The organism is Fervidobacterium changbaicum, assembly GCF_004117075.1.
Taxonomy (GTDB): Bacteria; Thermotogota; Thermotogae; order Thermotogales; family Fervidobacteriaceae; genus Fervidobacterium; species Fervidobacterium islandicum.
Genome location: NZ_CP026721.1, coordinates 1,038,088 through 1,095,758 on the forward strand (window position 1 = coordinate 1,038,088; position 57,671 = coordinate 1,095,758).

Annotated in this window: 45 protein-coding genes, 1 tRNA gene and 2 CRISPR repeat arrays (2 of these 48 only partly in view); of the genes, 20 read left to right on the forward strand and 26 right to left on the reverse strand. The window is 39.8% G+C overall.

Features of this window, described 5'->3' with window-relative positions:
• The 12 genes from CBS1_RS10335 to coaE form a co-directional block, all read left to right on the forward strand.
• On the forward strand, positions 1-1,002 hold the 3' portion of the coding sequence (locus CBS1_RS10335) for a PQQ-binding-like beta-propeller repeat protein (RefSeq protein ID WP_241685574.1). It extends 39 nt beyond the left edge of the window; 1,002 of the gene's 1,041 nt are visible here — the last part of the coding sequence; its start codon lies beyond the left edge, outside the window; its stop codon occupies positions 1,000-1,002.
• A gap of 47 nt (positions 1,003-1,049) precedes the next feature.
• Positions 1,050-1,655, forward strand: a complete 606-nt coding sequence (locus tag CBS1_RS04965; protein ID WP_033192093.1) for a CBS domain-containing protein — start codon at positions 1,050-1,052, stop codon at positions 1,653-1,655.
• A gap of 9 nt (positions 1,656-1,664) precedes the next feature.
• Positions 1,665-2,351 (forward strand): segregation and condensation protein A, encoded by a 687-nt coding sequence (locus CBS1_RS04970; RefSeq protein WP_090222132.1) that lies wholly within the window; start codon positions 1,665-1,667, stop codon positions 2,349-2,351.
• Positions 2,329-3,042: an SMC-Scp complex subunit ScpB gene (locus tag CBS1_RS04975; protein ID WP_052107207.1), complete on the forward strand. Its 714-nt coding sequence runs from the start codon at positions 2,329-2,331 to the stop codon at positions 3,040-3,042. Before CBS1_RS04970 ends, CBS1_RS04975 begins: the two co-directional genes overlap by 23 nt.
• Positions 3,043-3,069: 27 nt before the next feature.
• Positions 3,070-4,110, forward strand: a complete 1,041-nt coding sequence (locus CBS1_RS04980) for an AAA family ATPase (protein ID WP_164969243.1) — start codon at positions 3,070-3,072, stop codon at positions 4,108-4,110.
• Positions 4,111-4,246: 136 nt separating this feature from the next.
• A complete protein-coding gene (locus tag CBS1_RS04985) occupies positions 4,247-4,633 on the forward strand; it encodes a DUF1292 domain-containing protein (RefSeq protein ID WP_033192096.1) in 387 nt (128 codons plus the stop codon).
• An 88-nt stretch (positions 4,634-4,721) separates the two neighbouring features.
• A tRNA-Thr gene (locus CBS1_RS04990) sits at positions 4,722-4,798 on the forward strand.
• Positions 4,799-4,999: 201 nt separating this feature from the next.
• A complete protein-coding gene (locus CBS1_RS04995) occupies positions 5,000-5,941 on the forward strand; it encodes an inorganic phosphate transporter (protein WP_090222134.1) in 942 nt (313 codons plus the stop codon).
• A 45-nt stretch (positions 5,942-5,986) separates the two neighbouring features.
• Positions 5,987-6,499, forward strand: a complete 513-nt coding sequence (locus CBS1_RS05000) for an adenine phosphoribosyltransferase (RefSeq protein WP_090222164.1) — start codon at positions 5,987-5,989, stop codon at positions 6,497-6,499.
• Positions 6,500-6,616: 117 nt separating this feature from the next.
• Positions 6,617-7,978, forward strand: a complete 1,362-nt coding sequence (locus tag CBS1_RS05005) for a glucose-6-phosphate isomerase (protein WP_033192098.1) — start codon at positions 6,617-6,619, stop codon at positions 7,976-7,978.
• On the forward strand, positions 7,978-8,196 hold the full coding sequence (locus CBS1_RS05010) for a hypothetical protein (RefSeq protein WP_033192701.1): 219 nt from the start codon (positions 7,978-7,980) through the stop codon (positions 8,194-8,196). Before CBS1_RS05005 ends, CBS1_RS05010 begins: the two co-directional genes overlap by 1 nt.
• Before the next feature lie 15 nt (positions 8,197-8,211).
• Entirely contained in the window at positions 8,212-8,745 is a 534-nt protein-coding gene (gene coaE, locus CBS1_RS05015; RefSeq protein WP_090222135.1) for a dephospho-CoA kinase, read from the forward strand.
• Between the two features lie 20 nt (positions 8,746-8,765).
• On the opposite strand, the gene CBS1_RS05020 is transcribed toward coaE, so the two are convergent.
• Positions 8,766-9,146, reverse strand: a complete 381-nt coding sequence (locus tag CBS1_RS05020; RefSeq protein ID WP_090222137.1) for a hypothetical protein — start codon at positions 9,144-9,146, stop codon at positions 8,766-8,768.
• A gap of 127 nt (positions 9,147-9,273) precedes the next feature.
• On the opposite strand from CBS1_RS05020, the gene nadE reads away from it, so the two are divergent.
• The 6 genes from nadE to CBS1_RS05050 are packed head-to-tail and all read left to right on the forward strand — an operon-like array spanning position 9,274 to position 16,056.
• Entirely contained in the window at positions 9,274-10,134 is an 861-nt protein-coding gene (nadE, locus tag CBS1_RS05025; RefSeq protein WP_090222139.1) for an NAD(+) synthase, read from the forward strand.
• The gene (locus CBS1_RS05030; RefSeq protein WP_090222141.1) at positions 10,121-10,636 is read left to right on the forward strand and encodes a Mut7-C RNAse domain-containing protein; all 516 of its coding nucleotides are present in this window, start codon (positions 10,121-10,123) and stop codon (positions 10,634-10,636) included. The genes nadE and CBS1_RS05030 overlap by 14 nt, the downstream gene beginning before the upstream one ends.
• Positions 10,626-13,358 carry a sensor histidine kinase gene (locus tag CBS1_RS05035; protein WP_090222142.1) on the forward strand — a complete coding sequence of 911 codons (2,733 nt, stop codon included), beginning with the start codon at positions 10,626-10,628 and terminating at the stop codon, positions 13,356-13,358. Before CBS1_RS05030 ends, CBS1_RS05035 begins: the two co-directional genes overlap by 11 nt.
• A 29-nt stretch (positions 13,359-13,387) precedes the next feature.
• Positions 13,388-13,741: an aspartate 1-decarboxylase gene (gene panD, locus CBS1_RS05040; protein WP_033192104.1), complete on the forward strand. Its 354-nt coding sequence runs from the start codon at positions 13,388-13,390 to the stop codon at positions 13,739-13,741.
• Between the two features lie 47 nt (positions 13,742-13,788).
• On the forward strand, positions 13,789-15,174 hold the full coding sequence (locus CBS1_RS05045; RefSeq protein WP_033192105.1) for a DUF342 domain-containing protein: 1,386 nt from the start codon (positions 13,789-13,791) through the stop codon (positions 15,172-15,174).
• Between the two features lie 27 nt (positions 15,175-15,201).
• Positions 15,202-16,056, forward strand: coding sequence for a type I phosphomannose isomerase catalytic subunit (locus CBS1_RS05050; RefSeq protein WP_033192106.1), 855 nt, complete (start codon positions 15,202-15,204; stop codon positions 16,054-16,056).
• Between the two features lie 46 nt (positions 16,057-16,102).
• Here CBS1_RS05050 and acpP read toward each other — a convergent pair whose 3' ends face one another.
• The 15 genes from acpP to CBS1_RS05125 form a co-directional block, all read right to left on the reverse strand.
• On the reverse strand, positions 16,103-16,354 hold the full coding sequence (gene acpP / locus CBS1_RS05055) for an acyl carrier protein (RefSeq protein ID WP_033192107.1): 252 nt from the start codon (positions 16,352-16,354) through the stop codon (positions 16,103-16,105).
• Positions 16,355-16,497: 143 nt separating this feature from the next.
• Complete coding sequence (locus CBS1_RS05060; RefSeq protein WP_090222144.1) at positions 16,498-18,237, reverse strand: M3 family oligoendopeptidase; 1,740 nt, start codon at positions 18,235-18,237, stop codon at positions 16,498-16,500.
• A 31-nt stretch (positions 18,238-18,268) separates the two neighbouring features.
• Positions 18,269-20,083, reverse strand: a complete 1,815-nt coding sequence (lepA, locus tag CBS1_RS05065) for a translation elongation factor 4 (RefSeq protein WP_090222146.1) — start codon at positions 20,081-20,083, stop codon at positions 18,269-18,271.
• Positions 20,084-20,120: 37 nt separating this feature from the next.
• The gene (locus tag CBS1_RS05070; protein WP_090222148.1) at positions 20,121-20,900 is read right to left on the reverse strand and encodes a mechanosensitive ion channel family protein; all 780 of its coding nucleotides are present in this window, start codon (positions 20,898-20,900) and stop codon (positions 20,121-20,123) included.
• A gap of 21 nt (positions 20,901-20,921) precedes the next feature.
• Positions 20,922-21,905 (reverse strand): tryptophan--tRNA ligase, encoded by a 984-nt coding sequence (gene trpS / locus CBS1_RS05075; protein ID WP_033192110.1) that lies wholly within the window; start codon positions 21,903-21,905, stop codon positions 20,922-20,924.
• Between the two features lie 477 nt (positions 21,906-22,382).
• Entirely contained in the window at positions 22,383-24,932 is a 2,550-nt protein-coding gene (locus CBS1_RS05080) for an ATP-binding protein (protein WP_090222150.1), read from the reverse strand.
• Positions 24,933-24,984: 52 nt separating this feature from the next.
• Entirely contained in the window at positions 24,985-27,738 is a 2,754-nt protein-coding gene (locus CBS1_RS05085; protein WP_090222151.1) for a DUF1156 domain-containing protein, read from the reverse strand.
• A gap of 94 nt (positions 27,739-27,832) precedes the next feature.
• Positions 27,833-31,183, reverse strand: coding sequence for a helicase-related protein (locus CBS1_RS05090; RefSeq protein ID WP_090222153.1), 3,351 nt, complete (start codon positions 31,181-31,183; stop codon positions 27,833-27,835).
• Positions 31,184-31,505: 322 nt separating this feature from the next.
• On the reverse strand, positions 31,506-33,035 hold the full coding sequence (locus tag CBS1_RS05095) for a S9 family peptidase (RefSeq protein ID WP_241685575.1): 1,530 nt from the start codon (positions 33,033-33,035) through the stop codon (positions 31,506-31,508).
• 674 nt (positions 33,036-33,709) lie between these two features.
• On the reverse strand, positions 33,710-34,270 hold the full coding sequence (locus tag CBS1_RS05100) for a M15 family metallopeptidase (RefSeq protein ID WP_033192704.1): 561 nt from the start codon (positions 34,268-34,270) through the stop codon (positions 33,710-33,712).
• A gap of 491 nt (positions 34,271-34,761) precedes the next feature.
• Positions 34,762-35,046 carry a hypothetical protein gene (locus tag CBS1_RS05105; RefSeq protein ID WP_090223091.1) on the reverse strand — a complete coding sequence of 95 codons (285 nt, stop codon included), beginning with the start codon at positions 35,044-35,046 and terminating at the stop codon, positions 34,762-34,764.
• 199 nt (positions 35,047-35,245) lie between these two features.
• Positions 35,246-39,679: direct repeats of the CRISPR family, unit length 30 nt; unit sequence CTTTCCATCCCTCATAGTCACTTCTAAAAC.
• Positions 39,680-40,194: 515 nt separating this feature from the next.
• Entirely contained in the window at positions 40,195-41,778 is a 1,584-nt protein-coding gene (locus CBS1_RS05110) for a CRISPR-associated DxTHG motif protein (protein WP_090223089.1), read from the reverse strand.
• A 247-nt stretch (positions 41,779-42,025) separates the two neighbouring features.
• Positions 42,026-42,805, reverse strand: coding sequence for a hypothetical protein (locus CBS1_RS05115; protein ID WP_090223088.1), 780 nt, complete (start codon positions 42,803-42,805; stop codon positions 42,026-42,028).
• Between the two features lie 60 nt (positions 42,806-42,865).
• Positions 42,866-43,567 carry a hypothetical protein gene (locus CBS1_RS05120; RefSeq protein WP_090223086.1) on the reverse strand — a complete coding sequence of 234 codons (702 nt, stop codon included), beginning with the start codon at positions 43,565-43,567 and terminating at the stop codon, positions 42,866-42,868.
• The gene (locus CBS1_RS05125; RefSeq protein ID WP_090223085.1) at positions 43,545-43,958 is read right to left on the reverse strand and encodes a hypothetical protein; all 414 of its coding nucleotides are present in this window, start codon (positions 43,956-43,958) and stop codon (positions 43,545-43,547) included. The genes CBS1_RS05120 and CBS1_RS05125 overlap by 23 nt, the downstream gene beginning before the upstream one ends.
• Before the next feature lie 264 nt (positions 43,959-44,222).
• On the opposite strand from CBS1_RS05125, the gene cas2 (CBS1_RS05130) reads away from it, so the two are divergent.
• A complete protein-coding gene (cas2, locus tag CBS1_RS05130; protein WP_090223083.1) occupies positions 44,223-44,486 on the forward strand; it encodes a CRISPR-associated endonuclease Cas2 in 264 nt (87 codons plus the stop codon).
• A 14-nt stretch (positions 44,487-44,500) separates the two neighbouring features.
• Here the strand turns inward: cas2 (CBS1_RS05130) and cas2 (CBS1_RS05135) are convergent, their stop codons facing one another.
• Positions 44,501-44,779, reverse strand: coding sequence for a CRISPR-associated endonuclease Cas2 (gene cas2 / locus CBS1_RS05135; RefSeq protein WP_090223081.1), 279 nt, complete (start codon positions 44,777-44,779; stop codon positions 44,501-44,503).
• A 163-nt stretch (positions 44,780-44,942) separates the two neighbouring features.
• On the opposite strand from cas2 (CBS1_RS05135), the gene CBS1_RS05140 reads away from it, so the two are divergent.
• Positions 44,943-45,182, forward strand: coding sequence for a hypothetical protein (locus CBS1_RS05140; protein ID WP_090223079.1), 240 nt, complete (start codon positions 44,943-44,945; stop codon positions 45,180-45,182).
• A gap of 411 nt (positions 45,183-45,593) precedes the next feature.
• On the opposite strand, the gene cas6 is transcribed toward CBS1_RS05140, so the two are convergent.
• From cas6 to CBS1_RS05185, 9 genes are all read right to left on the reverse strand, one after another.
• Positions 45,594-46,334 (reverse strand): CRISPR-associated endoribonuclease Cas6, encoded by a 741-nt coding sequence (gene cas6, locus CBS1_RS05145; protein ID WP_090223078.1) that lies wholly within the window; start codon positions 46,332-46,334, stop codon positions 45,594-45,596.
• The gene (locus CBS1_RS05150) at positions 46,331-46,945 is read right to left on the reverse strand and encodes a hypothetical protein (RefSeq protein WP_090223077.1); all 615 of its coding nucleotides are present in this window, start codon (positions 46,943-46,945) and stop codon (positions 46,331-46,333) included. The genes cas6 and CBS1_RS05150 overlap by 4 nt, the downstream gene beginning before the upstream one ends.
• Before the next feature lie 23 nt (positions 46,946-46,968).
• Positions 46,969-48,123, reverse strand: a complete 1,155-nt coding sequence (csm5, locus tag CBS1_RS05155; protein ID WP_164969244.1) for a type III-A CRISPR-associated RAMP protein Csm5 — start codon at positions 48,121-48,123, stop codon at positions 46,969-46,971.
• Entirely contained in the window at positions 48,120-49,103 is a 984-nt protein-coding gene (gene csm4, locus CBS1_RS05160; protein WP_090223075.1) for a type III-A CRISPR-associated RAMP protein Csm4, read from the reverse strand. The genes csm5 and csm4 overlap by 4 nt, the downstream gene beginning before the upstream one ends.
• Positions 49,104-49,153: 50 nt before the next feature.
• Positions 49,154-49,882: a type III-A CRISPR-associated RAMP protein Csm3 gene (gene csm3, locus CBS1_RS05165; protein ID WP_090223073.1), complete on the reverse strand. Its 729-nt coding sequence runs from the start codon at positions 49,880-49,882 to the stop codon at positions 49,154-49,156.
• A 44-nt stretch (positions 49,883-49,926) separates the two neighbouring features.
• Positions 49,927-50,412 carry a type III-A CRISPR-associated protein Csm2 gene (gene csm2, locus CBS1_RS05170; protein WP_090223071.1) on the reverse strand — a complete coding sequence of 162 codons (486 nt, stop codon included), beginning with the start codon at positions 50,410-50,412 and terminating at the stop codon, positions 49,927-49,929.
• A gap of 1 nt (position 50,413) precedes the next feature.
• Positions 50,414-52,903, reverse strand: coding sequence for a type III-A CRISPR-associated protein Cas10/Csm1 (gene cas10, locus CBS1_RS05175; protein WP_090223070.1), 2,490 nt, complete (start codon positions 52,901-52,903; stop codon positions 50,414-50,416).
• Positions 52,904-52,917: 14 nt separating this feature from the next.
• Positions 52,918-53,907 (reverse strand): type I-B CRISPR-associated endonuclease Cas1b, encoded by a 990-nt coding sequence (gene cas1b / locus CBS1_RS05180; protein ID WP_090223068.1) that lies wholly within the window; start codon positions 53,905-53,907, stop codon positions 52,918-52,920.
• 97 nt (positions 53,908-54,004) lie between these two features.
• Positions 54,005-55,492: an SAVED domain-containing protein gene (locus tag CBS1_RS05185; RefSeq protein WP_090223067.1), complete on the reverse strand. Its 1,488-nt coding sequence runs from the start codon at positions 55,490-55,492 to the stop codon at positions 54,005-54,007.
• A 391-nt stretch (positions 55,493-55,883) separates the two neighbouring features.
• Positions 55,884-57,671: a CRISPR direct-repeat array (repeat unit 30 nt; unit sequence GTTTCCATCCCTCATAGTCACTTCTAAAAC); it runs 1,554 nt beyond the window's last position.

The following is a 57,671-nucleotide window of genomic DNA, read 5'->3' on the forward strand; positions in this document are numbered from 1 at the left end:
CGCCAAACATCTAAAAGTATTAAAGTTCTTGTGCTCGCTTTTATTGTCCTACTATCATTGATCTTCTCAGGTACAGCATTCAGTTTAGTAGTCGAAAAAGTTTACGTTGGTATCAAGTACTCATTTAGAAATTATCGAACCAACGGTGACGTTATTTTCATTGATCCATTCAGTAGAAAAATGGCACTTTACGAGCTTTCAAGCAAGCAAATTCTTGGTTTTTATAACTACATCGGAAATTTTGTAATTGCTGTATACGATTTAAAAGATAGCTACATTGTTGTGGATCGCACAGGTCCGAATCTTTCCAGAATGGCACTCAGCGGAGAATTGATTTCTAATGCAAAGTTTGATAGAAGGATACAAAGCAGCCTTTTCGATGGTGATAAAATATACGTGCTTCTTGAAGGAGGAACGGTCTACGCTTTTGATAAGAACCTGAACCAGATATTCAAAAAGTCATTTACTGGTTCTCCTGCTTATCTGTTTCTGTGGAGAGGGCAACTTTTAGCAACCTACCTCTGGAATGATAACTACGATGTGGAATTTCTCGGAGAACAACCAGTGAAGACTGGATTGACAACCCCGTCTATTCTTGCAAATGATTTGCTTGTTGATACAAGGGGAGGAAAGGTCTACAACCTAGCAACTGGTAAAACAACAAAGCTCGCAGCGTACATATCAAGTGCTTATTACGACAAAGATACTGGGCAATATTACATTTCATCAATGTCAAATTCGACTGTATACGTACTGAAAGACGATGCCGTAATGAACTCGTTCCAAGTACCTTATACACCAACGCAAGTTTCAAAGATAGGTAACTACATCGTGGTATTAAGTGCACCTTACAATAAGGTCATGGTAACAACAAATGGCAAGGATATTATGGTACTCGATACAGGTGACTATCCACTTGAGGTCTTCAAGATTGGGGCTTCAACAACATCGTTTGCTGTTTACTGTTCAGACAGCGGAGAAGTGTATTACTACTATTTCTAAAAATTTACCAACTCACAGTAAAGAAAACCAAAAGGGAGGTATAAAAAATGAAGGCAGTGAGATGGGTTAACACATTCTTTCCAAAGGTAAAAAACACACAAACGATAGCAGAGGCACTTCATGAAATGAGGAAACACTCATGCGACTACTGTATAGTGATCGATGAAGATGGTAAATTTGACGGCTTGCTCCACAAGTCTGTAATTAAAGAAGTTGAAATGGAAGAAAAAGTGGGTCCGTACGTTGTATTCCCAGACTTTTACATAGTTGAAGACTCAACAATTGAAGAAGCCGCCATGATGCTGATCGAGAACAAAGAAACAATACTACCCGTTGTGAATTCAAACAGTGAAGTAATAGGAGTACTAACCATTCAAGAAGTCCTCGAGGCAATGACCGAAATGGCAGCAATGGATGAGCATGGTATAAGAATCAACCTCACACTACCAGACAAACCTGGTGAGCTTAAGAAGGTCATCGACGTGCTTGCAAATAACAAGATTAACATTCTGTCGATTTTGACAATCAAAGATGGTGAATCAAGGCTGGTCTCGATAAAAGTTGATAGCAAGGATGCGGAAAGCGTTGCAGGTATTCTTGAGATTTACGAAATTGCATACGAATCCATAGTGGAGGAAGAAGGTTTCTTCTGATAATCGAACATGGAGCTACTTTTTAAACTTGAGCAACTCGAGTTTGAAGGACCGCTTGATTTACTCCTTTATCTAGTGCAAAAGAAAAAAATAGACATCCGTCAGTTGTCGATATCACAACTGGCGGATGAGTTTTTGTATTATGTCAACCAGATGGAGGAACTCAACCTCAACGTTACATCCGAATTCATCGCGACAGCTGCTTATCTTCTCGAACTGAAATCGAAAAGCTTGTTACCAATGAGTGAGAAAGAAAAGAAAGAGTATGAATACAAAAGAGAGTTGCTCATAAGACGCATCGAAGAATATGCAAGGCTCAAAGAGCTTACCGAAGAGATTATGACCAAAAGCTCTGCAGATCAATACCCTGTTAAGGTACCGTATTCGTTCCCAAAAGTTGATGAGAAGAAATTGGTCAAAATCGTCAAAGCCGCACTCCAAGAAGTCGAAGTTAAGCAGAAAGTGTATATCATAAAGAAGGAAAACTATTCATTGGAACGTATCATGGAAGAAATCGAGGAAAAATACGATGTCGTTAATTTATTGGAAATCCTTAGGGACAGCTCGTCCAAATACGAAATCATCGTGAAGTTCTTAGCTGTTCTGGAATTAATCAGATTCGAAAGATACATAATAGACGATGACCTTGTTTTGAGAAAAGTGGTGAGGCCAGATGTCTCGGGCATTCGAGCGTGAATTAAGTGATTTAGTGGATGAATCCACAAAAACCTTGCAACCTGATAAGATATCGCTTGTTGAAGCTATTATCTTTGCTTCAAGAGGCGTATCTAAAGCGACTCTCGCCGAATTAACTGACATCCCCGACGAGGAACTTGATAAAATCATCACTTATCTTAAGAAAAAGTACGATTCAGACGAACATGGCATCGAACTAAAACAGATAGAAGATTATTATCGATTCTACACGAAATCGAAGTTTGCCGATGTAGTGTCAAAAGTAGCCAAACGAAGAAATCTTGGTAGCCTGTCACCCGCTCAACTTGAGATTGCGGTATTCCTAGCCGTTCGAAGACAAGCAACCAAACTTGAGATCGATAGCATGCGTGGTAAAGATTCCTCCAACTTGATAAAACAGCTACTCGTCTCCGGAGTTATCAAAAGAAGAAAACTCGGTCGAACGTTTGTTTATAGCCTAACAGATACATTCAAAGATGAAAGCATGATCGAAGAGTTGGTAAGACAAGCCGGCGGAGCTTCATTTGAAAGCATAGGCAAAATGCTCTTTGAAACCCCCGAAACCATACAATCACAAGATACGCAACAAATCCAGCAAGATACTTCTAACAGTGATGAATCAAAAGATTTTCACAGCGATGCATTTGAGGTCATCCGAAAAGAAGAAATAGAAATCCCTCCTGAAGAATAAAATACGTGCTAAAAGAAGGTGGAAATTTTGACAGTCCGCGAAGCAAAGTATCTATCAAAGAAAATAATGGAGGCAGGGGAAATCCCCCTGTTGATTGGTCATTTTGGCGTGGGAAAGACCGATATAGCACGGGAAATCGCTCAAGAAACACAAAGAAAACTAATCATACTCGTTCTTTCACAAATGGAGCCGGGCGATTTGATTGGTCTGCCTGCAAGGGATGAGAACAAGACAAGATTTCTGGCTCCAGACTGGTGGCCAGAGGATGGGAACACCATAATCCTTTTGGATGAGATAAACCGTGCACATAGAAGCATCAGAAACGCCATTATGCAACTTCTTGTTGACAAAAGAATTCACAACCACATCCTCCCGGATGGCACATGGATAATGGCTTCCATGAATCCACCAGACGAAAACTACGACCAAGTCGAGCTCATTACAGACCCAGCATTTCTGAGCAGGTTCTTCATTCTTGAAATCCATCCTGATCCAAATGAATGGGTCGAATGGGCGAAGAGAAACCACATAGAAGAGGAAGTAATAGACTTCATATCGAAATATCCGGAATTTCTTTCCGTTCACGAAACTGTATCACTCAAAGCGTCTATTAAGCCCAGTCCAAGAAGCTGGCACAAACTGAGCAGAGTGCTATCGCTTATGTCTGAAGACGACAAAAAAGAATATCTCTACATCCTTGCAAGCGGTATCGTGGGACCAGAAGCAGCAAAGGTGTTCATTGACAAAACCATTACAGGCCAACTCAACACTCCATCGGAGATACTCATAGAAGGTAAGATTCCAGAATCTTTAGACATCCACCAAGCAAACGGCCTACTAATTCGCTTGGTGGATTACCTGACAACAGTCGATGATAAGGAATTGGAGAAACTCTCAAACAATGTGGACACTATCGCTCTGAACCTTATAAGACTCTCCAACGTCGTACCAAAAGATTCGTTCGAGGCATTCATTAGAATGTTGGTTAACCTATCGAATTTGCCAGGACTGAAAGGCGAGTTCTCTGATAAACTGCTTAGAAAGTTAGTCTCACAATCGAACAACTGAAAACTATAGACCACAAAAGCGCAGTGTGTATTAAGACAAACAAAACGTAATGTTAACTCAAACTTAAATAAAAAAATTCATTCTGTGGTATCATATGAACGTGTATTTTCATCTTTTTAAGGAAGGAGAGATTAACATGTTTGATCACGAACACCATCACCACCATCATCACGATCACGATCATGATCACGAACACGATCATGACCACATTGACGCATTCACTCTTATGGACGAGGAAGGTAACGAACATCACTTTGTTCTTTTAGGAGAAGTTGAAAACAAAGGAAAGACATACTGGGTATGTGAAGAAATCTTCGTAGAAAATGATGAGGTTTCCGAATTTGGAGATACATACCTTTTCATCAAAACAGAAGATGATGAAGGTAACGTCTTCCTCGACTCAATACAGAGTGAAGAAGAATTCAACGAAGTTGCAAAGCTTTGGGAAGACATGATGGGTGGAGAGGACTTCTTCATCGATTTAGATGAAGAAGACGAAGAAAACGAAGAAGACGAGCAGTAAGTTTTTTCAATCTCATCTTCACAGTCTTGACCAACCTCTGAAGATTTGGTAAAATAGACTTCGGTCAAAAATCCAAAATTCAGCTGGTGCAGGCGTAGCTTCAAGCGGTGGAGCGCCTCCTTGGTAAGGAGGAGGGTGTGGGTTCGAGTCCCACCGCCTGCTCCAAAAGTGAGAAAAATTGCGAAAGAGGGTACAAAAGTGAAACGTACCCTCTTTTGTTTTTATATCCCTCGAAAAAACACTTGTAACCAAATCATTTAGGCTATCAGTGTTGTTTAAACGCCACAAAACACGTAGTATAATAGTCTTCCATAACCATTTACATAAGCAAGAAACGAGCAATCTAAGAGGGGGCAGTTATAAACAATGAACGTACTCGATGTTCTATTATTTTTACCTTCAATATTTCTTGGAATAATAATGGGTGGAAATGATGCAGGAAATACATTAGGAGTCACTATTGGAAATGGTGTGTTCAAAGCAAAAAAGGCAATAACAATTGCCGCTATTGTGGTGATCATAGGGGCTTTTCTTGGGGGTAAACCCGGTCTTAAGTTAGCCTCCGGAATAGTTAAGGTTGACTTAGCAGGGATGGTTATAATTAATCTGTCTGCAGCAGTTGTGACACTTTTCTTTCTAAGGAAAGGCCTTCCCATCTCTATGACGCAAGCAATCATTGGAGCAAACGTCGGCGTTGGTATCCTGCTCAAGAATATCAATACCCAGATTTTGTTGTACATAGTTTTAGGATGGTTCTCAACTCCCGTTGTGGCATTTATTCTTGGATTCACCCTTCAGAAAGTTTTATCGACTATGTTTAGAGGCATACGTAATTTGCAAGTTAGGTTCTACATTCTGAGGGTTTTCTTGTGGTTTTTTACAATTTACGGAGCATACTCAATGGGTGCAAACGATGTTGGAAAAATTACTGGAATACTCTACCAGAGAGGTTATAATTCTTATCTGCTCTTGTTCATAGGTGGATTGTCGTTAAGTGCTGGGATAGTTTTGTTAAGTAAAAAGACAATCTACACGCTCGGACGAGAATTGATTGCACTTGACGATTTCACAGCCATGATGACTGTAGCAACTCAAGCCTTAACTATTTGGCTTTATTCACTTGTTGGACTCCCAGTTTCACCGGCTCATGCGATAATTGGCAGTTTGGTTGGCGTTGGCTATTCAAAAGGTACAAGACTACAAAATCCGAAGGTATTTCAGAAGATACTCTTCTCATGGATAGAAGCCCCACTATACGGTGGAATATTCTCCGCTTTGATGTATTCAATATACAAACTTTTGTGGTAGAATATATACGTGAAAATAGAAAGCAAGACGGAGGTGTATATGGACATGGACTTGAAGTCATTCATCAGAGACATTCCAGATTTTCCACAAAAGGGGGTTATATTCCGCGACATAACACCGCTTATCAAAAACCCAGAGGCATTTAAGTATGCTGTTGATACTATAGTCGAAGAAGTTAAGAAATTCGATTTCGACCTCGTTGTTTGTCCAGAAGCCCGAGGATTCATCATCGGAGCTCCCATAGCGTATCTTTTGGGTAAGGGATTTGTTCCAGTTAGAAAACCTGGAAAGTTGCCTTATAAAACCGTCAGTGATACATACGAACTGGAGTACGGAAAAGCAGAGTTGCACATCCATGAGGATGCAATTCAGCCAGGTCAGAAAGTCTTGATAGTAGATGATGTACTTGCAACAGGAGGTACAGCTTTGGCACTGAAAAGGCTCGTTGAAAAAGTCGGAGGAGAAGTTGTCGCAAGTGCTTTTTTAATTGAGCTCACTTATCTGAATCCAAGAAATTTGCTCAACAACCTGCCGATAATTGCGCCAATTAAATACTAATCGAGTATAATATAAATAAAGACGAATTTCAAAAACAATCGGAGCAAATCAACGAAACAATCCATTGCTGAAAACAGTAAAGAAAAGCACCGTATGAATGTTGTGGAGGTGTGACTCGTGCTAAAATTTGATTTCACGTACACGCTTGCGGAAAACGTGCAAGGCGGACTTGATACTGAGGAGATCGATTCGTATTCTGAAAAAGTACACGAATTTCTCAAAAAGCTCGATGAAAACAAGCCGGGCTTTGTTAATGCTGTACTTACTCGAAAATGGGTTGATTCAGTCAATGAACTGAGCGATTTCATATTCACATTCGACAACCTCGTCGTACTTGGGATTGGAGGTTCCGCACTCGGCAATATAGCAATTCAAAACGCTCTGAGACCTGCGAACTGGAATTCGATGAGTGTGGATGAGCGAAACGGATACTTAAGAATTTTCGTAGTCGACAACGTTGATCCGGACTTCTTGTCCTCTGTTCTTGACTGCGTTAATCCAAAGACCACGTTGTTCAACATCATCTCGAAATCCGGAACCACGGCAGAGCCCATGGCCAACTACCTAATTGTGCGCAGCATACTTGAATCGTACGGTCTTGACCCAAAAGAACACCTCATTTTCACAACAGACCCAGAAAAAGGTGTCTTGAGAAGACTCGGTAGGGCGGAAGGTATAAGAATGCTCGAAATCCCGCCAGACGTCGGGGGAAGGTTCAGCGTATTAACGCCTGTCGGACTTCTCTCAGCTAAAGCAGCTGGAGTTGATATTGAAGAACTCATAATCGGGGCTAAGGATGCATATGAAAAGACCATAAAATCACCTCTTTGGGAAAACCCGGCAGCAATGATCGCTGTGACACACTACCTGCACTATTTGAAGAAGAGAAACATATCGGTGATGATGGCGTATTCTAACAGACTTTATTATCTTGCCGATTGGTACAGGCAACTGTGGGCAGAAAGCCTTGGGAAGATGTACGATAACGATGGAAACAAAGTAAATGTAGGACAGACACCGGTGAAAGCTCTCGGTGCAGTCGACCAGCACTCCCAAGTCCAGCTCTACAACGAAGGTCCAGACGACAAAGTAATAACGTTCCTCAGAACAGAGCAGTTTGACAGAGAAATATTAATACCAAAATTGCACGAAAACGAACCAGAGCTCGCTTACCTTGGTGGTAAGAAACTTTCCATGTTGCTCAACAGCGAGCAACTCGGCACACAACTTGCGCTTGCCAAACACGGCCGACCTTCGTTAACTGTCACATTCCCGAAAATCGACGAATACCACATCGGTCAATTCATAATGTACTACGAGCTTGCAACCGTAATCGCTGGTCACTTGTTCAACATCAACCCGTACGACCAGCCTGGCGTTGAACTTGGAAAGAAGATAACTTACGCTTTGATGGGACGTCAGGGATTTGAAGAATACAACTATTCAGACAGTGCACAGAAAAGAGTTGAGGTCGAATGATGAAAGAATATGTAGAAATCCTTAAGAGCATATTCGACCCTATAGCGGTATTCTTGAGAGACGAAGAATTCATCGTCGTTGTTAAAGACGAGAAGAACTTGCAGCAAGCCATCTCTGAACTTTCCAAAAGTATAGATGACGATATAAGCTTAGTAGTACTCAGTAAAGAAGAGTACGAAAAAATGGAGAAACAGGACCTTGGTGAACGACTGATCTGAGCTTGGTGAACGAGCGTGGTAATCTGCGTAACCGGAAAGATAGCAACCGGTAAGAGCACAGTTTCACAGTTCTTCGCCCAAAGAGGTTTCGAATACATTAACGTGGACAAGCTCGGACACATCGCATTTGAAATGAACAAAGAGAATATAAAGCAAACTTTTGGAACCTGCGATAGAAAAGAAATAGCAAAAATCGTCTTTGCAGATCCACAAAAGCTCAAATTACTCGAAAGCATTGTACATCCAACGATGATGCGATTACTAAAAGACGAGTTGGAAACAAGAAAAGGAAAAGATATCGTTATCGAAGCCGCAATCAAGCGTAGGTTGGGAATAGACTGCTGTGATATCACAATTACGGTGGTCTGCGATAAGAAAGTTATAAAAGAAAGGCTGAAAGAAAGATACGACGAAGATTTAGTAGAAGAGATTCTTGAAAGACAGAGCGACATAGAGCCAGAAGGTATAGTTATTGAAAACAACTCATCACTTGAAGAACTGCAATCGCAACTTGAAAAAATATACCAACAAATAAAAGCGAAGGGTTAGTCCCTTCGCTTTTTTCAACCTCAGTATTCCTTATTCCCATTCCCCTTTGAGAACAACAAATTCGCTACACTCCCGATCACAACCCCAACCAACATCCAAGCAACTCCAAACCCAACTGCTCCTCTTGCCAGAACCGTCAGCAAGATTTGATACGTCGTGTACTGTTTAAAATTAACAAAAGCGAGTATCTGAAGAACGAAAAACGAAACTATCGGTGAAACAACTGCCACCGTCAACAATTCTTTCATCCTCGTTCCCAAACCCGTTATAAAAAAGGTGGTCACCACAAATATCACCGGCAACGCCCCTACTGAAAAGTTTGGGAACAGAAGATAGAACGTAGCATAAGACTCTACCAATGAAACAACCAATATCTTGACAATCAATTCAGCTAAGAGCATAACTACCCTTCCCTTTACACAGAATCGTTATCCTATATATTTTAACATATCTCACCGAAATGTGCTAAAATATTAATAGAAAAAAGTGTACTTGGTAAACAATCCGGTGGTAATCGAGGCGATGTGCATGTTTACTTTCGACCCATCCGTTGAAACTGAAAAGATAGTCGGCTTTATAAATTCAACAATAAAAAAATACAACTTCAGAGGTGCAGTGATAGGTGTCAGTGGCGGACTCGATTCTGCCGTCGTTTTAGCTCTGCTTGTGAAAGCATTAGGCCGCGATAAGGTAAAGGCATTCATTCTTCCGGAACGTGACAGTTCGAAATCCAGTACAAAAGACGCAGAAATGGTTTGCAAACACTTTGACGTTGAATACAAGATCATATCTATTGCCCACGTACTGCGTGCTATGGGAGTTTACAAACTCTTCCCACCCGCATTATTCACACCGGAGAAGGTGAAAGCAAGTTATGCAAAGAAAAGATGGCAAAGGTACCCAGATCCGTACTCCATGGACCTTAGAAATGAAGGTGACGAATTGTTCTTGAAAGGCATTGCATACTACAGGGCAAAACACAGGGTGAGGATGTGCAAATTGTATTTCGAAGCTGAGAGACTGGGATACTGCGTGGTGGGAACTACTAACAAGACAGAACTTGCACTTGGCCTGTATGTCAAATGGGGTGATGATTCCGTCGATATTGAACCGATCAAACACCTTTACAAAACGCAGGTCTACGCACTGGCGAAATATCTGGGCGTACCAGAAAAGATAATTCAAAAACCCCCAACACCAGACCTAATTCCTGGTCTAACGGACGAAGAAGCCTTTGGTTTAACCTACCCTGAAATAGACGATATTCTCATGAAATTAGATACAGGTATCGATGTGGATACGGAAAAAGCAAAGAGAGTTAAGACCTTGTTGGAATTAGCCAAACATCGAGAACTCAAATCGCTGGGAATCGAAGATGTGCAAGCATAATGATAACAATGAACTGAGATTTCTCTGTGATCTGACCGTTGTAAAGCTGGGAAAGAAATTGAGAATCCTGGGATTTGACACTGAGATAACAAGGTCCATAAGAGTTGATGAGATCGGTGAAATCATAAGACAGACGTCGCGAAGACTTATCACAAAATCAAGAAACCTTGCTAATACCTTTGGCGGGATACTCGTCACGAAAAATAGGGTATCCGAACAGGTTATTGAACTATTTGCAATCTTGAAAAGCTTGGACATGGAAATAACAAGAACAGCTGCTCGTTGCGTAAACTGCAACGAAGTATTGGAAGATTACTCTAAAGAAGAAGTAATCGACAAAGTCCCAATATACATCTTTGAAACTGTTGAAAAGTTCAAAAGATGTCCAAAATGCGGAAAGGTGTATTGGCAAGGAACGCATCTAGCACATCTTCAGAACTTAAAACAGCAAACGCTCCGAAGAAAAGAAACAGACATGCGAGGTGAGAATAATGATAGGTAAGAAGATCTGCTATGCATTAACCGAGATATTTGAGAAAGATAAATACTCAACAGAAGCAGAGAATACGGCAAACTTATTGGCCGAATTCGTTGGCGTTGACAAAATATCGGTCGCCATTTATGAAAAATCCAAAGACATTTACAGAGTTCTCATAAGTAATTTCCTTCCCCTTCAAACTAAAGTACCAGTATCAGAAATAGGTGATAGAAATTCACTCTCAAAGCTCACCTTAAAGCTTAAAGATGGAATAACCGTAGATGCATACGTTGAACAGCTCATCCACAACACCCCGGAAACTGGTGATGAAAAAGTCGGAATCGTGATGACAAACCAAATTCCAAAAAAGATGGCGAACTTTGCCGAAATCGTAGACTTCCTTGCGTACAGTTTGTGGTTTATTCCATCGTACGAAAAATCGAAGAGCTACCTTTCCAAGTACCGTTCCTTGTGGATGCTTACAAATTTGTTCGAATCCGCCAAGTCGCATGAAGAGCTTTTGGATGGATTTGTAAAGGTGATTTCTGAGATCATTGAAGCAGAGATAACCGCCGTTCTGAATTTCCCAGAGAGCTCTGACGAAGGACTTAACATAATAATCTACGATAGCCAAACGTCACGATTTGTGCACAAGGATTTGGATATTTCGAAACTTACTGATGAAGCGATGCGCTATTTCAAAGGTATGGAAAAAATCGTCTACAAACCCGACGGACTGAGCGAACTATTTTCCACAAAAGTCCTTTCTGCTCTCATCGTTCCTGGCGGTGACTACTGGTTCATCTTTGCTAATAAGAAAAGCAAAGAAATTTACTTACAGACTAAATCTTTTGATTCGATGGATTTAGACCTCGCGCGCGATTCGGTTAAACGCTTTATACTTGCTAAAGGGCGTATAGAATTTGAACAAAAGCTGGAGGAAGAGGTCGCAAAATTAAGAGAGCTTCAAAAAATGCACGAAGCACTCATAGAAGAACAAAAAGAACAAATCAAACGAATGAACGCCGTGCATTACATCAGCCAAGCTATGCGGACAATGTACAGTGTGAAGAACGTCTACAAGACTCTTTTGCTTGGTCTAACATCCGGAAGATTACTTGGTTACAACCGTGCGTTATTGCTAACATACGACGAGCAACGAGACGTTTTGATTGGTAAGATGTGGATGGGACCTGATACGGAGAATGTTGAAGAAGACTGGAAAAAAGCCAATCTCAGAGCGATGCGATACGCCGACGTCGTTCAATATCTGCGCGAAGAAGCAATGACTCTAGAGATCAACAACAAGCTCACTCAGCAGATCGAGAATAGGATATTCCCATACAAAGCGCATCCGATACTTGAAAAATGTGTGGTGAGGAAGAAAATATTCGTTGCAAACGAAAGAATTATCGATACAATGGGATTAGAGGCTGCTGATTTAGTAAACTTGTTGGGAACAAAGGAATTCGCTGCATTCCCTCTCGTTGGAAGAGAAGGTGTCTTTGGCGTCGTAATCGTTGACAACTACTTCACAAAAAAGCGCATTAAAGAAAGCGACATTGATATCCTAAAAATCTTGTCAGATAGCGCCGGTTTGGCAATTGAAACTGCCCAAAACTACGAAGAGCTTAGAAACAAAACGATTTCGCTGGAACGCCAAAAGAGCCTTATCGAATATCTAAGGGAATTCTCTGACTCCGTTTTACAGAACATGTCCTCCGCAATTATCGTTATTGATAAAGAAGGCAAGGTAACAGAATGGAATAAACGTGCAGAAGTCTACTTCAACCGTCCAAAAGAGCAGATGACTGGCGTTGAGCTTAGAACTCTTGGTTCTGAATTCGAAGATATCGAAGAGATGGCCATCCAAAGTATGAAAATCAAAGAAGAAATCACACTAAGCAACTACCTTATCCAAACCGGTGGCCGAGAACGATACTACGATGTAAAAATTACACCGTTCTGGGATGCCGACAAGCTCATGCTAAGAGGTGTTATCATTACACTTGATGATGTCACCGAGCGTGTTAATTTGGAAAAAGAACGCAAAAAGCAAGAAAAACTTGCGGCTCTTGGTGAGATGGCTGCGAGAGTAGCCCACGAATTGAGAAATCCTGTTTCAGTGCTAGGAGGATTCATCAAAAGACTTGAGAAAAACGTTGATAATCCTGAAGCAAGAAACAGATACATAAAGATTATTGCGGATGAGATATTGCGATTAGAACAAATAGTAAATGAGATTCTCGACTTTAGCCGTGAGCCACGGTCACTTGAGTTTAGGTATTTTAATCTAAACAAACTTGTCAATGACGTTTACATATTGCTCGATGAAAAAATTCGTGAGAAAAACATCCTTTTCACGTTCGAAACAGATGCCGAAGAAATCATCGTGTATGCTGAATATTCAAGGATGAAACAGGTTGTAATCAATCTTCTCCAAAATGCAATTGAAGCGACCCCAAAAGATGGTAAAATATTAGTTGAAACGCGTGTCAAATTTGATAAAATCGTGTTGTCTGTATGGAACGAGGGAACACCTATCGATAAAGAGACCGCTGAAAAGCTTTTCACCCCGTTCTTTACAACCAAAGTCCAGGGCACAGGCCTGGGATTGGCTATCTGTAAAAAAATCGTTGAAGATGAGCATAAAGGAAAAATCTACCATGAGGCAACGGAGGATGGTAATAGATTTGTAGTTGAGCTGCCGAAACCAGAAATCACTCCAGATAATGAAGAAAAATAGAAAGAACAAAAATAAAAGGAGGAACACACATGATGGAATTCATGCTGAAAGCCAAAATCCATATGGCTACGGTAACAGAGAAAGAAATAGAATACGAAGGAAGTATTGGTATTGATGAAGAACTATTAGAATTGGCAGGAATAAAAGTTAACGAGATGGTATTGGTGTCTGACGTAAACAACGGTAACAGGCTGGTCACATACGTTATCCCCGAACCACGAGGGTCAAAGAAAATTTCATTGAACGGGGCAGCCGCAAGACTTGTTGAAAAAGGTGACCGGATAATCATCATGGCCTTTGCTTTGTACAACCCGGAAGAATATCCTGGACCCAAAGTAATAATTCTCAACCCAGATAATAGCGTAAAAGAAGTAAAGAAATAAAGAAACGCGTCACAATATAGACTCCAACAAATCCAAGGGGGATACCGATGGTTGTAAACATCTCCACAACACCGGACAAGATGGAGGCATATATCAAAATATCGAACATACTGCCCGGAGAACAGGTCACTCTCGAAAAATTGATGGAAGAAATAAGAAATGCCAAGATAGTGCACAACATTGACATTGCTGCACTCAAACACCTGTGTGAAAATCCAGTTGAAAATACACCAATTCTATTTGCAAAAGGCGATGAACCAAAAAATGGAGAAGACGGCAGAATTGTATTCGAAGTTTTTCAACACAAGCCTTCATTTACCACATCTGGTAACCGTGTTGACTTCAGGGAATTCCCCGTCCAAAAAAGAATCATCGTCAAAAAGGGTCAAAAAATAGCAACCGTTTATCCGCCTACTGAAGGCGTTCCTGGAAGAAATGTGTACGGCGAACCTGTTCCAGCAAAGCCTGGCAATGAAGCAAAAGTTGTACTGGGAAAAAACGTCGCACTGAGCGAAGATGGGGCTCACATAATAGCTACTTCGGATGGTATACTGAAAGTAGATCCAGAAAAAGGTGTCGTTGAAGTAAGTGAATACTTGGAAATAGAAGGAAACGTTGACTACGCGACCGGTAATATTGAATTCCCCGGTGTTGTTTTCGTCAAGGGCGATGTAAAGCCAGGGTTCATAGTTAGGGCAAGAGGTGATATCGAGATACAGGGGGTAGCGGAAGCCTCTACGATAATTTCCTTGGAAGGCAGTATCAAACTCACAGGAGCGAAAGGAAAAGATAAAGGGTTGATCAAAGCAAAAAAGAACGTACACGTCAAATACGCCGAATCTGTAACGATAGAATGTGAAAATCTCTATTTCGAGTCCAATTTACTCAACTGCATGGTTCGAGTTACAAATGCCGTTATTGGACAGGGAAGAAGTAGTGCGATCATAGGTGGCGAATGCATCGCTTCGACGCGTATCGAAGCTGATGAATTGGGCTCGGACTTCGGTGTCAAGACCTATCTCGAAGTTGGCGTGAATCCATACCTTAGAGAGGAGCTTAAACTAGTCAACACTCAAATTGAAATTGACCGAACAAGCATTCAAAAACTTGTCAACATAGTCAAGCAGTACAAAGAATTAAAAGAACGAGGAGCTAAACTCACACCAGACAAAGAGGAACAATTTTCAAAAGCCGCAAGAACCCTAATCAACTTGCGTGAACAACTCGAAAAGAATTTACAAAGAAAGCAAGAACTGGAAAAAAAAATCTCGGAAATGCGATACCATTGTGAGATAGTAGCACGAAAAATGCTTTATCCCGGAGTCGAAGTCTACATTCACGATGCAAAATATTTAGCAGACAGACCTCTTCCGAAAGTCGTCTTGAGATACGAGGACGGAAAAGTTGTTGCCGGTGGCTATTCTGGAACTTGATAGTATTTGAATAACAGGAGGTTTCATATGTCTTTGCGATTAGTAAAAATCCTTCCAAAATTCCGCCCAATGGTCTGGGGGAATTCTGAACTAAACAAAAAATTCGACCTTCCAGTATCCGAAACAACTCAACCAATTGGAGAAATCTGGCTTCTTTCCGGCCATCCATTGTACGAAACCATCTTGGAAACCGGTTTAACGATTAACCAATTTGGACAGAACCTGTACAACAACAAATATCCTCGCTTTCCTATTTTAATCAAACTCGTTTCCACAAATCAATGGCTCAGTGTTCAAGTTCACCCAGATGACTCTTTTGCGCGCAACGTGGAAAACGAACCGTGGGGAAAAAGTGAGGCATGGTACTTCTTAACAGATGGAGAATTTGCCGTGTGCGAAGATGTGGAAAAAATGAAAGAATACATAAATTCTGGGCGTATTAATCATCTTAATGAAGCACTCACCTTTGTGAAGGTTAAAAAAGGCACTTTTGTAAACATCCCAGCTGGTACTGTCCACGCACTTGGTCCCAACAGCACTGTTATCGAAGTCCAGCAATCATCCGATTTGACTTACCGCATATACGACTGGGGCAGACCGAGGGAAACACACTTAGAAAAAGCTTTACAAGCTAGTAAAAGTATCTCATTGAGTGAGATCGTCTTTGAAAGTACCGATTCACTCAAAACACCGTACTTTTACATGAAAAAATATCTATCTCATATCGACATAGACGAAAATAAAATCATGGTGCACATACCCTTTGAAATCTCAAAAGACTACCATGCTACATTAATAATCAACGAAAACAACAAATCAGACAAATCTCAACTCAAGATGTTCGGTGATGGACTCTTCATAACAAATTTTGTCTCACTCTAAAAAACAAAGCGGGCACGTTGCCCGCCTTGATTTTCAGCTTCTTAACTTACTCTCTGTCTTTCAACTTCTCTTGCAGCAAATCAACTATATCTTTTACCGTCATTAACTTTTCAATCTCATCGTCCTCGAGCTTGATTCCAAATTCGTCCTCAAAGACCATAACCAAATCAAAAGCATCAAGAGAATCTGCTCCGAGGTCTTCAATCAGATGACTGTCTTCCTCGATATCTTCGATAGGAACGTTAAGCTTTTCGGAAATAATTTCCGCAACCTTTTTGAAAAGTTCTTCTCTCTCCATATTTTGCTCCCTCCTAACCTACGAATATTTTTGGAATATTCTGACTGATCACAAAACTCGACAAAGCTCCAAGACAACTTTCCAAAAAAGAGAACGAATTTTCTTGGTATATTTTAATCAAACACATCGCCTTTGTCAATATTCTATTGCTCATTTCCCATACCGATTAGTTCTTCGACAAGTCCATCTACGAATTCGAAAGCATTCTCCCAAAATCCTTCTTTACTCACGTCTATTCCCACTTTTTCAAGCAGTTCTTCCGGAGAATACCTTCCTCCACTCTCCAAAAGCTGCAAATATTTGCCTACAAACGCTTTTCCTTCCTCTAAGTATTTCTGATACAAAGCGATAACCAAACACTGAGCGAAATTGTACGCGTATACATAGAACGGAGTTTCGTAAATGTGTGGTATCGAAGACCATTCATGGTTGTACCATTCCGGAATCTCGACAACATTTCCAAAGACTCTCTCAAGTTCCTCGTGGTATATTCCACTCAGCTCATCCCATCCTGCGTACCCATTCTTGCTTATCAACTCGTGCGCTCTAATCTCAAAGTTTGTAAACATGTTCTGCCTAAACGTTGTGGCAAAGATATCTTCTATCTTTGAAGCTATCAGTGCCATCTTCTCTTCCTTTGATAACTTCCTCTTAAGATTGTCGAATACCAAAAACTCCCCAAACACGGAAGCGAGTTCGGCAAGTGTAAGAGGTGTGTCGTGGTTGAAAAACGTCTGCTTTCTGGACAACATGCCGTGCAATCCATGACCAAGTTCGTGAGCAAGTGTCATAACATCGTACATGTTATTCGTGAAATTTGTCAGTACGTACGGTGGAAGCTTTGTCGTAGAGTATATACAATAAGCTCCGCTCACTTTCCCTTTTCTCGGGTACAAATCTATCCGCTCTTCCTTGAAAAATCCCTCAACAACACTGCCAGCTTTTTCATCAAACGCATAGTAAGACTCAAGTATTATATCCCTCGCTTCTTCAAAAGTGAATTCCCTTTTCTTATTCGAAATCGGAGCATACACATCCGCCAAAGTCAGCTTTTCACCCAGCATCTTGGACTTCCAGTCGTAGTACTTCCTTAGAATTTCCGTCTTCTCGTTCGTCACAGCAATAAGCCTATCAACAACCTCATCACTCACTTCATTTGCAAAATTCATCATCGAGATAGGTTTTGGAAACCTTCTAAGCCTACTTTCCGTATCGTAATCTTTCACTACGAGGTTGTAAACTTCCGTCATCACTATCGAATCTTCCTTAAACCTTTCAAAAAACACCCGCATCGCACGCTTACGTAAGTCACTATTAGTAGACCTTCTCAGTGCCTTTATCTCTTCCACGGTAAGAACCTTTTTCTCACCGTCAACCTCCAGCTCGAATGTATAAGAACTCTCCAGACGGCTGTGTATCTTAGCAATCCCGTCCCTTCTTGAAACCGAAGTGAGCGCAAGCACTTGCTCTGCATCTTTTGAAAGAAGGTGCTTTCTTCTCTCAATGATGCGTCTTATCAAGTGTTCGTAATTATCGTCGAATTTGATTACCTCTTCAAGGGCTGAATCGTCCAAAGCTGCCAATTTAACCTCTACAATCGCATCCTGTTCGTGCACTTGCGAAGCCAACTGCTGGATAACGCCCAAAACTTTCTGACTCTCAGCACTCTCAGTATCAATCGAATACCTCATCCACGCGTACTGGATGGATTTCGCGAATTCATCCATATGCTCCTCAAAATCCCTAATCAACTTCGCTAACCTTTCCGGAGCATTTTCACGCTCTATTTCCCTTGCAATTCTTTTAACCTCTTCCAGTTGCACCCTTGCATTTTCTATTGCAGCTTCATCGTTTTCAAACAGCTGTTCAAGTTTCCACTCCAAAGTAATCCCCCCTACCAGAATATCAAAAACTTTATTCCTCTTCCTCGCCGATTCTAAGCATCGCAAGGAACGCTTCCTGAGGAATCGTCACGTTGCCTATTTCCCTGAGTTTCTTCTTACCTTCCTTCTGTTTTTCCAATAGCTTCATCTTTCTGGTAACGTCCCCGCCGTAACACTTTGCAAGAACGTCCTTTCTAAGTGCCTTAACAGTTGACCTCGCAATGAACCTACCGCCGGCTTTCGCTTGAATCGGTATCTCGAACTGATGCTGTGGAATAAGCTCTGCGAGTTTATCGACCAACTTCCTTGCTATCGTATAAGCCTTTTCCCTGTGTGCAACGAACGAAAGTGCATCAACAGGTTCCTTGTTTACGTATATAGTAATCTTCACAAGGTCGCTCTTTCTGTATTCAAGAAATTCATAGTCCATCGAAGCATATCCTCGGCTAACCGCCTTCATCTTATCAAAGAAATCAAAAATAATCTCGGCAAGCGGAACCTCAAAGTGCATCACAACACGCTCATGACCAGCATTCTCTGTTGAAACCAACGTCCCGCGCTTTTCATTTTGCACCAAATTCATCAACTTTCCAATATATTCAGGTGGAGTGATTATCGACAACTTCACGTAAGGCTCGTATATCTCCCTTACCTCACCTTCTTCAGGAAACTTCGCTGGGTCGTTGATAAAGACCTCCTCACCGCTGTGAGTAACAACCTTGTACTCAACGTTCGGTGCGGTCAATATAACAGCCATGTCGAATTCCCTTTCAAGCCTTTCCCTCACAACATCCATATGCAAAAGTCCCAAAAATCCACACCTAAAACCAAATCCCAGTGCAGGTGAATGGTCCGGTTTAAAAACCAGCGCCGCATCGTTCAACTTGTACTTTTCCAGAGCTTTCCTTAGCTCTTCATAGTACTCGGGCAAACCGGGATACATACCTGCGTAAACCATCGGCTTGACCTCTTTGTAACCTGGTAATGGCTCTGGGGCTGGATTATCAGGTTTGGTAATTGTATCACCAATTCTTGCCTTCGAAACATCCTTCAATCCGGCGATGACATATCCAATATCTCCAGCCTTCAAAACATCAACAGGAACCATGTCGGGCGTAAACGTTCCAACCTCAACAACCTCGTACACCTCGCCCGAAGACATCATCATTATCTTATCTTGCGCCTTTATCTCTCCATCAAATACCCTCACATACGCAATTGCACCACGGTACTTGTCGTACTTTGCATCAAAAATCAACGCCCTCAAATGCCCATCATCGGACGTCTTTGGTGGTGGAACCAACCTAATAACAGCCTCAATCAACTCCTTTACACCAATACCTTCCTTTGCGCTGATTCTAAAAACATCCTCACCCGGGATACCTATCAAATCCTCAATCTCAGCAACCGTTTCCTCTATATTCGCATTTGGCATATCTATCTTATTCACCGCAGGAATTATCTCCAAGTTATGTTCCAGTGCCTTGTACGTATTCGCAACCGTCTGAGCTTGGACTCCTTGCGTTGCATCGACAAGCAAGATCGCACCCTCAACAGCTGCCATACTCCTGTCCACTTCGTACGAAAAATCCACGTGCCCTGGGGTGTCGACGATATTGATCTCATACTCATTCCCATCGTCTGACTTGTAAAACACCCTAAGCGGATGCGACTTTATCGTTATCCCGCGCTCTCGCTCAATATCCATACTATCCAAATACTGCTCTCTCATCTTGCGCTTCTCAACGGCATTCGTCATCTCCAAAATCCTATCGGTCAACGTCGTCTTACCGTGGTCGATATGTGCGATAATACAAATATTCCTTACGTTCTCTACCTTTCTCATCTACTTTCATCCCTCCGAAAACTCATCGAGTCAATACTTATTCTGGTTTCCTAACTTCCACAACAGTAAACGGTATCTTAATTCCAGAACCATCAAATTCCCTCTTAATTCTATGCGCTACAGCATTGAGCGTATCCAAGTAAGTTTCTCGCTCCGCCCAGAATCGAACCGTATACGTTACACCATTCGAATCAAAAGACTTGAAAACGACATTGTTTTGTACCGATTCATCCTTAACAACAAGTGGTTCCTCTTCTAGGACCTTCTTCAAAATAGCAACGACTTTGTCCAAATCCGACGAATAATCAACCGTAACATCAACATCTATCCTTCTATACCTTCCAGGCCAGAACTTCGTAACCGTACCAGACCAAACCTTTCGGTTAGGAATTAGAATCAACTTCCCATCGAACGTACACAGGTGCACGTGATTCATCTTCACCACATCAACAATCCCGGTTAGACCGTCCACATCAACAACTTCACCTTCAAAAACTTTCCTTGTCACCAAGACCAGAATACCGGACATGAAGTTCGTCAAAGGTTCTTGGAGTGCAAGACCGAGCACGATACCTGAAATTCCCAAACCGGCAAGGTACGGCGCAAGATTAACGTCCCAAATTGCCAAAATACCAGCAATTGCAAAACCATATATCAAAAACCCAAGAAGCACAGACAACGTCTTCGGTGCCTTAACTTCCTTTCCTATACTCGACACAAACCTGTTAATAGAACTCATGATAATCTTGTGAACCACGTAAGCGATTACCAAAGCAACAATCGACCAAAAGATATCCATAACCACTGCCATGGGCATACGATATTCCACTCCTTTCATTTAAAACATTATCTGCACAGCTTCCCTAACCTCGTTCATAGTTCTTTGGGCAACCTGCCTTGCTTTTTCATTTCCCTCTTCCATCTTTGCCTTGACCTCATCATCTGAAATAGAATTGTACCTATCCCATATCGGCTGAAGTTTGCCGAGCATATTCTTCAAAAGCAACCTCTTACAATCAATACATCCGATCTTCGCCTGCGTACATCCTTCGTACACCCACTGCTTTTCCTCTGGATTATCAGCTGTTCCAAACGCCTTGTGATAATCCCAAACTGGACACACTTCCGGATTACCCGGGTCGCTTCTTCTTTTCCTATTCGTATCCGTGACCATCGGCATTATCATCTTCGAAAGCTCCTGCTCGGTTGTGATCAGCGGGATCGTATTTCCGTAGCTTTTGCTCATCTTCCTACCGTCGGTACCAAGAAGCTTTGGCACCTTGGAAAGAAGCTCCTTAGGTTCCGGGAAGACCTCTTTCTTGAAAATATAATTAAACCTTCTTGCGATCTCACGAGTCAGCTCGATGTGGTACACCTGATCTTCCCCAACTGGCACCCCATCGGCTTTATAAATCAAAATATCCGCTGCCTGCAAAACTGGATACATCAAAAAACCTGCATTCGAAAGGTCTCTGTTTGTAACCTGCTGGCGCATCTCCTTGTACGTAGGCACTCTCTCAAGCCAAGACAGTGGAGTTACCATCGCAAAGAGCAAAAACAATTCAGCGTGCTGCTTAATAGCGGACTGGACAAACAGAGTTGACTTCTCAAGCCCAACTGCCATCATCGTCTTCACAAGCTCAAATGTATTTTGCCTTAATTCGCTGGTATCTTCATAGTGCGTTGTGAGTGCGTGCCAATCGGCAACAAAATAAAAAGTATCGTGCCCTTCGTTCTGGAGTCTTACCCAATTCTCAAAAACACCAACATAATGACCAATATGAACCTTTCCGGTAGGCCTAATACCGCTCAATATACGCATTGATGATTCCTCCTCACAGCATACAAAGTTCGCTTTGAGAATATTATACCATAACGACAGGAATCTTTCATCTTACAATACAAAAAACAAGCAGGGCAAAAACCCTGCTTGTTTGATGATTAAACCCTTATAGGGAAGCTCAAACAAGATTCAAACCATCATAGGGACGCTCGTTTCAATCCCTTGTAGGGTCGCTCACGCAAAATTTTTGAAGTTTTTTTTAATACTCCTGTGGAGCAACTTGTTAGAACGCTTCCTTAATTCAGCAATTTCTCTCAGATATATTATACCACAATCCCTACCGAGACAACAAATTGATCCCGACAAATCCGTGGGAGCGGAGCTCTTTATCAGTCCCAATTCTAAGTGAAAAGCTCGTATTCTTTCAGAAATCGGATTTTCGCGTAGTGTGGATACATCCCTTGTTCACAAAACACTAGAAAGAGTCGTTTATTTCAACGATGGTTTCAGTAACGGTTATCGCTCTTCAAAATCTATACGAGCTTGTTCGAAAGCTTCTTTTATTCTCATATCATACTCGTCTTCAGAAATCTCTCCGTCGGTTGCTGTAAGATTTATCCTGATTCTTCCAAATTTTGACTGAATGAAGCGAAGGATCGGCATGATATCTGATAGCTTACCTTGCGGAACTTCAAATGTAAGTGAAAGCTGTTTTCTTACACCAGCTGGTGGCGTAATAAGTGTTGGGGGTGTATAATCACGTGTTTTTTCAGCAACAGAGCCTACACCAGTTTCACCGTCTTCTGTTTTTTCGCCTGTGTCTATTTTTCTCCTTTGCTCTTCACATATTTCCTGTCTAATAAGCACTTCATTATCAGCGAAAGATACTGACGGTTTCTCTTTGAAGTAACTACAAATTAGTTTGTCACTGCTCAACTCGCCAAGTCCGAATATACCTTTCTCCACACCCTCTATAATTCCATCTACCAATACATCCCTGCTTACGAACCTTATCTGCCCTGGAGTAGTCAGTGTTGATTGATAAATTTGCTTCGTTGAGACGTAATCCCTATCTACAAGATACTTCTCTTTAATAACCAACGGTGCGATTTTTTCAAGGATTTCACCCAAAGCCTTAAGACGCTCATATACCCGATAATCAATCGGCTTCAAATCGCCGTATGTTGGTATACCTAAATCCTCAACCTTTATTTCTTCTCTCTCAGCAGGAATGCCAATCAATCTATACAAAGCCCGTATAACCATATTAAGTTCATCACTTATTTCCTTTAATTTCTCTCTTACCTCTCGTCTTTGTTCTTCGGATAGTTGTAAATCTTTATTACGTTCAACACGTTCGTAGGCTATCTTTTTCAAAAGTGTGTTCGTAAATCTTGATCTCTCAGATTCCATGGGATATAGGAAGAAGATTGTGTTCCTATTTACCCGTGGAGTTGCGCCCTTGTTTCTTAAAATGTTTTGAATGCGTTCTTTGTTGTCCCTCTTTAGTACAACCAACTTAAGTTCCTCAGAGTCAGGAATATTGCTTGGGTCCTCTTCCCATATAAAGACCTTAAGTTTGTCTCCCTTAATGTTTTGTTTAAGAATGTCCAATTCTAATCTTTCAGCTTCTTCGTCCTTTATGTTTTCCATCTCAGTCAAGATTATCCTGTTGATATTTGGTTGGTTTGAAAAGAAAAATCTATCTCCTGTACTTTGCAAATAAAACAGATTCTGTCTCAACTGCTCAACAGCTTCTGAAACCAGAGTTGCAGGAACACCGACTACAGAGGCGCATCTTTTCAACTCTCTAAGGTTTATCCCCTTTTCTTGCCCTCCTGAGAAAGAATATAAAAATATTGTACTTGCTGTCCTTGTTCCCATATTCAAGCCTTGGTATGCATCACCAAGAGATTTATCTACCTTTTTAGCACCAGCACCACTGTCGGTGATATCCTGCGCCAAAACACTATTGAATTCTGTACCTATGTGCTTTAAGAATTCCTGTCTAATCGTCTCATTTGAAAGGTCAAAATCCGCTAAGCTTATATACGGCTTTTCACTGTCCTTTAGTGAATGGATTACTAATGAAAGAATTCTCAGTACGCCTCTTGTACGTTGAAAGTTAGGGAAACTTCCCCATCTGTGGTACAACACATCCAGCACCTCTGGCATGAACGGATACGAATCAAGGAATCTATCCCTATACTCACTGGGTTGCACTCCTTCAGGAAGGATTCCTTCTCTATCTGCATAATTCACGAACCAAGAAACAATTTCCTTTGCCTTTGATTCGTCTACTCCCAGGAAAAGTCTTCTTCGAACAACCTTCGCTATTTCGTTTTCGTTTACAGGTGTATAAATCTTTTCAACTCTTCCAGACACCCTTTGAAGCTGCTGGTAGAGCCTTTCTGCCGATTCATCGTAATGCTCTATAACACTTGAAGGCAATGTGACAACAAGGCACGCTTTTTCCAAGCTTGCTACCGCTTCCGTCAGCTCCTGTATGAATGCGATAGTCTGCGCTGCCAAGGTGCTTTCTCCTATCGTAACTCCGGCAGCCCTTGTTGCGTATTCTAAGATTTCGTCCATAAGTATAACTACTGGCTGATGACTTTCAAGCAGTTCCTTGATTTCCTTCTTGCTCTTGCTCCAGTTTTTATCGGTAAATTCTTCTATCTTCCCAGTTAACTGCTGTTCGAGTGTCCCCCACAATGTTTCATAAGTAGTTAGCGCGGTTCCTACCATCACAATCCTTTTTGCTCCCCATTCTTTCGCTTTGTGGTAAATAGCAATGAGGGCGTGTGTTTTACCACCACCAAATGGTGTTTGAAGTTGAATGACAGGATCTCCACCCAGTCCTTTTAATCTTTTTTCAACAATACTCAGCAAATTCTTCAGCCCTTCAGTAAGGTATGTCTTTTGGAAGAATATATCTGGATCTCTATACTCTTCATGTCCTTTATTCTGGCTCACCTCAGACAAATCTGCAGCAAATACGTCCATGGTAAGTCTACCCTCAATAATATCCTTATGGGGTATAGTAACAGTATGGAACGGGTACATAATTTCGCCTCCCAAAAATTGTTTGTCTTTAGATTCCTTTATTTATGTTGGTTTAGTCAAAAAGTCCATATTTCTTTGTATTTCTTACTTCCTCTCTTAAACGCTCCTTACCTGCAAGGAAACCATCGAGAAGTTTCTTTTCTTTACTCTCATTAGGCAATGTCTCTGATATCGCTTGAGCAACCCGATAAAAAGCCTCACTTTCACCATATCCCGTTTCTTTAAGTACTATTAACATGTCGTCTCTCTTACCTTTCTCCCATAGCAAGAGTACATGATGCAACACATCGATAAGTTCGGTGGAATCTTTCAAGTCCTCTATATTCCTCTCATGGGGGCCGAGGACTCTTATAAATTCTTTCTCCCTCTTTATAAACCCCTTCCTATTCCACTCGGAAGCAAGGTCTATACCACAACTTGTAGCCAGTTTTCTTGCCTCGTCGAATGGAACTTTCGCTTCGCCAAAGTTCCAACGGTAAAGCACATAAAACCTTGTCAGCTCCGAAATTTCCCCTGCAAAACCATTATGCAATATTTGGTGCACCGCAAAATCAGTTGCTATCTTTCGAACATCCTCAAGAAGCCTATCCGCGCGGATGATGTTCCCCTCATAGTCCATCACCTTTTCGTATTTGCCAAAAACCTCTATTGCTGAACCAATCGCAGCTATGAAGAAGTCCGCTCCACCAATTCCCTCTGCCCACAGTCGTTCCAGTTTTCTGGTCAAATGATTTTTCAGTTCCTCTCTCACATTGTTATAAAAACCTACTGGTTCTCTTTCTATTTTTCTTGCAACAATGTAGATGGAGGATGCTAGCGTAGCAGATTCTTGAGCTCGAAGTCTTGTTTGCATCTCCGTATTGATGGGGTAGGCAGCTGTGATAACTAAACCTGAATCGAGGAGAGAATTAATAAGTGTCTCCCATCCTTGTGTTGATTTGTGAGCATAAACGATAACTGCAATACCATTTGGTTTCAAAACACGGTGTATCTCTTGGAAAGCTTTCTTTAGCATTGACTCAAAGAATTTTTTGCCTGCTTCCTTCCCACCTTCTTTGTGAGAATAAGCTACGATCTCCTGAGATTTTGGTGTCAGGGGTGTTGAGAATAACTCAGGGTACAGATCACCGATACTACGCTTTAACCAGACGTAAAAGAAATCGGAAAGATGAGAATATGGCACATTGTCGTAATATGGTGGATCAGTGAATACAGCATCAAAAAAGTTGTCCAAATAAGGAAGTGAAGTAGCACTTGCTTGTGTTACAACCGGAAGAACATCAGTCATAGAATCATTGGCCAACAATCCTGAACTTTTTGGACTTTGCGAGCAGTGGTAAATAACGTTTAAATTATATTCTACCGAATTCAACCAGTCACCGGTAGATCCACTAAATGGATTGGATTCAAAATAGTCCCAAACCATTGGTAAAGCTTGGCGACTGAAAGAACCAGCAATAGTTTCTTTAGTATTTGCCCATCTGCTAATCGTATTATTCTTCTCTGCTATATTATCTATGCTAATTGCGAGATAGCTTGCTACTGCTTTCGCATATTCTCTATCCACGCCAATAGCAAGCATCCTTCTATATACCTCTTTCACCTTTTCTAAAAATACAATGAGTGCAAGTTTTTGCCGAGAGTTAAAGAGGTCTCCCCACTTGAGAAAACCATACCGTTGAATCCTGAATCCTAAAGTCTCTTTAGGAGGCAACGGTTCATCAGGAACAGGATCCATTCCCCATTCTTCCATCAGTTTTCTCCTTTTCTCTTTCATATATTCTTCGGCTTCCATGAAGGCTTTAAGATCCTGTGCGGTTGCTAAGCGGTAGACTTTCCCCTGACTTCCTGGGCTTTCTAAAATCACCGCTATCATTCTTTCGCCAGACTTTCCTTCCTGAAATAGTCTCCTTGTCGTGTCGTCGTCAATTACCGATCCGCAAACAGGACAAGTTACTACTGCTCTGGAAACTGTACCGTTATCGGGATCAAAAACCTTTGGCATCTCTTCATATCCATCGCCGACTATCTTAAATTTCACATCCTTACCCTCGACATATGGAAACAGTGCGACTTTCTTGTTACTCTTTCTCACAAGCCAGTATTGTCTTATCAGAGGTATCTCAGCACCACATGAAGGATTTTGACAAGGGATTGTTCTTGCCCATGTGTATCCAACCGGGATGCTTCCATCCGGGTCATGTGGATAAAATTTTCCAATTTCTTTCCTTGCCTCCTCCAAGACCCACTCTGCCCAATATCGAACGTCTTCAACAAGAACATTATCCACGTTCACTTTTCTTCTTACTTTTGTTCCGAATTCTTCTACTTCCTTCTCAACTTCACCCTTTTTTCCGTACTTTATGGGATACTCAAGGGTACATTTTTGAATAAACACAGCAACGGGGTTCAAATCATTTGAATAAACCTCACAGCCAATGCGAAGAGCCTCAAGAGGAATTGAGCCACCCCCACCAAATGGGTCAATCACCTTTGGGGGGGTTCCACCGTTGGCTTCGAGAATATCTTTTCTCACCTTATATATCAAATCCTTCCTCAACGAATTCTCCCATTTGGACAGTTCGATAATGAAGTGTCTTTTCTTCTCCCATTCTTCAATCTCATTAGGTGCCGGAATTAGCGCAGCATAGCTTGTCGCACGTGAAGCCGCCAGCGGACGTCTTGCCCACCAAATGTGTAGGGTAGAAATATGACCTTGCCGAATGCTTTTTTCCCTTGCGGATTCAGCACTTACCTCCCTCACTGGGAAGGACTCTTCTATGAACCTTCTATCTTTCTTATCCATCGTGCTTTTTTCCTCCTTTAGACTTCTTTCAAATCTTGATGATTCCGTTTATGCAAATGTTGTTGCACTAAGAAAAATACGATTCATGGTTCATTTAAGACACCTTGTTACCCTTTTTAGATATCTCACCACTTTCTACAACATACCTCACTATTTCTATCTTTTCAACCGCAGCAAGCCTTTCTGCAGGATTTTGGATTATGTAAAGTTCCGGTGAGGTTGCAGCATTAAGCACTACGTACAAATAATAATCATCTTTAAACCTTTGCGCTTTAAACCATTCATTTTGCGTGAGTGCTACGTCTCCTACTCCTGCTCTCGCTTTCACTTCTATGTACCTTACTTTCCCATCTTTATCTTTCGAACGTATATCGAAACCAAGATTTTGCGATGATACATCCTCTGGGATTCTGCCATTTCTGATTTCGTACTCCATCGCTACTCTTATACCTATGGCTTCAATCTCCGCATCGCTTTTCATGGAATTGTCGATTCCTTCCATCGGCTTTACTCTGACAATCCCTACAAACTTTGGCATACTTATACTCAAAGCCTTCTCCTGCTGTATCAATTTTTTCAGTTTGTCTAGAGCCTTCTCATATTCAGACTTTCTTTCTCTTTTGTTGCTTATCACAATGTCTACATCTTCGCCTTTATCCTTGCGCTCATATAACGAGATTAACTCGTCGTCAAGCTTAACAATTAGGTACTCAAGCGATTTGACTCCGTATTTTTCCTTTATCTGTGCCTGACGCCCTCGTTCTTTGAGAAGTTCTTGCTTGTAGCCTTCAAGTTCTGAAAGGACAACTTCCAGTGTTCTTCTTTTGAGTTCTTCAATATCAACAGGCTCTTCTTGTTGTGGTTCACCTTCGCGTAAATCCCAAATGATGGCAGGTGAAATCGGCACAACTTGTTTGTCATCGACGTAGAACGAAAAGAGCCTTTTTCCAGCAGTACTACCCGTCCCGTCCTCTATTTCTCCTTCGTAGAATAAAATGTATCCATTGAGCTTTCCATCCGGGTCGTAGAATGTCGCACCTCTGGTCAGAGAGTTCATAAAGTTTCTTTCTACCCAAGTAAGAAGAGCCTCGAAAAGAGGGTGCCCAAAAGAGACAAATTCTGCGTCTGGATTTTTGAAAGCAAGGTTTTTATCAAACGTGATCTTCGGATATCTTCTCATCACTAAACCGTGTTTCTTTTTAAATTCATCTTCCTCAGCAATTTTTCTTATTTCAAAAGGTACAGATTCAATGGCTAGGAATCCGTCCTTTCTATCTTTTATCTTTCCCTCTGCTCTTTCGAACGCCCTTTTGAAATAATTCTCGGGGTATTCCGGAACCAGCTTCCTCTCTTCCGCCTGCTGAGCCATTTCTTTTATGCGCGTGTAATCTATGTATTGCGTGGCAAGAGTTTCACCAAGGTTTTCCTTGATCCTCGCTATATAATCTTCGTCCACTGTTATCTCTATTTCCTTCAAAATATCATCAAGATTCCTCGCATTTGCCGCAGCTTCAACTAAAAGCTGCGCTAAATTCTTGTCGTACAATACCTCGCTGAGCACATCAAAAACCTTGTCTGTTCCAAGAGCTTGCTTTATTTCTTCGAGCTTTTGGAACAACCTGCTCAAAACCTTCCCCTCTCGCGTATCTTCGGCAACTAAGTTGAAGACAAAGACTTCTCGTTGCTGGCCATAACGATGGATTCTTCCCATTCTTTGTTCAAGGCGGTTCGGATTCCATGGGATGTCGTAGTTAATCATTAAATTGCAAAACTGAAGGTTTATACCCTCTCCTGCTGCTTCCGTTGCAACCATTATTTCGGTCTCGTTTTTGAAAATGGATTCCGCCCTTATCCTGTCTTCAAGTTTCATGCCACCGTGAATTGTATTTACTTTATAGCCCCAATTCCTAATCTTGCTTTCAAGGTACTCGAGCGTATCCTTAGATTCTGTGAAAATCAAGATTTTCCTTTGCTTAGGATCGCTGTATTTACTACTCAACTCCTCCAGGGATTTCTTTAGTTCTTTGAGTTTGATTTCCTGTTCGCTTTGAATAATCTCACTTGCAAGCTGAATAAGTTCCTCCAGTGTCTTGACCTCCTCTCTAAGTTCCTCTCTATTTTCTGCAAGACTTAAGGTTTCCCATTTTTCTTCTTCCTTCCATCTATCTTCTTCAGCCATGTCTTCTATATTTTCGAAATCTATATATTCGTTATTGCCTCTGCGAGTATAGTCAGCATTTAACAGTTCTTCCAGCCTTTTCTTTCTTCTCTCCAACGATTTCAAAAGTGCATACGTACTTGAGGCAAATCTCCTTTGAAGAATCACTAAAGCAAAGGCAACGTTTCTTTTTTTCTCCTTTGCGAGAGCCTTATTGTACTGTGTGTTCACATATTCTGATAACTTATTATAGAGGTTCTTCTCTTTCGGAGAACTTATACCAAGGTTGAAGGAAATTGTTTTTACATGTCTCGGAAGGAACAAAGGCTTACCTTCAAAATCTTTCAAATCTTCCTTTTTGCGCCTTATGAAAAGGGGATTATCCTTATTCTCAATGGACTGCTTGATCATCTCATTAGAGGCGAAAAATCCAGGTTCAAGCAGGTCGAGAAATAATCTGAAATTCTCGGGGTCCCCTTTATGAGGCGTAGCGGTTAGGAAGAGCAGGTGGTCAGTTATCCTTGAAAGCACTTCTCCTAATCTGTACCTGTCGGTCTTTTCAGTTTTGTCTCCATAGCGATAGGCACTCATTTTATGTGCTTCGTCAACGATTATCAAATCAAATCTTGAAGAACTCAAGGATGGGAGAATGTCTTCCCTCTTTGCAAAGTCTATGGATGTAATTATCTGGTTCTCGCGATCCCATACATTTACGCCATACATAGAATCCATAATGTTCCTATCTACTATCACAAAGTCTTCTTCAAATTTTTCCTTTAACTCTCTTCTCCATTGATCTTTCAAATGACCAGGTGCTACAATAAGAATCCTTTTGATTAGTTGACGTAGTTTCAGTTCTTTTATAATCAAGCCAGCCATTATGGTCTTTCCAGCTCCAGGGTCGTCAGCAATTAGGAATCTTATTCTTGGGAGTTTTAAAACATATCCGTACACTGCTTCTATCTGATGCGGCAGTGGGTCTATCTTTGAGATGCTCACCGCAAGGAGGGGATCGTACATAGACGCAAAACGGTAGCGAATAGTCTCTATTGCAAGAAACACTTTCCAAGCTTCTTCCGAAAAATCTACTCTTCTGTTGATGACAACTGTTTTCTCAAATTCCTCTTTTGTAATTAGTTGATCAATATGCTTTCGAGAAAACTTACCAGCACCAACAATTCGTACGTAGTTGCCAATTTCTTCAACTGAATTGACAATCACTGTCTCGTTCCAGTTAGGTATTTCTATTTCGTCACCCGATTTGATAATTGTCCAGATGTCAGACATTAGAGAATCCCCCCGTGATATTTGAAAAAACCGATACCTCGCGAGTAATTTTAGTAGCGATAGAGCCGATATTTAAGTAAATCTTCGACGAAAACAAGAAACCTGTAGGCAGTTGAAAAAATTGCTTTCCACAATCATATGTCTAACTTTTTTGTTACGACACACTGTACTACTTTATATTATAGCATACTAAATCTAATGTTTTTACAGTCGGGCAATTTATCAGATGACTACTTCTCGTTTTTGAAGCACAAAAAAGCCCACTCTTCTTGGATGGGCTTTTGATGAGTTCTTGCCAAACATAATTTGGGGAAGCTCTCGCTCACTTAAGATATTTGTCAAACCACCCTACAATTTCCTTCAACCTTCTCAATCTGTGCAATGGTTTTCCTGACCTGCTCAATTCGTGGTTTTCACCTTTGAATATCACCAGCTTTGCTTCAACACCGTGGTATTTGAGCGATGTGAACATCTGGATTGCTTCAACGAGCCAGCAGCGGTAGTCTTCGTCCGAATGTATGAAAAGCGTCGGTGTTTTGACTTTGTCTGCGTATTTCATCGGTGAGTGCCACCAGAGTTTTTCAAAATCACTCCAAGGTGTTGCCAACTGCTGGTCTTCGACAAAGAAGTATCCAATATCCGTCGTTCCGAATTTGCTTATCCAGTTTGAAATGCTTCTTTGGGAAACTGCCGCCTTGAATCTATCCGTATGGCCGATAATCCAGTTGGTCATAAAGCCGCCGTATGAACCGCCGGTGACACCTATTCTGTTCTCATCGATGAAATCATACCTTGCGATTGCCTCATCTACAAATTGCATTAGGTCTTCGTAATCCACTGTTCCGTACTTGCCTCGGATGTCTGCAAACTGGTTGCCTCTTCCGTCACTACCACGCGGATTGCAGAACATGACAACGTATCCTTCACTTGCAAGTAGCTGCATTTCGTGCATGAAGACTTCTCCATAGGCTGTCTTTGGTCCACCGTGGATTTCTAAGATTGCGGGATACTTTTTGTCTGGTTCAAAGTTGAAAGGTTTCATGACCCAGCCTTCGATGGGTGTACCATCTTTTGTGTTGAACGTGAACCGCTCAGGTCTTGATGTGTACCTTTCTTTTTGCACCCATTCGTTGAACTGGCTGATTTGTTTTTCTTGTTTTCCAACAAGCTCGTAGATTTCTTGAAGTTTCATATTTCTCAAGCCAACGAAGAACACCTGGCCATTTACAACATCAAAACCATCGACCGAACCAGTTTCGAATGTGAGCTGCTCAATCTTCCCAGAGAGGTCTATTCTGAAAAGCTGAGCATCGTGCCATTGCGTGCTCACAAAATACAGGTACTTACCATCAATTTTAATAGCTCTGTTCCGACCAAATCTGCAGTCGCTGTTCACACTGTTGCCGATGCTCGCATCAAAATCGGGCGCTATCGGTTCTACCCGATTGCTTGAGATATCGAGTATGTAGAATTGCGGATTTTCGTTTATTCCATATCTTCGCATGTCACTTCCAGCGAAGATTACCTTCCCATCCACAAACTCAGCAAGTTCGTACATGAAGTGGTCGTGGTGAGTCAATTTAATCGATTCATCTTTTTGCGCATCGTAAAGGTACAAATCATTGGGCATTTTCATGACGTCTTTGAAGGTGTTGGAAACATACAGGACAGTATTTCCATCGGGGCTGTCAGAGATGTACTCTACGTTGGAATATTCGTCGGTGATGGGGCTGATTTGTTGGGTTTGAATATTGTATTTGAAAAGTCTCAATCGTTTCTTGTTCGTAAACCCAGAACCGTTTGCCCAGAAAGGTATTTCATCAACGACTTCGTAGTCTTTTTCTTCTTTCAAAGATTTGAGAAGCTTTTCTTTCTCTTCGCCGTTTAATTTCCAAAACTCACCAGCTTTTAGAATGAGATATTATGTCAATATACGGTCCAAAAATTGGAATTATGGGCAATGCAAGCCTCTCAGGTAAAATAGCAAATACAATAAATGGAATGGTATTAGTGTACACTGCAACAGAAAACATTTTATCCCAAGTTACATACTCTATTCCTATACCAAGGTATGGAATCAAAAAGTAGACGTTTCCAGATTAGAGGAAAAATTCCACCCAGGCCCAGGAGGGTAATCAAAAAGTCTTGATAAAAATCTTGAAACAAGAAACCAATTACTTGATAAAGAAGCGTCTTATCTTCTTCAGCTTTTGGCAGCAAGAAAGACAGTGGGAGTATTCCTATCTTAACCGGGTACTATTTGTTTTGTTTATTTTCTTCATTGAGTGAAAGTTTCGCAGCTACGATAGAGCGCTGAACTGCTTACATCACTTTTGAAGAACTAACGAGTGTTAAATAAGCCTTATCGTTGATAAGTCTTAGACGATATTGGAGAAATCCAAAAGATACTTCTTTTCATTCACCCAGGTCGAGGTTCAAATAACTATCTTTCTATCAAATAAAAAACGACAAAGTACTCACAAACATTTTTGTTGAACACCTTGGTTAGATGTGGTCTTTTAGGTTTTACTCAATTATCAACCTATCTAAATGATTGAAGGTCGCCACTTTGCGCCAGTCTTTCATCTGAATGTGGACTTTGTCTGAAAGCCCTTTCCAAGTACCGCCCCATTCCATACCTAATCTTAACGCAACTTCGCCACATCTTTGCCAAAGTTCATTATTGTTCCACTGAGGTCTGCCATTAACAACCGGAACAAAATCTGCTGCCAAACCGTAGTTATGTGCTGAAACACGGAGTCTTGTGACAATATATCTATTTTCTTTTTCTCGTAACAAAGGAAGACCTACTTCTTTACGCTTTTCATTTACTATCTCTAGTGGTTGTCTCCCTTGAGCATACAAAGCCTGCTGCCTTTTTTTCGAACGCCAAGTTTCATATATCCACACACTGATTCCTTCCTTTGAACACTCTCTAACAAAATCTTCAACATATTTTCTAAATTGATAATTTAAACTACTTAATCCTATCTCCAACTTAACCTCCCAAACAGCTGGTTCCAAGAGTGTTGGAATTAGAAGAAGAATGATGACCACGATTACTATTTCTGAGCTTGCATATCTCAAATCCTCATCCCGTCCTTTATACAAAGCCTTTCAGAAGTATTTTATACCCCACAGCACCTCCTTTCAACAGATGAAATTAAACACAAATGAGTACAAATAATTTAATTAGGAAGAATATAGCATAATAATTGCCATGCTCTCTAAGGCATAACTTTTCTGGCTCTTGCTGTAGTACATATCCTCCAAAGTGCTCCATTTTATCAATTTCTCGATTTTCAGTTGACACAATAAACTTGAATCTTTCACCATCTATTGTGATGTAGTGGTATGACGACGAACCTGTGTCTGTTAAAATCGTACTCATGATATGCTACCCTGATTCGGTCAGCGAATCTGAAACTTCCACGTTTGCGAGCTATTTTACTGATAGTATTGAATAATATTCTTTTGAACTCTTGGTAGTCTGGTGCGGTAATACCGAATGAAGACTATTAATGCAACGTGACATCGAACTCCCCGCGGCAATTATCAAGCTCATCTAAATATCTCAGTCAAATATAAAGTATCTTCTCATATGCTTCGTCAAATTCTTCGTCTGTGCTGACAAACAAAGCAAGAATTTCATAGTTGTATTTATCAGTCACTGTATCAAGCAAAAGCTTGGGTTCACGGAAAGCATTTACTACTTCATCAATCACAAATTCTACTATTGGGATAATATCTTTAAACTTCTTCAAATACCTTATAGCCTTATTCGTACACTTCACACCGTAACTTTCAGCCAGTGCAATCAGCCCGCTGAGTGCTACGATATCTCTGTACGGCCAGAACGCCATACTCCCACATTCCCCGATAATGTGTAGGTTTTCAGATATATGACCTGCGCGTTTCCATCTCTTTCAGAGAGAAGTGCCTTTCCTACCTACATAGAGTACTTGCAACGGTTCGAGGCAAACGGAGAAAATTTCCATCTCTTTCAGAGAGAAGTGCCTTTCCTACTTTAATAGAACAAAAACACAGCGTCACCGTGCAAGCATTTCCATCCCTCATAGTCACTTCTAAAACCGAATTATTATTGAAGGCTATAACCAGGTCCTTATCCAGGTTTCCATCCCTCATAGTCACTTCTAAAACAGTTTTTAAAAGTTTTTATTGTCGATAACTCGGTGTTTCCATCCCTCATAGTCACTTCTAAAACATGTATATTTAGATGAAGAACAAACGATGCTAACGAAAGGTTTCCATCCCTCATAGTCACTTCTAAAACAGGAGGTGATGCGTGATTACAACATCCCAGACACAAACTTGTTTCCATCCCTCATAGTCACTTCTAAAACGAGTGGTATGGTGCGGAAGATTGTAACGGGAATTAAGGTTGGGTTTCCATCCCTCATAGTCACTTCTAAAACTTTCATACTGGGAAAATGAAGTCTCATACGGGGAAATCTGTTTCCATCCCTCATAGTCACTTCTAAAACTGTTTATGTTTTTGCGCAGAACGACGAAGAGATTACTTTCTTTCCATCCCTCATAGTCACTTCTAAAACGAAGACAATGTTGTTCACTACGTCAATGAGTTGATTGAAGCTTTCCATCCCTCATAGTCACTTCTAAAACGTTATTAGTAAAAGTAATATTAGGCTTCTTGTCTACCGCTTTCCATCCCTCATAGTCACTTCTAAAACGGAAGAGCCAACGGACGCAATGCGGCTGGGTAAGTTGATGGCTTTCCATCCCTCATAGTCACTTCTAAAACTTAGATTATTTGTTCGACGAGTACAAACTCCTCGATTACGTCTTTCCATCCCTCATAGTCACTTCTAAAACTGCATGGAATTGGATTGAAGGTTCCTCTGAACAAGCTACAACTTTCCATCCCTCATAGTCACTTCTAAAACTTTCTCCTGAAAAAGTTACAAAATTACTAGAATTTCTTAACTTTCCATCCCTCATAGTCACTTCTAAAACCTCCTTTTTTAAAATTTTTTGTTTTTCCCAGGCAAGGCTATCACTTTCCATCCCTCATAGTCACTTCTAAAACTTGTTGTTGTTCGTTTCCATAGAATCTTTGGTGCCTCGAACTTTCCATCCCTCATAGTCACTTCTAAAACCGACGAAAGTTTCATAGTAGTAAAACACGGTGACGATTGCTTTCCATCCCTCATAGTCACTTCTAAAACGCAGACTTTGAATTTGATTTTGAAAGCATTCGTAAATATGCTTTCCATCCCTCATAGTCACTTCTAAAACCTCAAAAGCAACTGAAACAGCAGAACTATTCATCAACTTTCCATCCCTCATAGTCACTTCTAAAACCAACGTATACACATGGTTCGAAGTAACATACGATTTGGAAGCTTTCCATCCCTCATAGTCACTTCTAAAACCTATTTTAAGGGGTCCAGCCGGGAGCGGGAAAACGTTCCTGGCTTTCCATCCCTCATAGTCACTTCTAAAACAATAAATACGGCATAATACATAACCCTCACCCCAGGGTACCTTTCCATCCCTCATAGTCACTTCTAAAACAAGTGTTCTATGAATTTCTCAACTTGTATGACAGTCTCACTTTCCATCCCTCATAGTCACTTCTAAAACTGGTAGAAAAAAAGATAATTTTAAGTTTAGGTTCTCTTGGGCTTTCCATCCCTCATAGTCACTTCTAAAACTTTCCAGGGCACTGTTCAGGTACTCGATGAGGACGGCAACCTTTCCATCCCTCATAGTCACTTCTAAAACGGTTGTGTTTAAGTGTGCGGGAAAAGATGACTTTTTGGTATACTTTCCATCCCTCATAGTCACTTCTAAAACTGTAGTAAGTGTATTTGAATACCTCAAAAACAAATACGCTTTCCATCCCTCATAGTCACTTCTAAAACAGGTTTCAGAGTGACGGTTTAGGTTTAGTGGTTGTTTTCTTTCCATCCCTCATAGTCACTTCTAAAACATATACCACAAGGGTATTTGTTAGAGTGATATAAAACTTTCCATCCCTCATAGTCACTTCTAAAACTTATTGCAGTGCCTGGGAATAAGATAATGCTTAAAACTTTCCATCCCTCATAGTCACTTCTAAAACAAAAAATTAATTGACTTGTGCACAGGTCAATCTGTCACATTTTTGCTTTCCATCCCTCATAGTCACTTCTAAAACATTTCGAATACGACGAGCAAGCTGTGGAGTACATGCTACAGCTTTCCATCCCTCATAGTCACTTCTAAAACCAAGTTAGTACGTTACGGACAAATGTTACCGATTGAAACTATAGCTTTCCATCCCTCATAGTCACTTCTAAAACATATAAGACGTCGCTCATGTTGTGGTATGAAAAACACTTTCCATCCCTCATAGTCACTTCTAAAACGTAGAGCTTAGGCAGTTGTTTAAGCCTAAGCGTTTGTTAACTTTCCATCCCTCATAGTCACTTCTAAAACGGATTTTGCTTTTTTTATTTTCCTTCTCTTGCTTTTACTTTCCATCCCTCATAGTCACTTCTAAAACGAGACAAAAATTTACATTAAAAGAGCTCGAAGACTTTCCATCCCTCATAGTCACTTCTAAAACAAATATAAGAACGGGAGGTGGTCGAATGGATTTAAGACTTTCCATCCCTCATAGTCACTTCTAAAACGCTCACTCCTTCAAACAGCTTTGTACGCATATATGCTAGACTTTCCATCCCTCATAGTCACTTCTAAAACGGGGTAGTAGTAGGAGGTAGTAGAGGTAGTGGCAATACTAAACTTTCCATCCCTCATAGTCACTTCTAAAACGCAAATTTACAAATTTTAGGTACAGAGGTCTATATTACACTTTCCATCCCTCATAGTCACTTCTAAAACCAAAGTTCTATTGGTAAATCTTCTATGACTTACGTTATTTCTACTTTCCATCCCTCATAGTCACTTCTAAAACTATATTTGGGGGTGATAATTTTATTACAAATTGCAGGATATCTTTCCATCCCTCATAGTCACTTCTAAAACCAAAGTTCTATTGGTAAATCTTCTATGACTTACGTTATTTCTACTTTCCATCCCTCATAGTCACTTCTAAAACTATATTTGGGGGTGATAATTTTATTACAAATTGCAGGATATCTTTCCATCCCTCATAGTCACTTCTAAAACCAACGACAAAAGTTTTATAAGCGTGTGTTAGAGTATTTAGACTTTCCATCCCTCATAGTCACTTCTAAAACACTTTAATTGAAAAAGTCAAGGAGTTCGGAGGGATTATTGTCCCTTTCCATCCCTCATAGTCACTTCTAAAACGTTCATCCACAATATGATTTTATTGTTGGCAAACTCGACTTTCCATCCCTCATAGTCACTTCTAAAACAAAATGCATGTAAGCGAGATACCCGTAAGAGCAAGAAGGCTTTCCATCCCTCATAGTCACTTCTAAAACACAAAATACTTATCAGAAAGGGGTTGAAAGGTATGGTAAGGCCTTTCCATCCCTCATAGTCACTTCTAAAACAAAAGAGATGCGACCGCACATGCGGAATTGACAATAACACTTGCCTTTCCATCCCTCATAGTCACTTCTAAAACATTTTTGAGGGTGCAGGATGGGCAGATGCAGACACACTTTCCATCCCTCATAGTCACTTCTAAAACCGAGATACCCAAAACAGCGAGAAGGTTTTTCGTGATAGACGGCTTTCCATCCCTCATAGTCACTTCTAAAACTTTGTAGTTGCGCAGAAGATGAATAAAGGTATGGAAAAACTTTCCATCCCTCATAGTCACTTCTAAAACAAGTTTTTATTTTTTTTACACACGTAATACACGTAATACATTTCCTTTCCATCCCTCATAGTCACTTCTAAAACGAAAATAGTCGAAGATTATTACCTCGAACCATATAGCCATCCTTTCCATCCCTCATAGTCACTTCTAAAACTTATTCAACAATCGTGTTGCTTACAATCCTAAACTTTCCATCCCTCATAGTCACTTCTAAAACAGAAAAAAAGACTTGACAAGAAAAAATACACGTGATAAAACTTTCCATCCCTCATAGTCACTTCTAAAACCGTATTGATTTTGGGTCTCAGTTCTGAAGAAGTTGACAAAATCATCTTTCCATCCCTCATAGTCACTTCTAAAACTATGCAAAAAGCGTTAATAAATCTGAATGTTAACAGTCCAACTTTCCATCCCTCATAGTCACTTCTAAAACTTTATAACGTGTATTTTTTTATTCGTATATACGTATTACCTTTCCATCCCTCATAGTCACTTCTAAAACGGTATGGATAACAAAAACAAAGAGTGGCAGGATATCCTTGACTTTCCATCCCTCATAGTCACTTCTAAAACTCTCAGAGTTTGAGTATGTAGGTTGTTTGTCTTTTCACTTTCCATCCCTCATAGTCACTTCTAAAACTGTGCTTATGGCGAGTGAAGTTAGCGCTCTTTCAAGACTTATCCTTTCCATCCCTCATAGTCACTTCTAAAACCCGTAGGGTATGCATAGATATTATACCACTATTTTTGTTAAAAATGAAAGTTACATTCGTAACAAACAGAAAGTATTTATTTATCAGCTTGTTGGTTCAACAATGCTTCCAGGAAAGGGGGCAAAAGTCGGCAATTTTTTGTGAGTTAATATATTCGTTACATTCAGTATTTTAAAAACATCGCAAATTATATTTACTTTGATTCGTGTTAATAAAATATGAAGTCACGGTGAAAATATGTGTTGTATTTATCTTTGTTTTTGTATAAATAAATATTTATATTAGGTTTCCATTTCGTGTATTTGATTAGATGTGTTGAATTTCATCTTTTATTTATAATAGTTTTTACATACAGTCGTATAGCTATTGGTGTATAAAATATTTCAAATGAGACTCACAATTAAACATTACAAATGTATTACGAATGATGCTAAAATAAAAAAGCCAGTTTGCTCTACTGGCGTTTTCCTGTTTGAGTTATTTGCTTTTATTTAAACGAAACGCATTAATTCCATTTAGGCGATTTCAAGGATCTTGCCAACAACGTAAGGATTCTTCCTCTGTTCGTCATAAGGTCTTTCGTCAAATGCAATGACCGACTTGATAGACTTTCCATATCGGATTCTATCTCTTATTCTTTCTATAATATATGTCATAAAGGTTGTTCCACCAGTAATGTTGACGATTATCTCCCTTGCATTCTCAAGATAGTTTTCTGCTTTGGAGAGTATATCCCTTATTTCAGTAACACCGGAAAATGGATCCTTTATAATTATTGTTCTAACTTCGCCCCTAAACTCCGATTTTTCTACAATTTCATCGACTAACTTATTCCCTTCCTCTGAGGTAAGGATAACCAGTAGGTCTGCGTTGTAATTTTTCAGTACAGTGTACAAAGCTCCTTGAGTTGTACCAAGAGGAGTTAAGATAGCCTTCAGGTTTTTTTCTGGTGTGAACTCATTGAAGAATACATCTAAGTTGCCATTCTCAATCTTTTCAATCAAATCGTTAAGTGCAGCTCTGATCTTGTCGGGACTTACGGGCAGGTTGTTAAAACCGAAATGAGCAAAGTGATTTCTTGCATCAAACAATACATTCGACTTCACCGGTAATGATTCTCTTTCACTAATATTCAAGAACTCGTCGTGTTTGCCCATTTTGTACAGAAGAACGTTCTTTATGTATTCACGAGCCAATCTTAGCGCCATACCGTAATCACCGGTTTGCACATAGAATTTCACCAACTCCGCTTCTGACTTCAGTTCTTCTTCATTGAGAATCAGCGATTCATTTTCGATGTGGAAGGCTTTGTAACGTTCAACAAGTTTTTCAAAGAGTGGGGCGAAATGAGGAACAAATTCACTTACATCTCTTTTTAGCTTTTCGTCGCTAATGTCCTTGAAGAACTTACTTAAAGAATTACGGATAAGTTGGATAGACCCAAGCCTTATAGATTCCGATACTTTTGTTAGGTCATCTGACAATATCCCCAGCTTTGTTGGTCTGTCTGCGTTCTTTTTGTGGTTGTTTTTATAGTATTTTTCGTTCTGCTTTTTAATCAACTCTGACAACTGGGTTGCAAAACCGTAGTTTGTAAATAGTTTCGTTCCATATATCCAATCTATAGTCTCCGACATTTCTGTAATATCAGTGCATCTTGTTGTTTTTATGTCACGATCGTACTTGCCGTATATTATTTTCACTTGAATTTGCTTTAGTTCTTTCAAATAAAGAGAAATAATTAGAGCCATCATTGGCAACATTCTAAAAGAGTGAGTTACGTCTAAGATAACCTCGTCACCATCCTGTACGCGAGGTATTATCTTCTTAACAAAATCAGCGACTTTTTCATCTTCGGAAATGTCAACTATTTTGACGCTAATACCGCGTGATTCGCAAAATTCTTTAACTTGCTCTTTTTGGAAGGTTTCATAAGCTCCTCGAGTTAGAAAGAATATCACTTCAAGGTCTTTGCCCTGCGATTTAAAAAACTCAACCAAAGCAAGCGGAAAAATCTTTTGCTTTGTCCTAAAGTCATCTATGAATACTTCACTCTCCTGGTAAGAGCCCGTGCCAAGGAAGGTTAGAAGTTTCGTCATTTAAAATCCTCCCTCTGCAGTTTTCTGAGCCCGTATTCGTACAAGACTGAGATCTGGAAAGAGTAGGTAATTAACACAGCAAAGCAAGTATGAATAAAGACGGCTTATCACATCGCTGTAATGGGCAACAGTGTGGGTAAGATATTATTTTTTTAATATGCCTATGCTACTTCAAAATGTGGAAGAATATATTCAAGGTCACATCACCAGCTTTTAGGTTTGAACAGCGACAAGAAAAAGAATACTATTAAGCGTCTTCAATTTGTAACCTGAGTTTTTGCTTGAATGTTTCAGCCGGTACTTCAAAACCTATCTTAAATTTGATTTCTTGTGGAATTCTTCCTGAAAATATTAATTTATCTTGAATATATATATTGGCTTGCTTTCCGATTAATACATCGGAAAAGTATACAATAACAGCATCGTCCAAAACTTCGATTAGCAAGCCTTCTTCCCTTGTCTTTGATGTTGAGGCAGCAGCTTTTTGCGGGAACAACTCTCTTAGCTCATCTCCTCCGAATTTTTCGGATAGATCGATTATTACCTCCTCTGCTTGGTCTTCTTCAACTTTTGACAAATATTCTAAAAATTTTTCATAGAAGATCTCTATTCTCAATGCTTCGAAGTCATAAAATTCTTTCCAAACACCTTGATATCCTCTGCTGGCTTTATTTTCATAGCTTTCTTTGACTTTTGCTAATTCATCTTTAGGTAAGTTCATGACAACCTCACAATACTTTATCATCTCAGGTGTAAGATACAATGCTATTGGCGTTACCTTTAAAGCAGAGACTAAGTGATCCACTCGTAGCTCATGCCCGTCTCCTGCTAAAATTAGTTCCGGAGTCAAGTATACAGCTTTGTAAACTTCTCCAATGTCTTCAACAACGACTCCGTACACGAGGTCTTCGCCGTAGATGCAAAAGACGTCGCCAATCTTTAATTTTTCAGTCCCCTGGTCTATCAATACTTCCACTTTCCTTGAGTGTGCTTTATAATCCTTCAGTATTCTCTTCAAATATTCCATATCATTCCCTCCAGTATTTGCAGTCCCATCTTTAGTTGCTTGAATGACTGTTACTCACTATTACTTATAACGCATTTTGTCGCAGATTTTTGACTTGTACATTTTTAGTACCATCATAATCACGCAGTCTGAAACATCGACTACTTCAGTGAAAAATTTTTTAATTCTCTCTCTTATCCTTTGATGTGCTTTGTACTTTGCATCCGCACTGGGATATTCTCTAAAATCAGTGTCCTTCTCATATTTGGTATATATAAAATCACATAAATCGGCTTCCTTATTTACAAACTCATTTTTAAAAGTTTCATAGATGGCTTCTGCTATTAGCTCGTCGTAAGGACTATAACAATCGCTTGGTTCAACAGAAATTATCTCACCGAATTCCAAATTGTTGTGGTCATCTGACTGTGAAGATGTTATTTCTCTGTTTAAAGACTCAGCATCTTGTTTTGTACGTCTCACATCTTCTATTCTGCTCATCACGATTTTACTAAAATAACTAACAATTGCTTCAACACTTGCTTTCATCAGTTTCTCTTTTTTGTTGAGAAAGGAGATCGCCGATTCTTGAAAAATATCGTCAACAAGCTCTTCGAGGGTGCCTCTACCAAGTAGGGAGTATCTCCCCTTGGTTCTCACTATAATCATACCTGAGATAAACTGATTAATGGTCTTTCTGCAGTCTTCTGACAAATCACCGCTGATCAGTAATTTTTTCAAACATTCTCCCAATTTAGAATCACTTTTTGTCAAAGCAGTCATTTTCCTCACTCCAATTTCCTAGGTCAATTGTACAGGAAGCTACAAATTCTATTTTCTTTTGCCCTCTCCACTTTTCAATAATTGTCGATGGGATGTCGAAGATGTACTTATCACCGAATCGCATAAAATAGCTGTCCTTTGCTATAAAAAATCCAGATACCAGAGGACAACATTCGAATATCTTGAATCTTAACTTTGAATAACCCTTTGTAGAGAGAAAGGCTACCAAGTACCGGTATCCGTCAATCTGTACCACACCTGGTCTTGTTGTCCTCTCACCTTCTTTTGACTTGTAAAGGTCTGGTTTATTTAAAAAGCTTGCGGCAGTTCTCTTAATATCGTGGAAAATGACTAGCTGCGATTTGAAATTGTATTTTTCGAGTTTTTTCATGGGCTTTGGCACCCAGTAAACACTGTGGTATTTTATGTTCTGTGTGCCTTTCCTCCCTTCACTGAATGTCTAGATTATTTCGATCAAAGGTTGTTTTTCATTGATATTATAACAAATAAAAGTTGAAAACATGCAGCATTTTATGAATATGAATAATGTTCAAGTATTATTATAGCACCTTTAGTTTGTGTCAGTTATACAAGATTCTCACGTTTTTTAGTGATAGGAGCGCTTACGCATAATGTGTAGGAAGGAGCAGATAGCATGTACGTAATTATGGTATACGATGTGAATGTCAAAAGAGTACGGAAAGTGTTGAAAATCGGAAGGAAATATTTGAACTGGACGCTTCGTTCAGTTCTTGAAGGTTTCTTAACTAAAGAGGACTATGAGGCTTTGAAGAATGAAATTAGAAGTATAATCGATTCTGAGAATGACACAGTTTACTTTTACATTATAGAAACATCCAGTAGGCCCTACAGAATTCTTCTGGGTAATGCACCTGCCGAATTCAATTTCATCGAGTAAGCGTATCCTGCAATTTATTCTATAAAATTCGAAAAGATATTACCTTTATCCTTTCCAAGCACTTCTAATTTGATTTTGCAATCTCTTGGCAAGGAGTATATTACTACTCCATCTTCATCCTCTTTCTTCACATACTTTCCAATTCTTCTTATCATCTCTTTGAGTGAACCATTGGTTAGAAAGCCCTCGAAAGTCGAGTTCTGTTTCCAAACCAAAAATCGAAGTAACAACTTGTGCACTTTTGAAACTCTTTTTTCGTTTATATCATAGACGACAAGATATCGTTTGCTCATGGCAGTTTTACCTCCCAGCTTTGTGGATGTTTCTTACCAATAAATAGACAACGTCCCACAGAGACTTTTCTGACTAAATTGCAACCAGTCAGGTTGTCAGAAATTCTAAGAAATTATGTTTTAAAACTTAGGAAGATGAATCTGGCACAAAGAGGTGGGATAGATGATCGGAAGGTTCGTTGATTACATTATAGAAGTCGATGAGAAGAACATCAGTATATACTTCTCTGATGATTTGGTAAACAAGCCTGTAAGGATACTCTTTCTTGAAGAAGAAGTGTACAAAGGACGACTGCCTCATGCACTGTTCTTAAAACTTGATAAAATTACCAATCCGGAGCTTGTTAACTCGTATCTCAGAATAAAAATTATTCTTCCATCAGAGATGGCGTGCAGTTCTTAAGAAGCTAATACTCACAAAATCCCCTACCTTTCATTCACCCTTGCTAACTTAGAGGCACGCGACTTTAGTCGTGTGAGAAGATAGACCTACCATTTTTGCTTTATTATACCGCCAACCATCTGCGCCAACTTGCAGTATTTGTAGCTTATTCTTTGGCATATCCTTTTGCCGTTAGTATCCTTAATGTCACAAAAGCTCCGCTGGCTCTAACCGCTGTTGTACCTATCCAAACGCCAGTATACTTGCTTGCGACACAACAGCTTTAACAATCCGGAAATGATCTTTAGCCTGCTACCAATGTAGCACCTTCTTCCCCTTGTCCTTCGGGTCCGGTGCTCAGACTGGTCAACCAGAACTTTCTCAAGACCGCCACTTAAGTGGTGAGTGGTTGACTTGGTAGGGGATTTGTAATTATACAATTTCTCTATCAACAAGTTCTATGCATCCAAATCCTGCGGAGTTTTTGGAACCCAAACCCGCGTCATATGCTAATTTAACGATTTCCCAGTCACCAGTGATATCAAGCACTGTAATCCATGCATCAAGTTTTAATTCCTTGTAGGAGACAATAACTTTCTTCGGATTAGGTGCTATGTTTTTTACCCGTATGTCTCCTTCGAAAGGAACACCGTACGCGGCGTAATATTTCCTTTTAAGGTTGTCCTCCAGAAGTTTTTCAAAATCTTCATCGTTTGGTGAATGATAGAGCGTGTACCTTTTTCCATCTTTCCCAATTGTTGAATAAACAGTTATTGGTGATTTGGTATTCACTCTGATATGATTGGTCCTCGGAAGGTCAAATACTTGAATTTTTGTTGGCACAACCTTATTTCTTCCGATATTCAGTGTTTCAAATCTCCCGATCCTTTCAATAACGAAATCCACAAGTTTGTCATCTGCGGTAGAAAGTATCAAAACAACATTATCCTTAAATTTGATGACTTTCTTGTTAGAGTCTATTTCGAATCTTCCCAGAAGCCTTGAGAAACTGAAAAGTTTGTACTGTCTTTTACCATAGCTGTAGCCTCTATCATGTAAGAACTTTCTGTACTCGTCATCGTTGATAAGATTGTATATAAGACCTTGAAGTATGTGATTGTAATCTGTTGGAAGTTCTATTGTTTTGCAACTAAGAGTGATGTAGACTCTCAAAATCTATTCCCCCCTAATTTATCAGCTAATATTAACACGTTCTTTAAATCTTCTTCCTCATATACGAAATAATTGGTACTACCTATCCTAAGACCTACTGTATTAACAAGCTGAATCATCTCTTTTGAACCAAAGAGTTTCAGTCTGTACACGTTCTTCCTAAACGAAGTTATGACTGGAATCAGAGAAAGTTCTTCGCTTTTGTCTTTAAAAAGCTGTTCGGCTAGGCTGAAATAGTATTTTTCGAAATTGGCTTGTAGCTCGTCTATATTGCTTTCACCAAGTTGTTCATCTACCAATATGAAACCTTGATCGAAAGGTTCAACAACTTCAATGGTTGTGTAATAAGGGAAAACACCACCAAGAGGAACTCTCAGAAGTTTCCTCAAGGTGGTTCCGGAAAGGGTATCCCAAACTCGCAATTTAAATATTGCAGTACCTGACATATAATATCCGTTCTCGCTCAAATAAATCCTACGCCCAAGAATTCCAGAAAACGAGTAGAAGTATCCTACACCGTCACCAAAAATTTGCTCAAATAAGCCCCGTGTTAGCTCGTTCGTAACTAAAACAGGCGCCTGTAATTTCCACTTTAGAGTAATTTCCTGCAAGTTCAAAACCCCTTTGTCTGTTTTTAATCCATAAGTTCAACTTTAACCCAGCCAAGTGGCATTATGTCATTTGGTGATTCAGATAACTTAACTATCCTGGTAGTTATCGGGAAATTACTTTCCGTAATTTTGCGATATCCAAAGTTCTTCAACACTTTGATTTCAGCTGGTTCTAAGAAACCTCTAAAGGCTGTTTTTGAGTAGAAAGACGTGTGTCCGCCTATCCTGACCAAGAAACCCCTATCCGCTTTCTCGTTAATGTCGAGGAGTTTTTTATAGAATTCTTCAAGTGTTTTCTTGACAGGGTTATCTGACATTGTGCTTATTTTCTGCCGTTCCATGTTTATGATAATCATAGCTGATTCTTTCATTCTATCAACAAATACCTTCTCGTTAGAAAAAAGGTTTCTGAAATAGCCAAGAGCTTCCTTAAGTTTTTCATTTCTCCTAACTTCTTCCAAACTCTCTAATTTGCTCAAGTTTGAAAATAGAGAAATTATTTCTGCAGCTACTTTATTTCCTTCGTTGCTCCTCATATCAGGAAGCCACACTTCGACAAACTGAGGTATACTTGTTTTTTGTCTTACAAAGTGAACAACTTCAACCTTCTTGAATTTTATGTGTGAATTGTTGATAAAAGTACTGTCCGTTATTCTAAGAAGTTTGAATGGCGAATAGAACGGTTGCCCAAAGATATTTTGTTCGACTTTTTCAACCTCAAATTTTACATTTGGAGATCTGAAAACATTTCTAAGTGTAGCTTCGAATTTTTGATTGGATTTAATAATCATCGTCCTTAAAGCACCTTTGAGCGAACTGCCTGGTATATAGTACCTGCCGGCTGTTCTTATAAATCTACTTATTTGCAAAGTTTTCGGTTTGCCGTTTTTATCAAAGATTGTATCAAACGAAGTATAGCTGTACTCTTGCAAGTCAATCTTGAGTACTTCAAATATCTTCAAAAGAACTGCATCTTTAGTTTCTGGATTAAAAATTTTGTCACTGTTGGCCACAAAATAGTCCACGAATTTTTCGTGTTCCATTAGTTTGTCAAAATTTAGAATATGCGTCTTCTTTCCTTGAACGATAGTTTCGAACTTACCAATCTTTTCTCCAGAACCTATAAATACAGCTGAAACTGGTTCAATCGATATCCTTTTACTAAAATCTGCTGTCACGGCTGACTCCCTCCTTTGAATGGGAGCAAGAATGCCTTTCCGTATCTGTATACTTTGTAATTATTTTCCTCTTCGAATCCTTCGGGTGATATGTCTAAAATCCTCCCATCCACACGCTTATTGAAAACTGAGCCTTCTGTGAACATTATAACGCGTTTGGCTTTTTTATCGCTATTGTGTATATAACCGGTTCTATACATTAGTTCGTATGACTTTATAACTTCCTTAGCAAGCTCGGATGTGCTCTCTTTGTAATCTTCAGGACTTGGGATGTATGGTGAAAGCAAAAGGTATCTGTCACCTTCCTTAGGTAGTTCAATTGGTTGGATTTCGTAATCGAAATGACCAAATCCGTACGTCCTGTCGCCACCAATGCCCTCGTCTGCCAAAAGTCTTAGCGCTGCAAGTATTTGTTTCTCAATTTCTTGACCAACGGACAGGTAGAACCAAAGCCCGCAGTTAGGTGCGAAGTGGACTTCTGAAAAGTAATAGAGGTTTGAGCTTGAATTCAAACGATTAATCATGACCCTCGGTCTCTCAATAACAATCGCTGGGCTGTTGAACTCGCCTTGGTATTCTATCTTCTTCTTGCTCAAAAATTGGCCGTGTACGTCGTCTACATTAGCCTTAGCACTCCCAAAAACTATTTCTTCCTGCACATACTTCACTTTCTTTAATTTCTTTGGTTGGGTTAATCTTGGCAATAAGCCGAAGTCCTCACCTTTTGGCCTGGGCAAAAAGTAAGTATCTCCAATATAGTAAAAAGCAGAGGAAAAACGAAGGTCAGTCTTTTCAGAATTAGTCATTAATTTTTTTATGAGCTCTTCCGTTTCTCGCTCACCGAACAATTTTGAATGCGCATTCATCAACGCACCGAAAATTGTTTCGGCATGGATTATAATATCTGAAACTTCACTTACGCCGTCCATAAGACCAATATGAAGTGGACCTTTGAATTTAATTTTTATCCGATAGTCCATGCGCCTCACTTCCCTAAGATAGGATAGCTATTCCATTGAGTTCCTTTAAACTACTTGAGCTTAGACAGCGCTTCTTCTACGTTTCCAAATGTACTTACTGGACTCTCATCTTTACCCTCCGAATAAAATGTCTTTTCGCGCTTGACAATCTGAATGTTTCTAAATGCAATTTTTCCATATCCCCTTGAACCACTACCGCCCAGATAGTCGTCTTCTAAAAGTTTCATTGCCAAAAACAGTTCCATTAAGAACTTTTTTTCATCGCCTTCATATTCGTCGACTACGAATTCCGCTTTGAATATAGCACCTGCTGGAACCCTTTCTTGAGGTCTTGGGTTAGCTCTCGATGTTACTCTATTTATACTATTTTCATGCTTAACTTCGGTGTACTTTGTTTCAAGAAAGTCTGCATATGGTTCTAAACTCTTCTCATCAAGGTAAGCATCGCGAACGATGAGCCGTGTCCTCGAGAACGTACTAATGTTGGATTTGTTATCAACAGATGTTCCGAAAAGTCCGCAAACAGGACAGTTCTCATCCGCACACTTGTGAACATCGCCTTTTTCGTGAACTTTTCCGTGATAAAATTCGCTCAGAACTCTCATTTTCCCCTTTAAACTGCTGCCTGGAATGTATGGTCTGCCCTTTGGGTCCTTAATGACTGGGTTATCAAGTCCACCTATTTCGAGACTGTCCTTGTTCGTACCAATGTGTAACCCAGTGATAACCTCAATATCGGCTTTGACTATGTACTTTCCCAAAAATTTCTTTACTCCCATATTCGTATCCCCCTTTACATTGTTGTTCTTTTATCGCACTTTTATCATCTTTCCTGGTACTTTTCATAGTACTTATGGAACGCAGTAAGAGATTCGAAGAAGTCCATGAAAAGGTAAAAAGATTTCTTAATCTCCTGTCCCTGTTTTTTCTTAATGCTTTCAACAATGTTCCTCATACCTTTAGCAAATTCTTCGAGAACTTCGTTATTTCCGGATTCTCTACCAACGTCATATACCATCATAGCAACGAACTTGTTAAGCTCTCTCTTGAGAATTCTTTCAATTTCCGTATCGCTCTTACCTGCAATGTCAATTTTCTTGACGTGGTTATAGAACTTTCTCAATTTTGTTGAATTCAGCTTCAAGTTCTTTGCTATTTGTTCAGCCTTTTCAGTCAAGGTGTTGTAGTCTTCGTTCATAGATTCTATGAGTTTCTTTACATCTCCAAAATATTTGGCCATCTCAGGGGTTTGGTTCCTTACCTGGTTGTTACCTCTGTTCTGATAGCTGTTTGGCTGTCCTACGCTCATTTTACGACACCTCCACTTCACTTAGTAATTCATCTTCCTTTTCTATACTTCGAGTTTCATCATGAACCCATCTAACGATCAACCCTAACTTTGGATGCAATCTGTTTCTTGAAACAAGGATTGAATTAAATAGTTTATCCATGTCCTCGATAACTTCTTTCTGCCTCTCCATAAGTCTTCCAATGTAGTAGTACAGCCGCCAAATTTTCAGTTCTTTATCATCTTTATCTGCGAATGTGTCAAGTACGTGTAATAAGTTCCTGCTCACACCCTTGGTAATTAGCTCTTTTAACTTTTCCTTGATTTCAAGAACCTTGTCGAACTCTTCCCAGCCTATACACCCCCTTAGGAAGTAAATAGCATCCTTTTCTCTACCATTGCGTTTATAAGCTTTTGCGTACTCGTCGAGTAACTCTCCAGCAGTTGTACCAAGCTTGTAAACTGGGTATTTCCTGCTTGGTGCAATTGCTACAGCCATCGATATCGAAAGATTTTTGTTCTTAGTAAACTTCTCAAACTCTTTTCTTATACCACTACCAAGCATCGGCAGCTCGTTCCACGGTCCGAGTATCATGAAATCGTCGCCACCAGAGTATATAACGTTGCAGTTTTGGTAGTTGTTTCTAACGTACTTCTCTAATGCAACGCTGAAGAACATCTCGAGTTCTGAAGATAACGTTGTAACATATGATATAGGTGCTCTTCTGTTTTCTAAATTGACACTGCTTTTTAGAGCCTTAAATATACTTCCAAGATTGTCTACATCGCCGCGAAGTATTGCCCAGCGTTTTACGCCTTCCGATTGCTTAGCTATCGTTTCAAGGTCAGCGGTAACTTCTCTTCCATTTTTTTCGATATATTTTCTCGGAACGTAGCTAGCTATCTTTACATAATACATAGCTTCCATTGGGTCATATGTACCGTTCCTGCTCTTTTCAACCGCGTAAGACAGTTTGTTTGGTTCATTTTCGAACGAAAGTTCAAATCCGAAGTTTTTGAATACGTCAAATACATCCTGTGGCTTGCGATTTAACTCGGGAATTTGCTCAATCACTAAGAACTTGCTGTTCGCCAAATGGTATCCTAAATCGACGAAAGATTCACAAAATGTACATTCGTACTCTACTTCTTCACCAGCTTTGCCATACCTTCTTTCCTCCATCTTTCGTCCACAATACGGACATCTTGGCCCTGAGAAATCTTCTGGAACGAACATTTCTACATTCAGTATGTTTGCAAATTTTCTGTTCTTCTTTTCTTCAATAAGTCTCGCAAGATCATCATGTACGTCAAAATTGACAAGCCTTGAAAGGTTGATTTTCATACCGGCAAGAAGTACTGACAAATCTAATCCAAAGGCGTCGTACATTTTCTTGTCAAGTAAAGTTTGGTACTCTTCCAACTTATCAATGGTCTTGGCAGGAACAAGAAGATAAAAGTGTCCCCCCCCGCAGTAGAGAATGTTTGAGTTGTAGAGACCTTCTTTTCTGATGATGTATTTTGCTATTATTTCAGCAAGGTAGGCTATAAAGAACGAACGAGCTCTTAATTTCTTAAGTCCGTTTTTGACGGAAGTTTTGTATATGAAGTCTTGTATACCAGATATATCACCCTTTATCACACCAAATAGATCTTCATCGTCTTTAAGTGAAACTTGATTATCCTGCAACTTTCTGACTATCTCCTCTAACTTCCCAAGTCTGCTCGAAGCAAATATAAACCTATCGTTTTGTTTCTCAAATATTCCTTCGCCAAGTTGAATCAACAAAGCTACAGCTATAGCAGCTGTTGAAGCTGCATGGGAGAATAGGGAAATATCGGGCTCACTGTAATAAAACGCAGAGGGAACTGTGGATGTAAATTCTTTGAGTAAATAATAAACTCTTTCAAGAACACCGTCCGGTTCTTTATTCCAAAGTTCTTTTAGAGCGCTATCTTTTATCAAAGGCTCGAACTCTTTCCATAAAGATTCATACTCCTTTTTTACCATTCTTTCCAAAAGCTCACTCTCTGATCTTACCTCTTCGGCCAATGAAAAACGCGAAAGTGGTCTGTAAAAGTTGACTTTGTCATCAACACCCAACACAGATACTTTGGAGATTATAGATTTCATATACTTAATCCTATCTAAGTCGGTGTTTTGGCTGTAATCCATCCGTTCATTTGCAGACAGTTTATCTGCCAAAGACACTATTTTTGCCAGGATTTCGTGTTCATTCGCAAGATTTTCCAGTCTTTCATGGTGCTTACTAATAATGATTGAAACATCATCGCGATAAGGCAAAGAAGAGTTCTTGTAAATATGTGCACCGATATACTGATGTGCAAGACCAGAATTGTTGTTCTTTATCTCATAGCTGTATTCTCTCTTTATCTCTTCTTCCAAGGTGTTGCCCATTTCCCCCCTTTGTCGGAACTTACCTACATCGTGGAACAAAGCCGATAAATAAGTCACGTCTCTCCACTTCTTAAACACATCGGTTCCTGACATCTTTCCACCCCCAACTACATTCGAAAGGCTTTATAAGCTTCTTCCTCGCGTAAGTGTCTGATCAATTTGTAGCACTCGTGTCGTATCACTGTTCTGAATGACATTTTCTGACCGTTCTCGTAATCGATTGTTTCTTCTATCTTAGCCTCGAGCTCTTTAATAAACTTCTTCTTGCCGTTTTCGTTAAGGTATACACCCCCTTCAACCTGTCTGAAGTCTTCTTTTTTAATAATCGACTTGTTAACGACTGTCAGAATGACCTTGTCAACGATTATTGGTTTAAATATCTCAGCTATATCAAGTTGCAAAGAAAACTTCCTCTTGCTTGGTTCGTGAAGAAAGCTGATTGACGGCTCCAGAGATGTTTTGAATATTTCCGAAAGCACAACGTTGTACAAAATGGTATTTCCGAAACTGATAAGGGCATTTATCTCATCGCTCGGAGGTCTTGTTGTTCTCTCTTCGAATGTGAATCCTTTTTCTGAAAGAATTATGCCAAGTGCTTCATAGTAAGATTTTCTAACATTCCCTTCAATTGCCATAAGCGCTGGAATACTATCTTGTCGGCTGTAAGATTTTTTCAACGCCAATATCTTATCTATATTCTTCTGCACTTCAGGGAACTTATTAGTGTACGGTGTCAATACATTAACCATGTTGTCGGCAACACCATTCAGTATCTCTCGAGCGATTATTATCCTCTTTTCCAAATCTTGATAGTGCTGCAATTGTAATATAAGCATTTCGCCCGTTTTGTTTAATTCAATAGGATAAAAGCAGCCTATATATTCCCCATAGTAATTGTAGAAAAATACGGGAATTTGAGAGTGCGAAAACAGTTCAAGCGTCTTTTTGTTAAGTTCTACTTCGGAAAAGACCATAACACTTGACACGTTTTTTAGCGGTACGTACATCGGTTTCTCATTTTCAGATTTAGGTTCTATGTAAAGCGCCGCGCTTTTCTTTCTCAGGTAAGCATCTCTGAAAATGTATACTGTTTGCATATACCTTCCCCCCTAGGAACTTCTAAACTCTTACACCTTATAAAACGGGGGGAATTTCTAAGTCTGACAGGTAAAATGAAAGAAAAAAGAAAACTATTCATTCCAAATTAGGTGACAAAAATACATTCGGCATTTCAAAAACAGGAACATAGGTAGCTGATTTTTTATTGTAATTGTATATTTTGCCCGGGATATAATCCCCAAGAGCCATGCCAAAACCAAAAGCTATCGGAACAGGACAGCTCAAAAATATGTGCAGTTCCTTATATTTGTCTCGCATTATCTGTGTAATAGAGAAAAGTTCGGAAATATAATTAGACCAATCTCCTATCGGGATGTTTCCAGAATTGCCAGGGGATGTAGTAGTGACGCGAATGATGAAAGCATCCGGAAGGTGGGTTTTTGCAAATTCAACAATCTGCGGGAACGGTTTGTGAGAAGCCAAATCGACTAAAAAGATTGCTTTCCTCTTGTTTGGGGCGTAATCGTAAACATCTACGGAAAGTAGTCTTAGGTCTTCCAAAGATTTACACGACTTTATCAATCTGAGCTTTTCCGGTGTTGTTAGATCTAATACAAGATGGTAACCACCTTGATAGTGGTAGACAGCTATCCTATCTTTTGCCCCAACAGCTATACCCAAACCCAAAGCAAAAGTAGCGGGACCCTTTATAGCAAGATGTGGAACACCAAAATTCTGTATAACATTCCTCAAAACATTATAGACGTTCCTTATGTGTTTACTGAATTCGTTCTCATCCAGTTCTCTGTGTGAGTAAACAAATTCCATTCCGAAAATCTTCTCGTGCAGCTTTAAGTTCGGGAATGTCTTGAAGTGCTTAGCAACTTCTTCATTGAGAGAAGACCACTGTCTTCTAACATCTTCTTTCTGAGGTGAGAAACTTACGTAAACCGGTATATTGAATTCTTTAGTATTGAAGAAATCAACTATTTCGTAAACGCTTGAGACATCCAGAGGGGTTATAAGTACAAGTCCAATCTCTTCGCAATATTTAGTCTTTTCAAAAATATTGTCAACTTGAAGAACTCTACCACCACCGCCTACTTTACCAGTAAATGCGATATTTGAAGGTATCTCATCCACAAGACTTGCAACTGCCACAGCGAACTGAAAAGATTCGCCGCAAAATTCTTTATCAAAAATGACAGAAATCTTGTGCTGAGCGATTTCCTCAACGTTATACAAGAAACTTGAAACATTCGGATTGTTCGTAAAGGAGAAATCTGCATTTTCGACCATGAAAACAAGCGCTCTTACCAAATCAACACGTTCCCTCTCAACTACCGGAAACCTCGTCTCTACAAATTTCGAGTTAACTAAAGCAAGCGCCTGATCTTTTGTGAGAGTGCTTTTGAATTCTCTCGACAACATTTGCATTGCGTGATCTGTGTAGCCGTTTATCAGAAAAAACTTAAGAACTTCGTAAAATATTACTGAATAGTTTGAAATCTCTTTGTCTAAACGAGAGAAATCTGCCAACACTTCTCCAGGAGTTATAAACCCAGACTGAACGAATTCAATGTACTTCCTTAAATCTTTCCTCAACAATGTAACGAAACTCACAGTTATCATCTCCCACAAGTTGGGCAATGATACAATAAACATTACTCGTAATTTTCAATATCATTATAGCACATTTACCTTTCTAAGATGAAATGAATTTTTGAAATTTGACTGAATCTTGTTATTCCTACGCTTTTCCTGAGGAATCACTAAACTATTTCCAAGCTTACTCGATCCCAAACATTGTACGAGTTGTAGCAGGACATTTTCTCTAAAAATCTCTGCGACACCTTTTCCCCTCTGCTGCTTGTAATTTAGAAACAAAAAAAGGTGTGTACCAAAGGCGCACACCTTGTCACTATATTAATCATTGAGTTCAGTTCTGCTTAAGAATTTTCTCAAACCGAAATGTAGGTTTGCTATGCTGCATTAAGAAATCTCATGTTCTGAGATCTCCATCCCTCACAGTCACTTCTAAAACACATATATAGGTGGTCGAACTGGCAGAACGAAAGCTCAGAGTTTCCATCCCTCATAGTCACTTCTGAAACATATAGAGCAGGCTCGAAAAAACAGGTTTGAGTGGCGAGTTTCCATCCCTCATAGTCACTTCTAAAACACGCTGCCGTTGAATTTAATCCACGGTCAGCGTGCGAAGGCACGTTTCCATCCCTCATAGTCACTTCTAAAACGTGTGAAGTGGGTTGTTTTTAAAAAAGGGGACGAGGTGTTTGTTTCCATCCCTCATAGTCACTTCTAAAACATTTGATACGAAGGTTTTTGTTGATAACTTGGCGCGGTTGTTTCCATCCCTCATAGTCACTTCTAAAACGAACAATTCTATGAACTGGAATTCCGAAAAGACAATGGAGAAAGTTTCCATCCCTCATAGTCACTTCTAAAACGGATGGAATGGAACAGAGGGTATGAGCTTTTAGTAAAGGTTGTTTCCATCCCTCATAGTCACTTCTAAAACATAGTGTTAGCGTATGGAGACTACACGTATGTAAAAGGTTTCCATCCCTCATAGTCACTTCTAAAACATTTTAAATTCCTTGTCTACTGAAGAGGTAGACAAGGAAAGTTTCCATCCCTCATAGTCACTTCTAAAACCTATGACATTGTAGAAATTGATGAACAAGTTGTTCAAATTATTTGTGTTTCCATCCCTCATAGTCACTTCTAAAACTTATTAAGAGCAATTTTATTTCCCCTGTCGGTTGAAGGTTTCCATCCCTCATAGTCACTTCTAAAACATAGCAGTAGTGAATAATGAACCAGTAGTGGTTGAAATAAAGAGTTTCCATCCCTCATAGTCACTTCTAAAACGACCTAATAGAAGGGATTGTATATTACGAACCGTCCACTTAGTTTCCATCCCTCATAGTCACTTCTAAAACCGAAGCTAATGGAACTGTTTAAATCGTTGGACTCTTATGAGTTGTTTCCATCCCTCATAGTCACTTCTAAAACCGAAAATAAGTATGTAGTTTATGACATCAAAACAGGCGAGTTTCCATCCCTCATAGTCACTTCTAAAACAATATGAAAGGAAACGGAGGGTGAAAAAATGAAAAAGAAAAGTTTCCATCCCTCATAGTCACTTCTAAAACATAGTATTGATGACAGCTTTGTTGTTAATCGTGCCAAAAGTTTCCATCCCTCATAGTCACTTCTAAAACAAAGTTAATAGGCAAGTTTTTAAAAGAAATACTCTTGACAGTTTCCATCCCTCATAGTCACTTCTAAAACGGATTGAGACCACTAATTCACACAGACTTCATAAAAGACCAGTTTCCATCCCTCATAGTCACTTCTAAAACATGGATGTTAGAAAACGCAAAGAATAAAAAGGTCAATGTTTCCATCCCTCATAGTCACTTCTAAAACCTTTAAGACTGTATCTCGAAAAAATCGGTGAAATTCCTAAAGGTTTCCATCCCTCATAGTCACTTCTAAAACGGAGTTTTGAGTTTGCAGGTGTCGAACTGGAAACGAAGAATGTTTCCATCCCTCATAGTCACTTCTAAAACATTTTATGGTATGTTTACGAGACAAGATTAAGCAAAAACTACCGTTTCCATCCCTCATAGTCACTTCTAAAACACCCGTAAGAGCAAGAAGGTTTTTTGTGAAAGATTTCCATCCCTCATAGTCACTTCTAAAACCCAAGAATTTTTCGCGGTTGTTAAATATTATCTTAAAAGGTACAAAAATTTCCATCCCTCATAGTCACTTC

What these genes read in the sequence shown, in the direction of transcription:
- trpS (WP_033192110.1), bottom strand. Translation starts at nt 21,905, where the DNA reads ATGCGTATATTGAGCGGTATTAGGCCTACCGGAAAGGTTCATATTGGT.
- CBS1_RS05035 (WP_090222142.1), top strand. Translation starts at nt 10,626, where the DNA reads ATGATAGGTAAGAAGATCTGCTATGCATTAACCGAGATATTTGAGAAA.
- CBS1_RS05125 (WP_090223085.1), bottom strand. Translation starts at nt 43,958, where the DNA reads ATGAAAAAACTCGAAAAATACAATTTCAAATCGCAGCTAGTCATTTTC.
- csm3 (WP_090223073.1), bottom strand. Translation starts at nt 49,882, where the DNA reads ATGGGAGTAAAGAAATTTTTGGGAAAGTACATAGTCAAAGCCGATATT.
- CBS1_RS05045 (WP_033192105.1), top strand. Translation starts at nt 13,789, where the DNA reads ATGGTTGTAAACATCTCCACAACACCGGACAAGATGGAGGCATATATC.
- cas2 (WP_090223083.1), top strand. Translation starts at nt 44,223, where the DNA reads ATGTACGTAATTATGGTATACGATGTGAATGTCAAAAGAGTACGGAAA.
- CBS1_RS05120 (WP_090223086.1), bottom strand. Translation starts at nt 43,567, where the DNA reads ATGACTGCTTTGACAAAAAGTGATTCTAAATTGGGAGAATGTTTGAAA.
- cas1b (WP_090223068.1), bottom strand. Translation starts at nt 53,907, where the DNA reads ATGCAAACAGTATACATTTTCAGAGATGCTTACCTGAGAAAGAAAAGC.
- CBS1_RS05110 (WP_090223089.1), bottom strand. Translation starts at nt 41,778, where the DNA reads ATGACGAAACTTCTAACCTTCCTTGGCACGGGCTCTTACCAGGAGAGT.
- CBS1_RS04975 (WP_052107207.1), top strand. Translation starts at nt 2,329, where the DNA reads ATGTCTCGGGCATTCGAGCGTGAATTAAGTGATTTAGTGGATGAATCC.
- CBS1_RS05050 (WP_033192106.1), top strand. Translation starts at nt 15,202, where the DNA reads ATGTCTTTGCGATTAGTAAAAATCCTTCCAAAATTCCGCCCAATGGTC.
- lepA (WP_090222146.1), bottom strand. Translation starts at nt 20,083, where the DNA reads ATGAGAAAGGTAGAGAACGTAAGGAATATTTGTATTATCGCACATATC.
- CBS1_RS05030 (WP_090222141.1), top strand. Translation starts at nt 10,121, where the DNA reads ATGTGCAAGCATAATGATAACAATGAACTGAGATTTCTCTGTGATCTG.
- acpP (WP_033192107.1), bottom strand. Translation starts at nt 16,354, where the DNA reads ATGGAGAGAGAAGAACTTTTCAAAAAGGTTGCGGAAATTATTTCCGAA.
- CBS1_RS05105 (WP_090223091.1), bottom strand. Translation starts at nt 35,046, where the DNA reads ATGGCGTTCTGGCCGTACAGAGATATCGTAGCACTCAGCGGGCTGATT.
- CBS1_RS05115 (WP_090223088.1), bottom strand. Translation starts at nt 42,805, where the DNA reads ATGGAATATTTGAAGAGAATACTGAAGGATTATAAAGCACACTCAAGG.
- nadE (WP_090222139.1), top strand. Translation starts at nt 9,274, where the DNA reads ATGTTTACTTTCGACCCATCCGTTGAAACTGAAAAGATAGTCGGCTTT.
- CBS1_RS04965 (WP_033192093.1), top strand. Translation starts at nt 1,050, where the DNA reads ATGAAGGCAGTGAGATGGGTTAACACATTCTTTCCAAAGGTAAAAAAC.
- panD (WP_033192104.1), top strand. Translation starts at nt 13,388, where the DNA reads ATGATGGAATTCATGCTGAAAGCCAAAATCCATATGGCTACGGTAACA.
- CBS1_RS05070 (WP_090222148.1), bottom strand. Translation starts at nt 20,900, where the DNA reads ATGCCCATGGCAGTGGTTATGGATATCTTTTGGTCGATTGTTGCTTTG.
- CBS1_RS05080 (WP_090222150.1), bottom strand. Translation starts at nt 24,932, where the DNA reads ATGTACCCGTTCCATACTGTTACTATACCCCATAAGGATATTATTGAG.
- cas10 (WP_090223070.1), bottom strand. Translation starts at nt 52,903, where the DNA reads ATGTCAGGAACCGATGTGTTTAAGAAGTGGAGAGACGTGACTTATTTA.
- CBS1_RS05000 (WP_090222164.1), top strand. Translation starts at nt 5,987, where the DNA reads ATGGACTTGAAGTCATTCATCAGAGACATTCCAGATTTTCCACAAAAG.
- CBS1_RS04985 (WP_033192096.1), top strand. Translation starts at nt 4,247, where the DNA reads ATGTTTGATCACGAACACCATCACCACCATCATCACGATCACGATCAT.
- CBS1_RS04970 (WP_090222132.1), top strand. Translation starts at nt 1,665, where the DNA reads ATGGAGCTACTTTTTAAACTTGAGCAACTCGAGTTTGAAGGACCGCTT.
- CBS1_RS05010 (WP_033192701.1), top strand. Translation starts at nt 7,978, where the DNA reads ATGAAAGAATATGTAGAAATCCTTAAGAGCATATTCGACCCTATAGCG.
- cas2 (WP_090223081.1), bottom strand. Translation starts at nt 44,779, where the DNA reads ATGAGCAAACGATATCTTGTCGTCTATGATATAAACGAAAAAAGAGTT.
- CBS1_RS04995 (WP_090222134.1), top strand. Translation starts at nt 5,000, where the DNA reads ATGAACGTACTCGATGTTCTATTATTTTTACCTTCAATATTTCTTGGA.
- csm4 (WP_090223075.1), bottom strand. Translation starts at nt 49,103, where the DNA reads ATGGACTATCGGATAAAAATTAAATTCAAAGGTCCACTTCATATTGGT.
- CBS1_RS05020 (WP_090222137.1), bottom strand. Translation starts at nt 9,146, where the DNA reads ATGCTCTTAGCTGAATTGATTGTCAAGATATTGGTTGTTTCATTGGTA.
- CBS1_RS05140 (WP_090223079.1), top strand. Translation starts at nt 44,943, where the DNA reads ATGATCGGAAGGTTCGTTGATTACATTATAGAAGTCGATGAGAAGAAC.
- CBS1_RS05085 (WP_090222151.1), bottom strand. Translation starts at nt 27,738, where the DNA reads ATGGATAAGAAAGATAGAAGGTTCATAGAAGAGTCCTTCCCAGTGAGG.
- CBS1_RS05090 (WP_090222153.1), bottom strand. Translation starts at nt 31,183, where the DNA reads ATGTCTGACATCTGGACAATTATCAAATCGGGTGACGAAATAGAAATA.
- csm2 (WP_090223071.1), bottom strand. Translation starts at nt 50,412, where the DNA reads ATGAGCGTAGGACAGCCAAACAGCTATCAGAACAGAGGTAACAACCAG.